This is a genomic window from Microvirga sp. M2 (genome assembly GCF_047497095.1).
Lineage (GTDB): Bacteria > Pseudomonadota > Alphaproteobacteria > Rhizobiales > Beijerinckiaceae > Microvirga.
On the sequence record NZ_CP134063.1, the window covers coordinates 1,902,022 to 1,958,006 of the forward strand.

The window sequence follows — 55,985 nt, forward strand, 5'->3', positions numbered from 1 at the left end:
TTCTCCTGTCGTCGCTCCAGGGCGCGGCGGTGACGTCGATCCATATCGACGGCGTGCTGCACGAGTTCTCGTCCATCCCGGGCGTCCGCGAGGATGTGACGGACATCGTTCTGAACGTGAAGGCGGTCGCCATCAGGATGCAGGGCGAGGGTCCGAAGCGCATGACGCTCCGCAAGACCGGCCCCGGCGCGGTCACCGCAGGCGACATCAACACGGTCGGCGACGTTCAGATTCTGAATCCTGAACTCGTTCTCTGCACCCTCGACGACGGTGCCGAGATCCGCATGGAGTTCACGGTCGATACCGGCAAGGGCTATGTCCCGGCCGAGCGTAACCGCGCGGAGGATGCTCCGATCGGCCTCATCCCGGTCGATTCGCTCTACAGCCCGGTCAAGAAGGTGTCGTATCGCATCGAGAACACCCGCGAGGGCCAGATTCTCGACTACGACAAGCTGATCATGACGGTCGAGACCAACGGCGCCGTGACGCCCGAGGATGCCGTGGCCTATGCCGCCCGCATCCTGCAGGATCAGCTCCAGGTCTTCGTCAACTTCGAGGAGCCCCGGAAGGAAGAGACGGCCGCAGCCGCGCCGCAGCTTCCGTTCAACCCGGCGCTGCTCAAGAAGGTCGACGAGCTCGAGCTGTCGGTCCGTTCGGCGAACTGCCTGAAGAACGACAACATCGTCTATATCGGCGACCTCATCCAGAAGTCCGAGGCGGAGATGCTCCGCACCCCGAACTTCGGCCGCAAGTCGCTCAACGAGATCAAGGAAGTTCTCGCCGGCATGGGCCTGCACCTCGGCATGGACGTGCCGGGCTGGCCGCCCGAGAACATCGAAGATCTCGCGAAGCGCTTCGAAGAGCATTACTGAGTTTCTCGAAGCCGCCTCCATCCGGAGGGCGGCTTCGGATACGGCCCGCCGGGAACGGCGGTGAATTAAGAGAGACGGCCGTACCTTGGCACGGCGGCCGTGAAATCAAGGAGAGAGCCAATGCGTCATGGATTCAGTGGTCGTCGTTTCAACCGCACGAGCGAGCACCGCAAGGCAATGTTCGCCAATATGGCGGCTGCGCTGATCAAGCACGAGCAGATCGTCACTACCCTTCCGAAGGCCAAGGACCTGCGTCCGGTCGTCGAGAAGCTGATCACGCTCGGCAAGCGCGGCGACCTGCATGCCCGCCGCCAGGCCATGTCCAAGCTGCGCGACGAGGCGATGGTGAAGAAGCTGTTCGACGTTCTTGGCGCTCGCTACAAGGACCGCAACGGCGGCTACACCCGTGTCCTGAAGGCCGGCTTCCGCTTCGGCGACAACGCCCCGATGGCCGTGATCGAGTTCGTGGATCGCGACGTCGACGCGCGCGGCCAGGATTCGGGCCCGACCCAGAAGGAAGAGATCGTCGAGGCCGCCGAGTAATCGCTCCGGCGTCAGCCGATTGCATCAAGGGCGGTCCTTCGGGCCGCCCTTTTTGCTTGCGGGGCGCTTTGCCCTATGTGTCGGGAGCTTGGTGTTCCAGCTCAGGCACTTTATCGATTATTGCCGTTGTTGAAGGGATTCGACCCCATGCGTTGTTCTCCGATCCGTCTGATGCTCATCGCCGCCGCTGTCGCGTTTGGGGTTGGGAGCGCTTCCGCCCAGACCCAGCGCGCCGTGCCGGAGAGCAAGGCGCAGGTTCAGCTCTCTTTCGCGCCGATCGTTCGCGAGACCGCGGGGGCCGTGGTGAACGTCTATGCCTCACGCAACGATCGGCGGCAGAATCCCTCGATGGACGAGTTCTTTCGCCGGTTCTTCGGCGAGGGTGCGCCGGGCATCCCGCGAGGCCGTTCCCAGAGCTCCCTCGGTTCGGGCGTGATCGTCGATCCGTCCGGTCTCGTGATCACCAACAACCACGTCATCGAGAACATGAACGAGGTGAAGGTAGCGCTCGCCGACCGGCGGGAATTCGAGGCGGAGATCGTTCTCCGGGACAGCCGCATCGATCTCGCCGTGCTCAGGCTGAAGGGGGCGACGAATCTCCAAAGCATCTCCATCGGGGATTCCGAGGCGCTGCAGGTGGGCGACCTCGTTCTGGCCATCGGCAATCCGTTCGGGGTCGGTCAGACGGTGACCCAAGGCATCGTCTCCGCCGTCGCGCGCACGCAGGTCGGGATCTCCGACTACCAGTTCTTCATTCAGACCGATGCGGCCATCAATCCGGGCAATTCCGGCGGCGCCCTCATCGACATGAGCGGCCAGCTCGTCGGCATCAATACCGCCATCTATTCCCGTTCCGGGGGCAGCATCGGCATCGGCTTCGCCATTCCGTCCAGCATGGTTCGGGTCGTCATCAACTCGGCCAAGGGCGGGGCGCGCAACGTGGTGCGCCCGTGGCTCGGCGCGCAGCTCCAGGGCGTTGACGGCGACATCGCGACGGGGCTCGGCCTGGATCATCCCACGGGGGCTCTGGTCACGTCCGTTTTCGAAAAGGGGCCCGGCGCAGAAGCCGGATTGAAGCGGGGGGACGTGATCCTGGCGGTGGACGGACAATCCATCGACAACCCCGATTCCTTCGGCTACCGCTTCACGCTGAAGGGCACGCAGGGGCAGACGCCCCTGACGATCCTGCGCAGCGGGAAGCAGAGCACGCTCCAGGTCAAGCTGACGCCTCCGCCCGAGAATCCGTCGCGGGATCCGGTCCGCGGCCGTGCGCGGACTCCGTTCGCCGGCGCGACCCTGGTCAATATCTCGCCGGCGGTGGCCGACGAGCTCCAGGTCGACATGGCCGACCAGGGTGTGGTGGTCGCGGATCTCGACGACCGCGGCGTGGCGGCGAATGTCGGCTTCCAGAAGGGCGATCTCATCGTGGCCATCAACGGCGAGCGGCTGGCTTCCACGAAGGACGCCGAACGGCTGATCGGCCAGGCCGGAGGCTATTGGGAAATCACGATCAACCGCGGCGGCCGCGTGTTCACGACGGTGCTCGGCCGATGAGCGGCTGGACGGTTTCCACCGCGCTGTCCGATGCCGAAATCGCCACGGCCTACCGCTGGATCTCCACCGAGAGCTACTGGGCCAAGGACCTGCCGTTCCCATTCTTCCAGCGTTCCGTGGCGAACTCCCTCTGCTTCGCTCTGCGCGATAGGGCCGGAGAGCTGCGGGGCTTTGCCCGGGTCGTCACGGACAGGGCCACCTTCGCCTATCTCTGCGATGTCTTCGTGTGCGCCGGCACGCGGGGCAAGGGCGCGGGGAGGGCCCTGATGGACGCCATCATGGGGCATCCGGACCTTCAGGATCTGCGCCGCTGGATGCTGGCAACGAGGGATGCTCACGGCTTCTACGCCGAATACGGCTTTTCCATCCCGGAGAATCCCGAAAGGCTGATGCAACGGCTCGACCCGGATGTCTATGCGCGGCTCCAGCATCGGGTGTGAGATCCAACCCGCATCCGATGCTGTCGATCTCTCCTTTCGAGCATCTTTTCACACAGAACCGGTTCCCACTTTTGCGTTCGATGCTCTAAATTCCGAGGGACCATGAGCGACCTGTTCTCATCCGCCGGCCTCGATCGGAACGCGCCTCGGCCGCTCGCCGACCGGATGCGGCCGCAGATGCTGTCCGAGGTCGTAGGGCAGGATCATCTCGTCGGTCCCGACGGCATCCTGACCCGGCTGATCGTCTCGAAGTCTCTCGGCTCCCTGATCTTCTGGGGACCGCCCGGGACGGGAAAGACCACGGTCGCGCGGCTTCTCGCCCATGACACGGATCTGCATTTCGAGCAGATCTCGGCCATCTTCTCGGGCGTTGCCGATCTGAAGAAGGTGTTCGAAGCCGCCCGCCAGCGCCGGGCGCTCGGCAAGGGCACGCTGCTCTTCGTCGACGAGATCCACCGCTTCAACCGCGCGCAGCTCGATGCCTTCCTGCCCGTCATGGAGGACGGCACGATCACTCTGGTCGGGGCGACCACCGAGAACCCGTCCTTCGAGCTGAATGCGGCGCTTCTTTCCCGCGCCCGCGTGCTTCTGTTCAAGGCGCTCGACGAGGAGGCGATCCGGCAGATCCTGGCGAGAGCCGAGGCGATCACGGGAAAGGCTCTGCCGCTGGACGACGAGGCGCGCGCTTCCCTGGTGCGCATGGCCGACGGAGACGGGCGCGCCGTGCTGACCCTGGCCGAAGAGGTGTGGCGTTCGGCCAAGCCCGGCGAGGTCTTCGACGCGGCGCAGCTGCAGGAGATCATCCAGCGCCGCGCGCCGATCTACGACAAGGGGCAGGAGGGGCATTACAATCTCATCTCCGCCCTGCACAAGGCCATTCGCGGCTCGGATCCGGACGCCGCGCTCTATTACCTCGCGCGCATGCTGGACGCAGGCGAGGACCGCCTGTTCATCGCCCGCCGTCTCGTCCGCGCGGCGGTGGAGGATATCGGGCTTGCCGATCCGCAGGCGCTGGTGATCGCGAACGCGGCAAAGGACGCCTTCGATTTCCTGGGCTCGCCCGAGGGCGAGCTGGCGCTGGCCCAGGCCACGATCTATCTCGCCACGGCGCCGAAATCGAACGCGCTCTACACCGCCTACAAGGGGGCGACGGCGGCCGCGAAGGCCTACGGCTCGCTCATGCCTCCCAGAACGATCCTGAACGCACCGACGAAGCTCATGAAGAAGATCGGCTACGGAGAGAACTACCGCTACGATCACGATGAGCCGGACGCGTTCTCGGGGCAGGATTACTGGCCCGAGAAGCTCGGCCGACAGACGTTCTATGAACCCGTCGACCGTGGCTTCGAACGCGAGGTGAGGAAGCGCCTCGATTGGTGGGAGAAGCTTCGCCGCGAACGGCGCGGCGGCGGACAGGACTAGACCATGAAGGCTTATCTCCTCGTTTTTCTCGGCGCCGGAATCGGCGGGGCTTTCCGCCATGCGGTGAATATCGGCTGCGCCCGCTACTGCGGCATGGCCTTTCCCTGGGGCACCCTGACCGTGAACGTGGTGGGGTCGTTCCTCATGGGCGCCATCGCCGGATGGCTGGCGTTCAAGGCGGGCGAGGGGTGGAGCCAGCCGCTGCGCCTCTTCCTCACCACGGGTATTCTCGGGGGCTTCACGACGTTCTCGGCTTTTTCCCTCGACGCGGTGCTGATCTGGGAACGCGGGCAGGCGGGAGTCGCTGCCGGATACATCGCGGCCTCGGTCCTGTTGTCCCTGGCTGGGCTGGTGTCGGGATTGGCCGTGATCCGCGCGATGGCCGCCTGACGACGGCCGACCGGAGAAGACTCTCCGGCGGCGGAGGCATGTTCGAATAATTCGCGGCCGGAAGTGTTGTTTATGACAAGAGTGAGTTGGCCCTAACGGAGGGCATTGTCATGAACGTTGCATGCGAGTCGAAATCCCTATCCAAACCGAAATTCAAATCCTGGCTGATCGCCGCCGTCATCGGCGCGGGAGCCATTGCGGTCGCGGCGCCTGCCGATGCGCGATTTGGAGGCGGCATGGGCGGTTTCCATGGAGGCATGGGGGGCTTTGGGGGCATGGGCGGCTTCCATGGAGGCATGGGCGGGTTCCATCCGTTCCTCATGCATCCGGGCCCCCATATGGGCTTCAGCCCAGGATTCCGTCCAGGCTTCCGTCCAGGCTTTGCCGGTCGCCCCTTCTTCGGGAACCGCCCGTTCTTCGATCACGGTCGCTTCCATCACAATAACGGCTTCGCCTTCGGCCTCGTGAGCGGGGCGCTTCTCGGGGGTCTCGGCTACGGCTATCCCTACGATTCCTATTACGACTACGGGTATCCCACCTACGGGGTCGCCTATGGCGGCGCCTGCTATCTCGCCCCCCGTCGCGTCGTGAATCGTTGGGGCCACATCGTCCTGCGCCGCGTCGTGGTGTGCTACTAGAGCATCGATCCCGAAAGGGTGAACAGGTTTTGCGTGAAAAGATGCTCAAGCTCACAATGGTAAAGCGTCGGACGTGAGGTCGATGTCACGCCCGACGCTGTAGCGTTAGGGCTCGCCGACAGGCGACCGGGAGGGAGCCTGGACCCATCCTTCGGACAATTCGCCCGGCATGGGACCGTGCCGGGCGATCCTCATGATCCTATCCGTGCGGCAGGCTCGCCTGCGTCGGGAGGCGCCGCCGCAATCAAAATGATTTCGGTGCTCGATTGCCGCCCGTGCGGCGCTCTGGTACCCACGATCTCATGAAGAAAAGCAGTTCAGGACAGAATAACGGCGCCCGCGGCGGTCGCGCGGGCTCCCGGCAGGGCTTCCGCTCCCGCGAGGACAGGCCCGCGCGTGCGGGCGCGCCTTCGAAGAAGGCTCCCGCGAAGAAGGCCCCCGCGAAAGCGGCCGGGAAGGCGCCGCGCCCCTCGGCAGCCGCCCGCGGCGAGAAGCCTGCCGCCCGGCCGCCGGCGCGGCCCGCGGCCGCGGAGGCGCCGCGGCAGCCGACCCGCGCCCAGGCCAAGGCGGCGGCGCAGGAGGTGCTGGCGACCGGCGTGCAGACGCTCGTGGTCGAGCCCGACGAGGCCGACATGCGGGTCGACCGTTTCCTGGTCGCGCGTTTCCCGCAACTGGCCTTCACGCATATCCAGCGCATCGTCCGAAAGGGAGAGCTGCGGGTCGACGGCAAGCGCGCGGATCCCAGCGACCGCCTGACGCCGGGACAGAAGGTCCGCGTTCCCCCGCTCAAGCTCGATCAGCCGCGCCCCGTGTCGCGCAATGCGGGCAAGGATCAGAGCGAGCGCGAGTTCCTGCAATCCATCACGCTCTATGAGGACAAGGACGTCCTCATCATCAACAAGCCCATGGGGCTGGCGGTGCAGGGCGGCTCCGGCACGACGCGCCATGTGGACGGCCTGCTCGAATGCATGCGCGATGCGGAGGGCCAGAAGCCCCGCCTCGTGCACCGTCTCGACAAGGACACCGCGGGCTGTCTCGTCATCGCCAAGACGCGCTTTGCCGCCTCCACCATGGCGAAATCCTTCCGCTCCCGCACCACGCGCAAGATCTATTGGGCGCTGGTGGCAGGCGTGCCGCGCGTCCGCCAGGGGCGCGTTTCGACCTATCTCGCCAAGGAAGGCGACGAGGGCGATGCGCGCATGAAGGTGGCGCATCACGGCGACGAGGGCGCAAGCCACGCGCTCACCTATTACGCGGTCGTCGAGACGGCGGCGCAGAAGCTCGCCTGGCTCTCCCTGAAGCCGGTCACCGGGCGGACGCACCAGCTGCGCGCCCATACGGCTCATATCGGCCATCCCATCGTCGGCGACCCGAAATATTTCGACATCGAGAATTGGGAGCTGCCGGGCGGCATTCAGAACAAGCTGCACCTGCTGGCGCGGCGCATCGTGATCGCTCATCCGAGAACCGGAAAACCGATCGACGTCACCGCGCCGCTGCCGCCGCACATGCAGCAGAGCTTCAACCTGCTCGGGTTCGATACGACTCAGTACGATCCGATCGTCGAGGCCCCCGAGGAGTAATCCGGACGATCCGTTTTTTGATCCCTTCTTGTCGTACTTTTGCCGTGGGCCGAGCGCACCCTCGATTGCCTCGATCATCCAGCGGATGACCGGGACATTGGCAAGGAGGAGATCGATGGAACACAAAGATCTCGACTATCTCCGTAGCGTAGCCGACGTTCAGCCGAGGCCTCTCACCCAGGAGGAGCGGCTCGACCGATGGATCACCCTTCTCGAGCGCGATCCGACACGGCGCCTGAATTCCCTCGGTGAAATCGAATACAAGCCTCCGACAGAGCGGGCCCTGGTCCGGGAGGACAATTCTCCCCTGACCGTCGCCTACGAGGACCCGATCCTGCGGGCTGACGGCCTTGCGAGCGACCGGCTCGGAGATGCCATGCGGTATTTCGGACTCACCGACGGGCAGGCGCATTACGCCCTTTGCTCGTGCCTGAGCGGGCACACGGCAGAATCGGGAGCCTTCGCCCAGCGCCTGCGCAACACGACGGGCGACGTGGCCTGGCAGCAGGCCATCGGAGCCTGGGCTCTCGCGAGCCTGGCCGTGGGTCTGCCGGCGCTCGTGTATTTCTTGCGCTGAGCCGAGCGAAAGGGCCGTGACCTCTCCTTTCGGCCGGGGAAAGGCCCGTTCCCCGGTCGGTGCCGTTTGACTGCGGCTGCAGGGTCGACGATGAATGGCGAAGCTTCAGCGTGAAAGGCTTTCGCCATGCTTCGCATCGAGCCCATGACCCTCTCGACCGACCGGCTCATTCTTCGCCCTTTGAGCCTCGATGACGTGCCCGCTCTGGGCGAGGCCGCCATGGACGGGGCTCTCTGGGAAAAGAAGACCACGACGGTGCCGAGGCCGGAAGGCTTCGAGGAATATGTGCGAAAGGCCCTCGACCTGCAGGCGGCGGGGCTTGCTCTTCCCTTCGCCACCGTGGTCCGGGACGGCGAGCGTGTCGTCGGATCGACGCGTTACATGAATATCGATGCGGCCAATCACAGGGTGGAAATCGGCACGACCTGGATCGCGGGATCCTGGCAGCGCACCTTCGTGAATACCCATGCGAAGTTTCTCATGCTCCGCCATGCCTTCGAGGCGCTCGGCTGCCATGCGGTCGAGATCCGGACGCATTCGCTCAACGACCAGTCCCGCGCCGCCATCGAGCGCCTGGGCGCCAAGCTCGACGGCATCCTGCGCCGCCACATGATCATGCCCGACGGGCATATCCGCGACACGGCGGTCTACAGCATCCTCCAGGAGGAATGGCCCGAGGTGAAAGCGCGGCTGCAGCAGCGCCTGGAGGCTTGAGCATTCCCGACTCCCGGAACGCGTCTCGCAAGGGAAGCGTTGATGAAGCGTTGATCCAGACGGGTGAATGCCAGACGGGTGAAAGATGGAGTTGAGGAATGGGCAGCGCCGTTCGCGACAATACTGCAGGCCACCGCTTCGAGCTCGAACGGAACGGCCATCTCGCTTTCGCCAATTATGAACGCCGCAGCTCGTCTCTCGTCATCCGGCATGTGGAGGCGGCCGTTCCGCTGCGCGGCACGGGCGCCGCGGACGAACTGATGCGCGGCGTCGCCGAGATCGCCCGGGCCGAGGGCCGCAAGATCACGCCGCTCTGCGGCTACGCTCACGCCTGGATCAGGCGGCACAAGGAGTTCCACGACCTTCTGAACTGACCGGAGCCGCTATCCGAAAAGGGTGTGCCTTTTCGCCGTACTGCGGAATGACGCCAAAACGACTACAGGTTGGACTTCATCGACAAGAAACGAAGTTCGACAGGGGGCGTCTGTGTCCGGTGTGATCGAGAAAGCAAGAAGGCTCTTGCGCAGGAAAAGTGTTGCCATCGGCGCCGCCATTCTGGCTCTGGCGGTGGTCGCGGCCGCCATTTCCGTGCCCTTTTTCCTCTCCGAGACGGTCGACGAGATCGCCTATTCGGACTTCTCCCGCGAGCTCGATGCGGGCAAAATCCGCAAGGTCCAGGTTCAGGAGGGCGGCCTCTCGGTCTGGATCGACGATCAGAAGGCCTTCGTCCGGGTGCCGAGTTCGCATCTGAGCGCCCTGACCGTCGACCGGGCGACCGCCGCGGGCGCGCAGGTCGTCTTCCAGCCGTCCGGAATCGATCCCGCCCATGCGGCGAGCTTCGTGATTTCCCTCATCATGGTCGCGGCGGTTCTGGCGCTCGTGGCCGTCCAGGTGGATTTCAAGCCGACATCGCGCTGGCCCCGTGCCGTCAAGAACGTTCCCGACCGCTTCGACCACGTGGCGGGTCAGGAGGAGGCGAAGGCCGAATTGCAGGAAGTCATCGCCTTCCTCAGCGACGCCCGGGCCTTCGAGCGGGTGGGGGCCCGCATCCCCAAGGGGGTGCTGATGGTCGGCCCGCCCGGGACCGGCAAGACATTGATCGCCAAGGCCCTCGCGGGCGAGGCCGGCGTATCCTTCATGGCCGTGGCGGGGAGCGACTTCTCCGCCCCGCTGATCGGCATCGCCAAGAGCCGCGTGGCCAAGCTGTTCGAGCAGGCCCGCAGGCGCGCGCCGTGCCTGATCTTCATCGACGAGATCGACGCCATCGGCCGCAAGCGCGGCGGCGGCGGGTCGGCGGCGGACCGGGAGTTCGAGTCGACCCTGAACCAGCTCCTGGTGGAGATGGACGGTTTCAACACGACGAGCGGCGTCATCGTGATCGGCGCGACCAACCGGGTCGACGTGCTCGATCCCGCCCTGCTGCGCCCCGGCCGCTTCGACCGGCAGGTCCATATCGGCCTGCCCGACATCACAGGCCGGGAGGCGATCCTCTCCGTGCATGCGCGCAACGTGAAGCTGGCGTCGGGCGTCGAGCTCGCATCGATCGCCCGGGGAACGCCCGGCTTCTCGGGGGCCGATCTGAGCAACCTCCTCAACGAGGCGGCGATCTTCGCGGCGCGCGACGGTCTGGCCGAGATCTGCCGCGAACACCTGGAGGCCGCCCGCAACAAGATCATCATGGGGCTGGAGCGCCGTTCCCTCGTGATCAGCACGGAGGAGCGCAGGCTCGTCGCGGTGCACGAGGCGGGCCACGCCCTGTGCGCCTGCCTGACTCCGGGCTCCGACAAGGTGCACAGCGCCACCATCATTCCGCATGGCCAGGCGCTGGGCCTCGTCATGCGCCTGCCCGAGAACGACCGCTACTGCATTCCCGTGGAAAAGCTCGAAGCCGACCTCATCGTCGCCATGGGCGGGCGCGCCGCGGAGGAGGTGGTCTTCGGCCCCCGCAAGGTCACGACGGGCGCCGCGAGCGACATCGCCCATGCGACCAGCATCGCCACGCGCATGGTCACGGAATGGGGCATGAGCCCCGCCATCGGCATGGTGAAGGTGGCCCGCTCTGGCGATAGCTTCCCGCGCGAGGCGGAACAGGAGATTCGCCGCATCGTCGAAGAGATGTATGCGGCGGCCAAAGCCTGCATCGAGGACAACCGCGAGGGGCTCGACGCCCTCGTCGAGGCGCTCCTGGAACACGAGACCATCGAGGGCGACGAGGTCCGCCGGATCGTGTCTCCGACCCAGAGGCGGCTCGCGGCCGCCTGATCGGAGCTCTCAGTTCTCCGCGAAGAACGCGGCTTCATCAAAGAGAGAGCAGGCATTCGGATCCCGTCAGAATGCTTGCTCGAGGGGGGCGTCGATCGTGCAGACGACCCCTGTCGGCCCGAAGTCGATGACGACCGACCCGCCGAGCTCCTGGGCGAGGCTGCGCTCGATGAGCCGGGTTCCGAAACCCCGGCGTTCGGGCGCCGCGACGGGCGGGCCGTCCATTTCCCGCCAGGTCATCTTGAGACGTGGGCCGGATTCCCGGTCCAGAACGACCCACCCGATGGCGACACGTCCGCCCTCATGCGACAGGGCGCCGTATTTGGCCGCGTTGGTGCCGAGTTCCTGGAGAGCCATGGCGAGGGCAAGAGCGATGCGGGGCGGCAGGCGGATATCGGGTCCGGACACCTCGAAACGGTCTTTCGCTCCGCGAAACGGCTCGATCGCCTGCTGAACCAGCTCCGCCAGGGACGCGCCGTCCCAGTTCTCGCGCGTGAGGACGTCGTGAGCGCGCGAGAGGGCGAAAAGGCGGCCCTCGACGGCCTCGCGGGCTTCCGCCGTGGTCGCCGCGCTGCGCAGGCTCTGGGTAGCGATCGACTGCACGGTGGCGAGCGTGTTCTTGACCCGGTGGTTGAGCTCGTTGATCAGCAATTGCTGATGGTCCTCGGCCTTCTTGCGGGCGGTGATGTCCAGGGCCACCCCGATGGTGCGGGCCGGAACGCCGTGGTCGATGTCCAGCAATTCGACCCGCAGCAACAGCCAGTGCAGCGAGCCGTCGGGCCAGACGACCTGCAGCTCCGTTTCGGCGAAACGGTCGCCCCGGGCCAGGGCTTCCAGGGTCACGCGCCAGAGCCTGACCCTCTCACCCGGCGCAAGGCGCTGCCGGATGTCGACCGTGGTGGGGACGAGAGCCGGGGGCAGGCCGAGAAGGCGGTTCAGTTCCGGCGAGGATTTGATCGTGCTCGTGGCGGTGTCCGCCTCCCAGATCGCCATATGCCCGGCGTCGATGGCCAGGCGCAGCCTGGCCTCGCTCTCGGACAAAGCGGCTTGCGACTGCTTGATATCGGTCAGATCGGAGGCGAGCACGTAGAAGCCGACGACGCTGCCGTCCTCCCGCTGGTCCGGAATGTACTCCGATTTGACGTAGCGCAGACCGCTGGGGAAATGGGCCCACCATTCATGACAGATGCGCTTGCCCGAGAAAACGGCATCAATGAGAGGCTTCACGCGGCCATAGGTGGCCTCTCCGACGGCGTCCTTCAGCTGAACGCCGAACAGGTCCTCGGGGGATTGGAGCAGCCAGGTCTCGTAAGCCCTGTTGTTGAAGCGGTAGCGCTGGTCGCCGTCGACATAGGCGATCAGGACGGGAAGGTTGTCGGTGATTCGCCTGAGCTTCTCCTCACTGGCGCGCGCGCGCGTTTCGCTTTCGCACAAGCGGCTCTCGTCCGCCTGCAGGGAATCGCGCGAGACCTGCAGGGCGTCGATGCGCAGAGATGCGGAGGACAACTCCTGCGCATGGTCACGGCCTCGGGCCTCGTGATGCGATGCGGCGGCCTGCAAGAGTCCGGCCTGTTCGCGGAGCCGTAGGCGCAGTTCAGTGTTGGCGCGCTCCAATTCCTCGATCCGCCGCAGAAGGTCGTCTTTCACTGTGTCGGGAGCCTTGGTTCGATTGTCTTGGTTCGATTGTCTTGGTTCGATTGTCTTGGCGAGGTTGCCTTGGCAAACTTGGCGGGTTTGCTGAAAATAGTGCTTATTCGCCCCATGGCGAGTCCGGACAGATGGTCGCTCGCCCTGGCCCGACATCCCCAGGCTTTGACGGGAGCGATGCATCGCTGCGCTGGCAGGAAACGCATGAATTGAATAAGGTGCCGCTTCAGAAAAGGGGCAATGGGTGATGAAGCGTCTCCTCCAAGCGGTCTTCGTGATCGGCATCGGATTCCTGGCAACCGCCTGCGACAAGTGCGGCAACTGGAACATCAATACGCCCCAGTTCTGTCATGGTTCCAATCCACAGGGCTGAGCGGGCGGGGAAGTCCTGGTGAAGCTCATTCTCTTCGATGTCGACGGCACGCTCGTCGACAGTCAGAACGTCATCGTGGCCTCGGTGTGCGGGGCGTTCCACGCCTATGGGCTGGAACCGCCGAGCCGGGAGCGCGCCCTCTCGATCGTCGGCCTGTCGCTGGTGGAGGCCTTCACGGTCCTTGCCGGGCCGAAGGCTCCGGTCGAGGGCCTGGCCCAGGCCTATAGGGACGCCTATACGGTTCTGCATCGCGATCCGGTGAACGAGGCGCCGCTCTTTCCGGGGGCAGGCGAGTGCATCGCATGGCTCAACGGCCGCGACGACGTGCATCTCGGGCTTGCGACGGGCAAATCCCGAAAGGGAGTCGTGCGCCTGATTTCTCAGCAGGGCTGGGAGGGTGTCTTCGCCACGACCCAGACCGCCGACGATGCGCCATCGAAACCTCATCCGGCCATGATCCTGCAGGCGATGGAGGCCATCGGCGTCGCCCCGGAGGACACGATGATGATCGGCGATTCCAGTTACGACATGGGAATGGCGCGGGCCGCCGGGGTGCTTCCGATCGGCGTGTCCTGGGGCTTCCAGCCCGTCGCCGCGCTGAACGAGGCGGGGGCTCGCCGCATCGTCGACAGCTACGGGGAGCTCGAGCCGGTGCTCCGGACTTTCATCGCGGGCTACTCGTAACTTTCCGTCCGATCGCCTATTTCTCCCCCATGACAGATTCTTCACGCGACTGGTTCCCATCACAGGACGAGCCCGACCCCATGCGGTCGGCCCAAGCCGGCATGAAGCCCATGCTGCCGAAGCGCTTCTACAAGGAAGCCGGCGTCGAGGAGCGGGACGGGCTTTTCCATCTCGCCCTCGACGGACGCATGGCCAAAACCCCGGGCAAGCAGGCGCTGGCGGTGCCGTCGCGCGCGCTCGCCGAGGCGATGGCCCGGGAATGGGCGGCGCAGGAGACCGAGATCGATCCCGCCACGATGCCGATCACCCGCATCGTCAATTCCGCCATCGACGGCGTGGCGGCGCGCCGGGCCGAAGTGGTGGCGGATCTCGTGCGATATGCGGGATCCGACCTGGTCCTCTACCGGGTGAGCGAACCCGCAAGGCTCGTCCAGGCGCAGGACGATGCCTGGAACCCGATTCTCGACTGGGCGAGGGACAGCCATGGCGCCCGCTTCACCCTGGCGGAAGGCGTCATGCACGTGACCCAGCCGGATGAGGCGGTCGCCGCGATCCGGTCGGCCCTCGAGCGGATCGAGTCGCCCTTCGCGCTCGCCGCCCTGCATGTGATGACCACGCTTTCCGGATCGGTGCTGATCGCGCTGGCCCATGGCTTGGGGCCGCTCGACTCCGATGCGGCCTGGGCCGCCGCCCATGTGGACGAACTGTACCAGGAAAGCGTCTGGGGCGAGGACGAGGAAGCCATGGAGCGCCGCCGCAGGCGCGAGGCCGATTTCAGGGCCGCTTCCGAGGTCTATCGTCTCGGGGCCCTCTCGTAACGAACCCGCCGGTGCCGATGCCCGGCGGGCCTTTCGTCGGATCCTTCGAGGGCTCAGGCGCGGCGGAAGGTGATGCCGCAATGCTTTCGGATCGAGGCTTCCTCGATCGCCTGCATCTGACCTTTCAGGCGTCCGAGCTCGGCCGCCTGGGCGCCGTTGCCGCCGACGAAGAAGGCGGCGGGCCAGAAGACCACGAGGGCGGCGGTGGTGGCGAGCGCATCCCGGGTGCGGGCGGAATCCTGCATGCCGGCGGCGGTGGCGGCGGCGGAGCTGACCCGCTGCGCCTCGGCGCTCAGCTCGCGGCAGCTATAGCCGGAATACATGGATGAGGAGACGTAGGATGCCGCCACGTCCTCGGAGCGGCTGGCGCAGCCGGCGGCCGGCAGGGAAAGGGCGAGGGCTGCAAGGGCTTTCATGGTGTTCATGACTGATCCGTTATAATGTTATAACGTAGTCGTCTTAGCGCGCCGGATCAACCCTGTGAAGTGCTCCGGAGCACACTGCCATCGTGGGACTTTGGAGCGGCTTATGGCTGTGCTAAGCGGGAGCAAGCCACCTCCCGGCATCAGGGACCACCCATGAAAGACATTCTCGAACGGCTTGAAGAGCGGCGGGCGCAGGCTCGTCTTGGCGGGGGCGAGAGGCGCATTCAGGCGCAGCATGGGCGCGGCAAGCTCACGGCGCGCGAGCGCCTCGAGCTGTTGCTCGACACGGGCTCGTTCGAGGAGTTCGACATGTTCGTCGAGCACCGCTCGGCGGATTTCGGCATGGACAAGGCCAAGATCCCGGGCGACGGCGTCGTCACCGGCTGGGGCACGGTCAACGGCCGCACGGTGTTCGTGTTCGCCAAGGATTTCACCGTGTTCGGCGGCTCGCTGTCCGAGGCGCATGCCCAGAAGATCACCAAGATCCAGGACATGGCCCTGAAGATGCGCGCCCCGATCGTCGGCCTGTTCGATGCCGGCGGCGCCCGCATCCAGGAGGGCGTGGCGGCGCTCGGCGGCTACGGCGAGGTGTTCAAGCGCAACGTGATCGCCTCCGGGGTGATCCCGCAGATCTCGGTCATCATGGGCCCGTGCGCGGGCGGCGACGTCTATTCGCCGGCCATGACCGACTTCATCTTCATGGTGCGCGACCGCTCGTACATGTTCGTGACCGGCCCCGACGTGGTCAAGACCGTCACCAACGAGACCGTCACGGCCGAGGAGCTCGGCGGCGCCAAGGTCCACACCACCCGCTCCTCGGTGGCCGACGGCGCCTTCGACAACGACGTCGAGGCGCTGCTGCAGGTGCGCCGCCTGATCGACTTCCTGCCGGCCAACAACCTCGACGGCGTGCCGGAATTCCCGAGCTTCGACGATCCGAGCCGCACCGACGCCAGCCTCGACACCCTGATCCCGGACCATCCGAACAAGCCCTACGACATGAAGGAGCTGATCCTGAAGGTCGTCGACGAGGGCGACTTCTTCGAGCTCCAGGAGGCCTATGCCAAGAACATCATCACCGGCTTCGGGCGCCTCGAGGGCCGCACGGTCGGCTTCGTGGCCAACCAGCCGATGGTGCTGGCCGGCGTGCTCGATGCGGACGCCTCGCGCAAGGCGGCGCGGTTCGTGCGCTTTTGCGACGCGTTCAACATCCCGATCGTCACCTTCGAGGACGTGCCGGGGTTTCTGCCCGGCACGGCGCAGGAATATGGCGGGCTGATCAAGCACGGCGCGAAGCTGCTGTTCGCCTATGCGCAGGCGACGGTGCCGCTGGTGACGGTGATCACCCGCAAGGCCTTCGGCGGGGCCTATGACGTGATGGCGTCAAAACATATCGGCGGCGACATCAACTATGCCTGGCCTTCCGCGCAGATCGCCGTGATGGGGGCCAAGGGCGCGGTCGAGATCATCTTCCGCCAGGATCTGGGCGATGCCGGCAAGATCGCGGCGCGGACCCAGGAATACGAGGACCGCTTCATGTCGCCGTTCGTGGCGGCCGAGCGCGGCTATATCGACGAGGTGATCATGCCGCATTCGACCCGGCGGCGGATCGCCCGGGCGCTCGCCATGCTGCGCCACAAGGAAACCGAGCGCCCTTGGAAAAAACACGATAATATCCCGCTGTGATCATGCCAGTTTCATGCAACCGCTCCTGGGTTTCCACCGCCATCCAGATCATCGAGGCGGATTTCAACCGCTCGTCGGATACGCATCTCCTGCAGGTGCCGCTGCCGGCTCTGCCCGGCATATCGCTGTACCTGAAGGATGAATCGACGCATCCGTCGGGCAGCCTCAAGCACCGGCTGGCGCGCTCGCTGTTCCTGTACGGGCTGTGCAACGGCTGGATCGGCCCGGACACCACGATCATCGAGGCGTCGAGTGGATCGACGGCGGTGTCGGAGGCCTATTTCGCCCGGATGCTGGGTTTGCGCTTCATCGCCGTGATGCCGCGCTCGACCTCCGCCGAGAAGATCGCGCAGATCGCCTTCTATGGCGGCGAGAGCCATTTCGTGGATTCGCCTGCCGAGATGTACGAGGAGAGCGCGAGGCTCGCCCGCGATCTCGGCGGCCACTACATGGACCAGTTCACCTATGCCGAGCGGGCGACGGACTGGCGCGGCAACAACAACATCGCGGAATCCATCTTCAGCCAGATGGCCCATGAGGAATATCCGGTGCCGCGCTGGGTCGTGGTCGGCGCGGGCACCGGCGGCACCTCAGCGACGCTCGGGCGCTACATCCGCTATCGCCGCCTGCCGACGAAGCTGTGTCTCGCCGATCCGGAGGCCTCGGTCTTCCATCGGCATCTGGCGGACCGCAGCGTGTGCACCACCAGCAAGCCGCCTTCCGTCATCGAGGGCATCGGCCGGCCGCGCTGCGAGCCGTCCTTCGTGCCCGAACTCATCGACCAGGCCTATGCGGTGCCGGATGCGGCGAGCATCGCGGCGGCGCGGGTTCTCTCCCGGCGCATCGGCCGCTCCTGCGGCGGCTCGACGGGCACCAATCTCTGGGCTGTGGCGCAGATCGTCGGCGAAATGGTGCGGCAGGGCGAGACGGGTTCGGTGGTGACGCTTTTGTGCGATTCCGGCGACCGCTACCGCTCCACGCATTTCAACGACGACTGGCTCAAGGAGCGCGGCATCGACATCGAGCCGTCCGAGGAAGCCATCGAGCGCTTCTTCGAGACGGGCATTCTGTAGCCGCGCTATTCTCGTCATGCCCGGCCTTGAGCCGGGCATCCCCGTCTTTGTGGCGCAGTGGTTCCCAAGACGTGGATGGCCGCAACGCGTGCGGCCATGACGACGAATGATGACAAGACGCGGTAGTCGCGCCGGCGTCGCTACGCCCCTTGCTCCGAAAACCACTTCACGAGCAACTGCAGGTCGGTCTGCGACAGCCCGTGTCCTGTCGGCAGCGTTTCGTGCACGACCTCGGCTCCCGCCGCCGCGAGCGATGCGGCGAGACGCGCCGCGTTGTCGGCCGGAATGATCGGGTCCATCAGGCCCGACACCATCAGCACGCGCTTGCCCGTGAGGTCGCTTTTTGGCGCATCGTGGAGTGGCACCATGGCGCGCAGCAGAGCGGCGCCCGACAGCGCCTCGGGACGCAGGATCAGCATCGCGGCGGCGATGTTCGCGCCGTTGGAGAAGCCGAGCGCGACCGGAGCCGCGAGGCCGTAGGCCTTGCGCGCCTCGGCGACGAAATCGGCGAGCTCATCGGTGCGAAGGCGCAGGTCCTCCTCGTCGAACACGCCTTCCGCCAACCGGCGGAAGAAGCGCGGCATGCCGTTCTCCAGCACCTTGCCGCGCGGGGAGAGCAGGGCGGAGCCGGGCGAGACCATGCGGCCCAAGGAGATCAGATCGTTCTCGTCTCCGCCCGTGCCATGAAGCAGCAGAAGGGGCGGGCGGCCGGGCTCTGTGGCGGGCTCGTAGCGATGAATGAAGGACAGCTCGGTCATGGGTTTTCTCACCTTGTCCTCTCCCCCGAAGGGGAGAGGGTTTTCTTCACGCCAACTCAGGCAGATGTGCCTCGATCTTGGGGCGGCTCGGCTCGAGGAAAGCGGGCAGCTTGAGTTCGCTTCCCAGGCGATCCTCGGCCTCGTCCACGGCAAAGCCGGGCGCATCGGTGGCGATCTCGAACAGAATGCCGCCGGGCTCGCGGAAATAGACGGAACGGAAGTAGTTCCGGTCCTTCTGCTCCGTGGCGTGGAGGCCGTATTTTTCCGCGAGCGTCTTCACCATCCTGGCCTGATCGTCATCGTCCGCGGCGCGGAAGGCGACGTGATGCACCGACCCGCCGCCCATGCGCCCCGGCAGGAAGCCGCCGACGCTGCGGATATCGACGGTGGCGCCGATGGCGGCGTCGCTCCTGTAGCGCACGAGAGTCTCCTCCCTCGCCACTTCGCGGAAGCCGAGGACCTCCGTGAGGATCGCGCCGGTGGTCTCGCCGTTCTCAACGAGCAGCGTCACGCCCTCCAGGCCCCGAATGGCATGTTCCGCCGGAATCTCGCCCGCGGCCCAGGCCCCCTCGGCCCCGGCGTCGGCGACCCCGACGAGGGACAGGCTGGTGCCGTGGGGATCCTTGAAGGGCAGGACGCTCTCGCCGAAGCGCTTCTCCAGCGCGCCATGCTCGACGCCCTGTTCGATGAAGCGATGGCTCCAGTAGCCGAGGGAGCTTGCCGGCACGCGGAAGGCCGTCTCGGAGGTCGAGCCGATCCCGGTCCGCCCGGGAGCCACATGTTCCCAGGGGAAGAAGGTGAGGATCGATCCCGGGCTGCCGTGGCTGTCGCCGAAATAGAGATGGTAGGTGCCGGGATCGTCGAAGTTGACCGTCTTCTTGACGAGACGAAGCCCGAGAACCCGGGTGTAGAAATCGAGGTTGCGACGGGCCGGACCCGCGATGGCGGTGACGTGATGAATACCGTGATGTCGCATGGCGTGTTCCTTAACGGGCGGCAGCGAAAAGCGCGCCGCATGACGCCAAGATATGTACCATCGGTGCGGGAGGGAGTGCGGAAAGGGCGACCTTGCGGGAATGCAAGCGACAGGGAGCCCCGCATTCGAAACCGCATGGCTGCTGGAAAATCGACTCGCTAAGAAACCGGCAACCAAGAAGTCTCAGCAAGGCTTAACCTCAACGGCGATTCAGCATGTCGCGTTAACGGTTTACGCCGCCGCCCGTGTGAAACTCGTCCCACGCAAGAGATCGACCGGCCTGCGTCAGATGAGGGCCGAAGGGAGCCATGGGGATGATGAAGGACAGCCTTCGCCAGTTCATCGACAATGCCGCGGATTGCAATTTCATTTCCGCCGATGCCGTGAAGGCGCTCATCGGCGAGGTGCTGCAGGACGGCATCGCCAGTCGCCTGGAGGTGGAGACGCTGCTGGCCGTGGACCGTATCGTCGAGGCCGACGAGAGCTGGGGTACGGCGCTCACCAGGCTCGTGGTGGATTTCGTGGTGTGGAAACGGCAACCTCATGGGGTCGTGAGAAACGATGACGCCCTGTGGCTGGCCACGGTTCTGGAGGTCAGCGGCCCCAGCCGCAACGCCATGGCCATCGCCTATGCCATTCTCGACGAGGCGGGCTACGTGGACGTGGCGCTCCTCGACTTCATCATGCGCGGACGCCAGCGGGCCCGGATGAGCCTCGCGGCCGCCTGAGCGCCGCTCCATCGCGATCTAACCTAAATACTGAATGCGGCCCTGCTTCCCCAAGGCACCGATGTGCAGTAACGGAGGTGGGGCCAAGTTCTTTTGCGGCAAGTTCTTTTGCGGCAAGTTCTTTTGTGGCAAGTCTTTTTGTGGGTGGAGCGTCCGAGGCTCATGTTCGACAAGATCCTGATTGCGAACCGCGGCGAGATCGCGTGCCGGGTGATCAAGACCGCCCGGCGCATGGGCATCAAGACGGTGGCGGTCTATTCCGAAGCCGACCGGGACGCGCTCCATGTCGAGATGGCCGACGAGGCCGTCCCGATCGGCCCGGCCGCGGCAGCAGGGTCCTATCTCGCGATCGACAAGATCGTCGCGGCCTGCCGGGCCACCGGCGCCCAGGCGGTCCATCCCGGCTACGGCTTCCTGTCCGAGCGCGAGGCGTTTCCGCAGGCGCTGGCCGCGGCCGGCATCGTGTTCATCGGGCCGCATCCCGGCGCGATCGCCGCCATGGGCGACAAGATCGCCTCGAAGAAGGCCGCCGCCGCCGCCGGGGTCTCGACCGTGCCGGGCTATCTCGGCGTGATCGCGAGCCCCGAGCAGGCGGTCACCATCGCCGACGCGATCGGCTATCCGGTGATGATCAAGGCCTCGGCCGGCGGCGGCGGCAAGGGCATGCGCATTGCCCATGCCGCCGACGAGGTCGCCGAGGGCTTCGCGCGCGCCACATCCGAGGCGGCGAGTTCCTTCGGCGACGACCGCGTCTTCATCGAGAAGTTCATCACCGATCCGCGCCACATCGAGATCCAGGTGCTCGGCGACAAGCACGGTAACGTGATCTATCTCGGCGAGCGCGAATGCTCGATCCAGCGCCGCAACCAGAAGGTCATCGAGGAGGCGCCCTCGCCGCTGCTCGACGCGGCCACCCGCCGCCGCATGGGCGAGCAGGCGGTGGCGCTCGCCCGGGCGGTCGGCTACGACTCCGCCGGCACCGTCGAGTTCGTCGCCGGCCAGGACAGGTCGTTCTACTTCCTCGAGATGAACACCCGCCTGCAGGTCGAGCATCCGGTGACCGAGATGATCACCGGCATCGACCTCGTCGAGGAGATGATCCGGGTCGCGGCCGGCGAGCCCCTGCGGCTGAGCCAGGCCGACGTGCGGCTCACCGGCTGGGCGGTGGAAAGCCGCATCTATGCCGAGGATCCGGTGCGCAACTTCCTGCCCTCGACCGGGCGGCTGGTGACCTACCGGCCGCCGCCGGAGGGCACGGCGGCCGGGGTCAGCGTGCGCACCGACACCGGCGTCTTCGAGGGCGGCGAGATCTCGATCCATTACGATCCGATGATCGCCAAGCTGGTGACCCATGCGCCGACCCGCGAGGAGGCCATTCAGGCCCAGGCGAGCGCGCTCGATGCCTTCGCGATCGCCGGCATCCGCCACAACATCCCGTTCCTGGCAACGCTGATGCAGCACCCGCGCTGGCAGGCGGGCCGGCTCTCGACCGGGTTCATCGCCGAGGAGTTCCCGCACGGCTTTGCGGTGCCGGCGCCGGAGGGCGCGGTGGCGCGCCGGCTGGTCGCGGTCGGGGCGGCGATCGATCATCTTCTGAACGAGCGCAAGCGCCGGATCTCGGGCCAGCTGCGCCCGGCCGCCTCGCTCCGGTTCGAGCGCGAGCGGGTGGTGCTGCTCGGCTCGGTGCGCCACGACGTGGTGATCGAGGACATCGACGGCGGCATCGCGGTGGTGCTCGACGGGGAGGCGTGGCCGGTGATGTCGGCCTGGGCGCCGGGCGAACCGGTCTGGACCGGCACGGTCGGCGGTGAGGCGATCGCCGTGCAGGTGCGGCCGATCCTCAACGGGGTGGCGCTGGCGCATGCGGGCGCGGCCGCCGAGGTGCGGGTCTATACCCGGCGCGAGGCGGAGCTGGCCGCGCTGATGCCGGCGCGCCAGGAGGCGGATACCGGCAAGACGCTGCTGTGCCCGATGCCCGGCCTGGTGAAGGCGATCAGCGTCAGCCCCGGCCAGGAGGTCAAGGCGGGCGAGCCCTTGTGCATCGTCGAGGCGATGAAGATGGAAAACGTGCTGCGCGCCGAGCGCGACGGCACCATCGCCCACATCCACGCCAAGGAAGGCGATAGCCTCGCCGTCGACGCGGTCATTCTCGAATTCGCCTGAGAGCCGCCGGTCCCGCAGGACAGGTCCCATGCCCCTTTATTTCGCCTATGGCTCCAACATGGACCGGGCCGCCATGCTTCAGCGCTGCCCGGCCTCGAAGCCGGTCGGCATCGCACGGCTCATGCGCCACCGCTTCATGATTTTCGATGAAGGCTATGCGACCGTTACGCGCGATCCGCAGCGCACGGTCTGGGGCATGGTGTGGGATCTGGCGCTCGCGGACGTGCCCGCGCTCGACCGCTACGAGAGCCTCTCGACCGGTCTCTACGCCAAGGTGGTTCAGCCGGTCGTCACCGAGCAGGGGCCCCGCCGCGCCGTGGTCTATATCGGGCGAAGCGCCAAGCCCGGCACGCCGCGCCCCGGCTATATGGAGGGCGTCATCGAGGCGGCCGTTCATGCGGGACTGCCGGAGGACTACGTTCGAAGCCTCGGCCTATGGCTGCCGAACGGTCCCGGTGCATCCGCTCCGGGCCCACAGACGCCGAAGGTCCGTCCGCTCTGGGCCGCGCCTTCGAGCACGATCCGCAAGTAGGGTTCCTGCTAGGGTTCCTGCGGCCTCTCCTCCTGGCCGAACCTTTGCCGTAGGCATGCGTTGAATCCCGTGTTGCATGATCCTTCGATGCGACCGAAGGTGGGCTCGACGGCGCGCGATGCCCGACATGCTGAATGTGAGAGCAGGAAACGATGATCGCGAACCGGATTGCTCATGTGCGGATACACGGACGGGTTCAGGGGGTCGGCTTTCGCGTCTGGATGCAGCATCAGGCTCAGCTGCATGGGCTGACGGGCTGGGTCCGCAACCGCGTGGACGGCAGTGTCGAGGCGGTGTTCTCAGGGCCGGGCGAGATGGTCGAGGTCATGCTCAAGGCCTGCCATGAAGGGCCGGTCGGGTCCCTGGTGCAGCTGGTCGAGCCGGTCGACGGCGCCGATCACGAACTCGACCGAACGAATGGTTTCGAACTGCGCAGGACGGCTTAAGCCTGTCTTGGCCCGGATTCGACAGGGCCGCCCGCGTTCTTCCAGGCCGTGAAGCCGCCCTCGACATGCGCCACGGGCTTCAATCCCATGTCCTGCGCCGTCGCCGCCGAGAGGGCGGAGCGCCATCCGGCGGCGCAGAAGAACACGAAGGTCTTGTCCTGGTTGAAGACCGGCTTGTGGTAGGGGCTTTCCGGGTCGATCCAGAATTCCAGCATGCCGCGCGGGCAATGAACGGCGCCGGGCATGCGGCCCTCCCGCTCCAGCTCGCGCGGGTCCCGCAGGTCCACGAACACCACGTCCTCGCGTCCATGCAGGGCGATTGCCTCCCGGATGGGCAGAGTCTCGATCTTTGCGCTGGCCTCGTCGAGCAATGTCTTGTAGCCGCGGGTGATGGTCTGAGACATAGCCGGTTCGCTCCACTTTGAGGCCCTCCACAAACTGGGCATGATAGCGACAGAGTCAACGGGAGGCGCAGTTTGCTCGGGTTCACCTTCGTCGATTATGCGGCGCTGATCTTCTTCGTCGTGGCGTGGCTCGGCTACCATGGCGCGGTCGAGCTGACCGGCGCCGGACAGAAGAGCCTCAACAGGATCATGAATCAGTATCGCTTTCGCTGGATGGAGCAGCTGGTCGTGCGCGAGAACCGGATCGTGGACACCACGATCATGGCCTCCCTGATGAATGGCACGGCCTTCTTCGCCTCCACCTCCCTGATCGCGATCGGCGGCGTGCTGGCGCTTCTGCGTTCGGCGGACGAGGTTCTGCCGATCTTCGGCGAGCTGCCCTTCGGCCTGCCGATGACGCGCCTCGCCTGGGAGGTGAAGGTGATCGGCCTCGCGATCATCTTCGTCTATGCCTTCTTCAAATTCGCCTGGTCGTACCGCCTGTTCAACTACATGGCCATCATCGTCGGCTCCGTCCCTGTCCTGAAGGACGGAAACCGGGAGGAGGCGCTTGCCGTGGCGCGTCAGGCCGCCGCCATGAACGTGGTCGCCGGCAAGCATTTCAACCGGGGACAGCGGGCGTTCTTCTTCTCGCTCGCCTATCTCGGCTGGTTCATTGGCGCCTATCTGTTCATCGCGGCGACGGCGGCGGTCCTGTTCGTCATGTGGCGCCGTCAATTCATCTCCGACGCGCATGAGGCTGCCTTGGGACACGAGCATGATTAAAGACGTGAAACCGGAAGACCTCGAAACTGTCCTGCTCTCACTCCTTAAGGAGCGCGGACCGGGCAAGACCATCGGACCCGCCGATGTCGCTCAGGCGGTCGGCGGCAACCGGCCGGAAGGCTGGGGCCCTCTCATGCAGCCGGTGCGCAAGGTGGCCGTGCGCCTGATGAAGGAGGGGCGGATCGTGATCGTGCGCAAGGGCCGTCCGGTCGACCCCGACGATTTTCGCGGAACCTACAGGCTCGCGCTTCCCACCGCCGGCGGGGAGGGGTGAGGGGCCGGGAACAGCACGTTCATGCGGCCCGTCAGGTAATAGCCGACGAGCCCGGCCCATTCCTTCGTCACCACGTCGAGCCGCCGCAATCCGTCGGAAATGGACGCGAAGATGTAGAGATTGTTCGCCCCGCCGCCGGTCCGGAAATCCACCGGATACGCGGTGACGGGAAAGCCCACCTTGTCGAAGACCCCGACCGCGCGGGGCATGTGCCACGCCGATGTCACGAGAAGCCAGCGCTCGCCTTGCTTGGGCTGAACGAGCGCGCGCGAATAGAGCGCGTTCTCTGCCGTCGTGCGCGAGCGGTCCTCGATGATGAAGCGGGTCGGGTCGATGCCGATGCTCTTGAAGTAATCCGCGACCACGGGCGCTTCGTCGACGCCGTCGCCGAACACCGTGCCGCCGCCGCCGGAAATCAGGATGCTCGCCTGCGGATAGCGATGGGCGAGCTGGATCGTGTCGAGAATGCGCTCCGCCGCCTCGTTGGCGGCGATCTGTCCGCGCGCGACGGAGTCCGACGCATCGATGGCGCCGCCGAGCAGGATGATTCCATCCACCGGCTTTCCGTCGTCCTGAAACTGGGGAAAGCGCTCTTCGAGAGGCGCCATGAGAAAGGTGCCGACGGGCAGGAGCCCGAGCGCGATCGTCGCCACGGTGGCGACGATCGCAAGGCCCAGTCCGAATCCGCGCAGGCGGCGCACCAGGGCGACGAGGAGGCTCAGCAGGATCAGGCTGAGAAGCAGGTTGGACGGCGTGGCGAAGAACCAGGCGATCTTGGAGACGTAGTAAAACACCAGCCGTCCTTCTGCGTTGAGGGGTTAAACCTTGGATTCGGCCTCGTAGCGGGCCTTCGTCTCGGCGTTCGGCGGGTAGAGCCCGGGGAGGGGAACGCCCTTCTCCACTTCGCGCATCACCCACAGCTCGTAGCGCTCCTGCTCGACGGCGGCTTTCGCCACATCCTCGACGAGGGCGGCGGGAATGACGACCACGCCGTCGCGGTCCGCGACGATCACGTCGTCGGGAAAGATCGCGACGCCGCCGCAACCGATGGGCTCCTGCCAGCCGACGAAGGTGAGGCCCGCCACCGAAGGCGGCGCGGCGACGCCCGCGCACCAGACCGGAAGATTCGTGCCCTCGACACCGACCGCATCGCGCACGGCGCCATCCGTGACGAGCGCCGCGACGCCGCGCTTCGCCATGCGGGCCGTGAGGATGTCGCCGAAGATGCCGGCATCGGTCACGCCCATGGAATCGACGACCGCGATGCAGCCCTCGGGCATGGCCTCGATGGCCGCGCGCGTGGAGATCGGAGAGGCCCAGGACTCGGGCGTCGCCAGATCTTCGCGGGCGGGAACGAAGCGAAGGGTGAAGGCGCGGCCCACCATCTTCTCCGTCGCGTTGAAGGCGGGCATCGGCCCCTTCATCCAGCAGCGGCGGACGCCCTTCTTCAGCAGCACGGTGGTGATCGTGGCGGTGGAGGCGGCGCGCAGGGCGTCGGCGATCGTCTTGTCGAGAGTCATGAGAGTTTCCTGGCGTTAGGATAGCTACTCATAGCGGGCGAGCGCGCGGAATGCCACCGCGAGAGATGCCTCCGCAAGCCCTGCCATTGTCATGCATCATCGTTTCACGATTGCAAGAGGCTCGGGGATCACGTCGCCTTGAGCACGTCCGGATGACGCGTCGGCCTCCGCCATCACAGGGGACGTGTGGACGATCTGAGCAAAATGCCGCATCTCGGCCTTCTCCTCCGTTTCCGCATGAGCCGGCTCTGAATGACCAGTTGACCTTGGCAGGCGGCGGGTTCTTATGACCTTCGCCGTAAGCCGAGTCGCAAGGCGTTCGAAAAGCGGCTGTTGAGGGCAGAGATGACGAAGTTCCAGAGAGGCGGCATCGCAGTGGCCGCCGATGCCGATGCGGGCGGCGAGCGTACCTGGGTCGTGTTCAAGCAGATCGGGCTGGTGGCGGCGCTGATTCTCCTGCCACTCTTCTATGCCCTCGTCCCGCCGCTGGAGGACTACCCGAACCATCTGGCGCGGATGTACGCGCTCGCAAGCCTTCCCGGCAACGAGGCCCTGTCCCGGTTCTACGAGGCGGCCTGGGCGCCGGTTCCGAATCTCATCATGGACCTGATCGTGCCGCCGCTGACGCCGTTCCTCGGGGTCTATGCCGCGGGACGGGTCTTCGTCGGGCTGACGCTTCTTCTCATGCTACTCGGGCCCGTCGTGCTGCAGAGGGTCCTCAACGGCCGCTGGTCCGCATGGCCGCTCGTGGGCGGCCTCTTCGTCTATAACGGGTTTCTGTTCACGGGCCTGATGAACTACCTGTTCGGCGTCGGCGTCGCCGTTTTCGGTCTCGCCGCCTGGATGGCCCTCAGTGAAAGGCAATGGCTCGTCAGAGCTCTGGTCAGCGTGGCGTTCTGCGCCGTGCTCTATGTCTGCCACCTGTCGGCGCTGGGCCTCTATGGTCTTAGCATCGGCAGCTTCGAGTTCTGGCGGTTGTGGACGCAAAAGGGCTGGCGGCCGATGCCTCTCCTGAAGAGCGCCCTGGCGCTGGGCGTGCCGTTCCTGCCTTTCGTCTATCTTCTCGTCACGAGCCCCACATGGGGGCTCTCGCACGACATCGTCTGGGAATCGCAAGGGAAGTTCGAGGCGATCACGCTCTTCTTCTCGGTCTATTCTGACTTTACCGACATCCCGTTCCTCGTTCTCATCGCGGCCGCGATCGGGATCGCCATCCGGCGCGGGCTGGTTCGGTTCCACCCGGCGGGCGTGATCGTGGCGGGCATCCTGACGATCGCCTTCCTGGCGATGCCCCGCATGGCGTTCGGCTCGTGGATGGCGGATCAGCGGCTCGTCGTCGGCATCTTCTTCATGAGCCTCGGTTTCATCTCGGTCGACCTGAAGAGGCTCGAGAACCACAACGCCTTCTTCGCCATCTGTCTCGTCGCCATCGCGTTTCGCATCGTCGACGTCTCGGCGCATTGGGTCGCCATCTCGCAGCCCCTGCTGGAGCTCAGGACCTCGTTGCGCACGATGCAGCCGGGTTCGCGGCTGCTCGTCACCCAGGCGGACGATCCCGCCGAGGGAGCCGTCGATGCGGCGCTGTCGCATGCGCCCAATCTGGCCGTGATCGAGAGGTCGGCCCTGGTGTCGCGGCTGTTCGTCGTTCCGGGCAAGCAGATCCTCCGCGCCCGCGCCGGTCACGCCGAGCATGTGGATACGGAAGACGGCGACACGCCGACCATCAGCCGCGTGATCGTCGATGCGGACGAGAAGGGGCCTTCGGCCGACGGGCCGCATTACTGGGACCGCTGGCCGGACTTCTACGATTATCTGATCGTGCTCGGCACCGACCCCGACGAGACGGCCAATCCGGCGCCCGATCTCCTGCAGATCATGCATAACGGGCGAGGGTTCCAGCTCTACAAGGTCCGCAAGCCGTCTTAGCGCATCGGGTGTGAAAAGCGGACTTGCACCTTTGGGATCGATCCGATGCGGTCAGTCCACGGTCTTGAGCATCCTACGGTCTTGAGCCTCTTTTCACGCAAAACCGGTGCCCCCTTTTGCGGTCGATGCTCTTGAGGAGCGGCTCGCTTTCGCGGACCCGAAGGGGCCGTCCTTGGACCGCTACGGCCCTTGCCGTCATAGCCGTCCCCAGACTTGATCCGGGGATCCCACGGCCATCCACGTGTTCACACACCGCACCAAGTCAAAGACGTGGATGCCCGGCTCAAGGCCGGGCATGACGACACAGGACATCGGGCAAAGGACATCGGGCAACGGACATCGGGCAACGGACATCGGGAACAAACGGGAGCGTGTCGGGACGATGGCTCGCCCATTCACGCAAAACCGGTGCCCCTTTTGCGGTCGATGCTCCAGGCCCGATCCCGCCTCCGGCAGCTCACACGAAACGCATACGCGCCTTTTCCGATACGGGCGACGGCGTGGCCTATGCGGTCTTCGCGAAGAGCTCGCGGCCGATCAGCATGCGACGGATCTCGCTGGTGCCCGCGCCGATCTCATAGAGCTTCGCGTCGCGCAGAAGGCGGCCCGTCGGGTAATCGTTGATGTAGCCGTTGCCGCCGAGGAGCTGGATCGCGTCGAGGGCGCATCGCGTGGCCTTCTCGGCCGCATAGAGGATCGCTCCGGCGGCATCCTCGCGGGTGGTCTGGCCCCGGTCGCAGGCCTTCGCCACCGCGTAGACATAGGCTTTCGCGGCGTTCATGGTCACGTACATGTCGGCCACCTTGCCCTGGACGAGCTGGAACTCGCCGATGGACTGGCCGAACTGCTTGCGCTCGTGAATGTAGGGAAACACCACGTCCATGCAGGCCTGCATGATGCCTAAGGGGCCGGCGGCGAGCACGGCGCGCTCGTAGTCGAGCCCGGACATGAGCACGCTCACGCCTTTGCCGACCTGGCCCAGCACGTTCTCCTCCGGAACCTCGCAATCCTCGAAGACCAGTTCGCAGGTGTCCGAGCCGCGCATGCCGAGCTTGTCGAGCTTCTGGTGCGTGGAAAAGCCCTTGAAGTCCTTCTCGATGAGAAAGGCCGTCATGCCGCGCGCACCTGCCCCCGGGTCCGTCTTGGCGTAGACCACGAGAGTCTCGGCAATGGGACCGTTGGTGATCCACATCTTGTTGCCGTTGAGCACGTAACGGTCGCCGTGCTTCTCCGCACGGGTGCGCATGGAGACCACGTCCGAGCCCGAGCCAGGCTCCGACATCGCCAGCGCGCCCACATGCTCGCCGGAGATGAGTTTTTGCAGGTAGCGGCGCTTCTGTTCGTCCGTGCCGTTGCGGCGGATCTGGTTGACGCAGAGGTTGGAATGCGCCCCGTAGGAGAGGCCGACGGACGCGGAGGCGCGGGAGATTTCCTCCATGGCGATCACGTGCTCCAGGTAGCCCAGGCCGGCGCCGCCGTATTCCTCCTCGACGGTGATGCCGTGGAGGCCGAGTTCGCCCATCTGGGGCCAGAGATCGCGCGGGAACTGGTTCGTGCGGTCGATCTCCTCGGCGCGCGGGGCGATCTTCTCCTGCGCGAAGTCGCGCACGGTTTCACGGATCGCGTCGGCGGTCTCGCCGAGGTCGAAATCGAAGCTTTGGGCGGCGTTCGGCAGCATTCCTGTTTCCTCCTTCGCCCATCGGCGTCGGAAGCGCCGTGGACCGCTTGTCGTTCCGCATGATCTTGGACAGCGATGCTGACCTTTTCAAGGGGCCTGTCCGAATGCGCCACGGATTCCGGACGTGGGCGGACCTCCGGACCCGCGGCGGATCGGGGGGCGCTCGATTGCCGGAGCCAATGCCCGGCCTCAGGGCCGGCGCCAACAGAAGCCCCCTCCATCGGGTGATGGAGGGGGAGGGACGCTCTGCCGATTTCAGGAGGGCCTGGGGACAGGACCCGGAAACCGGACCTAGAGGACGAAATCGCTCAGCTTGAGATGCAGTTTGCTCTTCAACTGGATCTCGAACTCCGCCGCCGCGTCCTTGTCCGTATTGCCGGACAGGATCCCGGTCTTGGCGTCGTAGCGAAGCTGTCCGGCCGCCGTGAACTTCACCTTCCCGGAGAGGAGCTTCGTGAAGCTGTTGTCGGCCTTCGTCAGGGCATTGGCGTCGATGCCGCTGAGATCGATGCGATCGAACCCGCACTTGAAGTCCGTGATCGTGTCGCGGTTCTTGCCGAGGCCGGCGTCGGAGGCTTTCGTGAACACGAAGACGTCTCGACCCTCTCCCCCCGTCAGGACGTCTTTGTCGTGTTCGCCGAAGAGCCTGTCGTTGCCTTTGCCCCCGTTGAGCTTATCGCGGCCCGACCCGCCCTTGAGGATGTTGGCGAGGTCGTTGCCGACGATGATGTCGTTGCCCTTCCCGCCAATTCTCGTCTGCAAGGCCTGCCAGACCCTGTCGACCTGCCAGACCTGGCCGTCGGCGAACGCGATGTTCTCCAGATAGCCGCCGCTCGCCGTGACGACGAAGTAGTCCCGAACGACCAGCGTTTGGCCATGCAGTCCGATGGTCAGGTCCGCGAAGTCGCGGCCGCTCGCCGTGAGGGTCACTTCCGACGAATTGGCGAAAATGCTCAAGGTATCGGTGCCGCTCGCATCGGAAATCGTGTCGTTTCCACTGCCCAGGGCCCAGCGATAGGTGTCGTTCCCGGCGCCGCCCTTCAGCAGATCCTGACCGGCTCCGCCGTCGAGGGTGTCGTGACCGTCGCCGCCCACAAGGACGTCGTTTCCGGCGGTTCCGACGATCAGACGGCCCACTGGATCCGGTTGCGGGTCGGGATGCTCGTCCGGCGGTGGGTTCTCAGGCGGCAGCGGGGGCTCCTCGTGCGGGGGAGGCGGAGGAGGCTCCTCATGCGGCGGGAAGGGCAGGCGCGCCAGAACGTCCGCCCGGGTCAGCACGTCGCCGTTCAAGAACGTGAAGCGCTCGATGCTGATTGCCGGATTGAAGAAGTGTTTGACGATCAGCGTGCTGCCGCTGTCCGAGGAAATGAGCAGGTCATCGGTGCCGACCTGATACGACCAGGTCAGGTGGCCGTCGAGGCCGATCTCGACCGTATCGTCGCCGCCGTGGTCCACGATCACGTCGTTGCCACCGGTCCAGCGATAGGTGTCGTTACCGAAGCCGCCGACGAGCACGTTGTTGCCGGTCCCGCCGTCGAGCGTGTCGTCGCCGTCATAGCCGACGATGAGGTTATCCTCAGCCCCGCCCACGAGCAGGTCATTGCCGCCGGTGCCGTGGATTTCCCCGGGCTGGTGCGGCGGCTCCTCCGGCGGCAGCGGAGGCGGCGGGGGCTCCTCGTGCGGCGGAGGGGGAGGGGCGTCGGAGACCGCTGCCAGCACCTCGTCCAGGTGCCAGACGAGGCCGTCCGAGAAGACGATCTTCTCGATGTGGTGGTTGCCGTTGAACCACCCGAAATAGCCCTGGATCATCAGGGAGGAATTGCCCTGCGAGATCACCAGGCTGTTCCCGTTCCCATCCCGGTTGAAGGTCAGCTCCCCTGCCGTGGCATCGATCCGGAGAGTGTCATCGCCGTCGATGTCGGCGATGAAATCGTGCGATCCGGTCAAGGGCCGCCAGAGATAGGTGTCGTTGCCGGCGCCGCCGATCATCTGGTCGTCGCCTGCTCCCCCGTCCAGGGTGTCGTCGTAATAGCTTCCGATGAGAATGTCGTCGCCGCCGAGCCCGTTCATCGCCGCGCTGACCCCGGTCGGCGCATTGAGGTCATCATTCCCCTCCGTGCCGACGATCACGACGGGCCCATGCGGGTGCTCGGGCGGCAGCGGGGGCTCTTCACGCGGGGGAGGCGGAGGAGGCTCCTCGTGCGGCGGGAAGGGCAGGCGCGCCAGAACGTCCGCCCGGGTCAGCACGTCGCCGTTCGAGAACGTGAAGCGCTCGATGCCGTTTTCCGGATTGAAGAAGTGCCTGACGATCAGCGTCGCGCCGCTGTCCGCGGCGATGAGCAGGTTGTCGGTGCCTACCTCATACGACCAGGTCAGGTGGCCGTCGAAGGCGATCTCGACCGTATCGTCGCCGCCGCAGTCCAGGATCTCGTCGATGCCGCCGGTCCAGCGGTAGGTGTCGTTGCCGCCGAGCCCCGCGAGAGAGCCGCCATTGACAGGCACGCTGAGGAAATCGTCGCTTTCCGTCCCGATGATGACGGGGGAAGTGTTCTCCGCGCCCATAGTGCCCTCCCAATGGCCAAGCTATCAGGGCAACTATGATTATTGTCCTCTTCGTGTGAACTCTCCGAACCGGGAGGATGACTGGGATTCAGGGGGGAATCTTCGGTCTTGATCGCGCGGAGCGTTCCGGCCGGCGATGCCGGTCGCGCGCCCGTCATGGCCGGGCTCATCCTCCGCGGGTCGCGGATATGGACGCTCTCCTTCTCGGGGGGATGACGACGAGAGCAGGGGCAGCCCGCCTCGGGCGGGCCCGAGACGGCGGTGAGGGACGTGTCTTCCTGGCGGTTGTGCGAGGGCTCAGTCGCCGATGCTCGCCGTCTGGACCGGGTCCAGGGGCATGCAGCGGCCGTGGGGCACGAGCTTGCGATAGTCGCGCGGGTCGCAGGCGCTCTGGACGAACATGCGCCACTGGTTCTCGGTGCCGTAGAACGTGTTGCGGTCCACGTCGCCGTCGACGCCCGGCACGCGGCCGGTGGTGGTGAACTGCCAGAAGGTCCAGCGGCGGTCGGCGTAGCGCTCGTGGGGCTCCGCGGCGGTGCTGCGGATCCAGAACGGGTAGTCGGAGAACTCGCCTTCGAGGATTTCCTTATGGAAGGTGATGTCCGTGTAGATGATCGGGCGCTTGCCGGTATGCGCTTCCATCTCCCGCAGCATGACGCCGATCATGGAGAGGGCCTGCTCGCGCGGAACCTTCTTCGGGCAGTTCACGGACTGGCCGTTCCATTCCACGTCGAGGACCGGGGGCAGGGCCTCGGGGTCGGCCGGCACGTTCTTCTTGAACCAGGCCGCCTGCTCGTGGGCGGGGCGGCACCAGAACACGAAGTGGTAGGCCCCGCGCGGAACGCCGGCCTTCTTCGCGCCGTACCAGTTTTCCGTGAAGCGGCTGTCGATGTGATCGCCACCCTCGGTGGCCTTGATGAAGGCGAACTTCGTGCCCGCCTGACGCAGCGACGCCCAGTCCACCTGGCCCTGCCACTTGGAGATGTCGACCCCGTGGATCGGGAGCCTATGGGCGGTCGCGACGCCCTGGTGCGGGCGCACATCGCCCTTGGCCGGGTAGCGGCTCGTGGGGGAGATCGCGCAGGAGGCCAGGCCGAAGGCGATGGCGGTCAGGGCGCCGAAGCGGGCAGCCCGAAGGATCGTCGTCAGACCGGAGCTTGTGGAGCGGCGGGAGGAACGGCGGCGTTTCGTCATCGGGCTTATCTGTCATGAACGCAGAACTGGATCGCATCAGGGATGCCCCAAAGGGGTTAACATCCTCCTTACGATCAGCTCCCTGCAATCGTATTACAGATTAAACCAGAGCGTGGCTATACCCAGGAAGGAGAAGAAACCCACGATATCGGTGATGGTGGTCACGAAGGGACCGGAGGACACGGCGGGGTCCACGCCGAGGCGGTTGAGCCCCAGCGGCACGAAGATGCCGCCGAGCGCCGCGAAGATCAGGACGGTGATGAGGGCGAGCCCGATCACGAGGCCGATTTCGGGGGTCTGGAACCACAGGGACGCGAGTCCCCCCATGATGAGGGCGAAGACGACGCCGTTGAGAACACCGACCGCCGCCTCGCGCACGATGATGCGCCACGCGTTGGAGCGTCCGAGATCGCGGGTGGCCAGCGCCCGCACGGTCACCGTCATGGTCTGCGTGCCCGCATTGCCGCCCATGGAGGCGACGATCGGCATGAGGATCGCCAGGGCCACCATGTGCTGGAGCGACTGCTCGAACATGCGGATGACGCCCGCCGACAGGAAGGCCGTGCACATATTGGCGAAGAGCCAGGGGAAACGGCTGCGCTGGGTGTAGAAGACGGTGTCCGACAGTTCCTCGTCCGACTTCACGCCGCCAAGCTGCTTGATGTCGGCATCGGCTTCCTCCTCCAGCACGTCGACGATGTCGTCGACCAGGATCACGCCGACGAGGCGGTTCTCGGAATCCACCACGGCGGCGGAGACGAGGTTGAAGCGCTCGAAGAGGCGCGCGACCTCTTCCTGGTGGTCGGTGGCCTCGACCCGGTCCGGCTCGTCCTCCATGATCTCCTGGATCGTGATGGGACGCTTCGAGCGCAGCAGCCTGTCGAGGGCCACCGCGCCGAGAAGGTGCCCCGCCGGATCGATCACGAAGATCTCGTAAAAGGTGTCGGGCAGCTCCTCCGTCTCGCGCATGAAGTCGATGGTCTGGCCCACCGTCCAGAAGGGCGGCACGGCGATGAACTCGGTCTGCATGCGCCGGCCGGCGCTGTCTTCCGGGTAGTCGAGGGAGCGCTGGAGCGCGACGCGCTCCATGGCGGGGAGCTGATCGAGGACCTCGGCCTTTTCCTCGTCCGGCAGGCTTTCGAGAATCGTGACGGCGTCGTCGGAATCGAGCTCGCGGACGCCTTCCACGACGGTCGAGGTTTCGAGCTCCTCGAGAATCTCCTCGCGGACGGCCTCGTCCACCTCGGTGAGCGCGGTGAAGTCGAAGGCGGACCCGAGCAGTTCGATCAGCCGCGGGCGCTGCTCCGGCGCCAGGGCTTCGAGGAGGTCGCCGAGTTCGGATTCGTGAAAGTCCTCCACCAGCTGCTGCAGGCGCTCGGAATCGGACGCATCGATGGCGTCCGCGGCGGCGGCGAGGAATTCCGGATTGAGCTCGCCTTCCTCGTCCCGGAAGGCCAGGGGCTGAGGAACCGGCCCGTCGGGCGGCGGAAGAGTCGGATTGTCGTCGACTTCCAGCATGAGCCTGTCCTCGGATTGTTGAGCGGGCCTTTTAGGGGCGTGCGGGCATGGGTGCAACGCGCCTGAAAGCCTCGTTCAGGGAAATGATGAGCCGCCGTTCCTGGAAGATCGATTCCTGGAAGATCGATTCAGGCTCGCGAAAGGAAGATTCGGGAACGTAGCGCATCGTGCGGAAAAGTGGACCCGGTTATCCGCAATGAACGATGCGCTCGTCCAGAGAGTGGAGCATCGAACCGATCGCAAAAGCAAAAAAAGCGCTTCCGGGGGCGATGCTCTCGCGCGATGGAATCCGGGCAACAAAAAAGGCTCCCGAAGGAGCCTTTTTGTGATACCCGAAGGCATCCGGTGAGTTGGTGCGGCCAAGAGGACTCGAACCTCCACGGGTCTCCCCACTAGCACCTCAAGCTAGCGCGTCTACCAATTCCGCCATGGCCGCGGAACTCGTCTTCAGGAGTTGCGCTCCCGAAGTGGTGGTGGCTCTAACAGATCGATCCGGGCACCGCAAGCCCATCTTTTCACTCCGTCGCGAAACTCGACTTTTCCTATGGGAAGATGTGCATCCCGGAGCCGACAATCCCCATATGAAGGGCGGAATCAGGGGCGCGTGTTGACCGTTGCCGCTGTCCGGGACCACAAGATCGCAACATTGAACGTAAGGGTGAAGCGGTGTCGAACCTGCGGGACAGCCTGGCCGATCGGTTTTTGAGCGAGAGCGGATCCGATTCCGTGGAATGGGCGATCTCCGAGGGGCTGACGCCCTACGAGGCGGCGGTCGCCTTCATGGAGGCGCGGGCCGAGGCGATCGCCGAGGGGCGGGCGCGCGAGCTCGCCTGGCTCGTGGAGCACCCCCCGCTCTATACGGCCGGGACCTCGGCGCAGCCCGCGGACCTGGTGGATCCGGACCGGTTCCCGGTTCATCAGACGGGCCGGGGAGGGCAATATACCTATCACGGCCCCGGCCAGCGGGTGGCCTATGTGATGCTCGACCTGAAGCGCCGGGGACCCGATCTGCGGCGCTACGTGGCGGCGCTCGAATCCTGGCTGATCGGGACGCTCGCGGAGTTCAACGTCCGGGGCGAGCGCCGGGAGGACCGGGTCGGCGTCTGGGTGCGCCGTCCCGACAAGGGCGAGACCGCCGAGGACAAGATCGCGGCGATCGGCATCCGCGTCCGGCGCTGGGCGACCTTCCATGGAATCAGCCTCAACGTGGAGCCGGACCTCTCCCATTTTTCCGGCATCGTGCCCTGCGGGGTGACCCGGCACGGGGTCACGAGCCTCGTGGATCTGGGGATCCCCGTGACCATGCCGGAGGTCGACGCGGTCATGCGAAGGGCCTTCGAGGATATTTTCGGCCCGACCGAGAGGGTGGAGGCGCCGTTGCTTTCCGGCCACGAGGGGTAGTTTTTCACACCCGCCATGGTCAGGCTTCTCCTCCTGGCCGCTTCGTGCTCTAAGCTAGAGCAAACGGATGATCATTGGCGGACATTTCATGCAGCGCACCCTCCTTGCTTCCCTTCTCCTCCTCGGCGTCTCGGCCTGCAGCTACCATCCCGATCCGACGGATCTAGTGAAGGTCGTCGATTCTCCTGCCGACGTGCGCGTGTGCCAGCGCCTGGGCGAGGTGAGCCCCGTGGTCTCGACCACGCCCGGCTTCGGCTCCGCGTTCGACGGCATGAAGGAGGCGGTCGTCGCCCTGGGCGGCACGCATCTCTATCTGCAGCAGAACTCCCACGACTGGTCCCTCGTGCGCGGCATCGCCTATCGCTGCGGCTCCAGGGTCATCCAGCGCGAGACCGTCATCCGGGCCAAGGGCTGACGCCAGCCTCGCGACGGCGCTGCGCGGGCTCCCTCGTCTCGGCGACTGACGGAGGGCCCGCCGGTCCAGCCGTGAAGGAGCCAACACAACAGGGAGCCTGACGCCGTGTCCGTCATCGCCACTTCCGCCGATCTCGCGTCGGACAACGCGCGGGCCAACCGCGCCGCCTGGGCGGCCCTCGCCCGCGACCTTCAGGCCAAGCGGCAGGTCGTCGCCGAGGGCGGACCCGCGAAGGCGCGGGAGCGCCACCTCGCCCGCGGCAAGCTGCTGCCGCGCGAGCGCGTGATGCGCCTCCTCGATCCGGGCGCTCCCTTCCTGGAACTCGGCTCCCTCGCGGCCTACGGCCTGTACGAGGACGCCATCCATGGCGCCGGGATCATCACCGGCATCGGGCGGGTGGAAGGCCGCGAGGTCATGATCGTGTGCAACGATTCGACCATCAAGGGCGGCACCTATTATCCGATGACGGTGAAGAAGCACCTGCGCGCGCAGGAGATCGCGCGCGAGAATCGTCTGCCCTGCATCTATCTCGTTGATTCCGGCGGCGCGAACCTGCCGCACCAGACGGATGTCTTCCCCGACCGCGACCATTTCGGCCGCATCTTCTACAATCAGGCGACCCTGTCCTCGATGGGGATACCGCAGATCGCCTGCGTCATGGGCTCGTGCACGGCGGGCGGGGCCTATGTGCCCGCCATGTCGGACGAGACCGTCATCGTGCGCCGCCAGGGCACGATCTTCCTGGGCGGCCCGCCTCTGGTGCGGGCGGCGACGGGCGAGGTGGTGTCGGCGGAGGAACTCGGCGGCGCCGAGGTTCATGCCCGCCAGTCGGGCGTCGCGGACCATTACGCCACCGACGATGTGCACGCGCTTTCCATCGTGCGCCGTATTGTCGGGACGCTCAACACGCGCAAGCGGATCGACATCAATCTCGCCGAGCCGGCGGAGCCGAAATACGCGATCGACGATCTCGACGCGATCGTGCCCACCGATCTCAAGAAGCAATACGACATCCGCGAGGTCATCGCGCGTCTCGTCGACGGGTCCGAGTTCGACGAGTTCAAGCGGCTCTACGGCACCACGCTGGTCACGGGCTTCGCCCGGATCTGGGGCATGCCCGTCGGCATCGTGGCGAACAACGGCATCCTGTTTTCGGAAAGCGCCCTGAAAGGCGCGCATTTCATCGAGCTGTGCTGCCAGCGGCGGATCCCGCTGCTCTTCCTGCAGAACATCGCGGGCTTCATGGTCGGCCGGCAGTACGAGGCCGGCGGCATCGCCAAGGACGGCGCAAAGCTCGTCACGGCCGTGGCCTGCGCCCAGGTGCCGAAGATCACCCTGCTCGTCGGCGGCTCGTTCGGGGCGGGCAATTACGGCATGTGCGGCCGCGCCTATTCTCCGCGCTTCCTGTTCACCTGGCCGAATTCCCGCATCTCGGTGATGGGCGGCGAGCAGGCGGCGAGCGTGCTCGCCACCGTGCGGCGCGACAATCTCGAGGCCGAAGGCAAGAACTGGAGCGCCGAAGAGGAGGAATCCTTCAAGGCTCCCATCCGCAGCAGATACGAGGAGGAGGGCTCTCCCTACCACGCCACCGCCCGTCTCTGGGACGACGGCATCATCCTGCCCTCCGAGACCCGCCGGGTGCTGGCGCTGGCCTTCTCGGCCGCTTTGAACGCTCCTGTTCCGGAGACGCGGTTCGGCGTGTTCAGGATGTAGCGCACGGAAGGCGGCCTTCGTTCGGAACCGGCCGGGGCCGGTCGGAATTTCCAGGTCATGTCCACGAGCGCACTTGAGAGATACCGCTCGCAATATGCGGAGCAGATCGCACGCCTGACCGAAATCCGCGACAGGCGCATCGAAACCGCGTTCGCGGCCGTGCCCCGCGAGAACTTTCTTCCTCGCCCGCCCTGGACCACGATCAGCGCGGGCGTTGCAATCCAAACGGCAGATGTCGCGGGCATTTACGACAATGTCCTCGTGGCCATCGATCGCGAGCGCGGCATCAACAACGGCGAACCCGCGCTTCATGCAACCTGGCTCGATGCGGTGGCGCCGCAGCCGGGCGAGACGGTGATTCATGTGGGGGCCGGGACCGGCTACTACACGGCGATCCTGGCGCGCCTCGTCGACCCCGGCGGCCACGTGGAGGCCTTCGAGTACGAGGCGGATCTCGCCGCCCAGGCGGCGCGCAACCTCAGGGACTATCCCCCTGTGAGCGTGCATGCCGGATCCGCCTTCGGGCGGCCGCTTCCCGAAGCCGACGTGATCTACGTCAATGCCGGCGTCGCCGCTCCGGATGTCGAATGGCTGAAGGCCCTCAAGCCGGGCGGGAGGCTGATCTTTCCATGGCAGCCGCATCAGGGCTGGGGCCCTGCCATGCTGGTCCGTCGCCGGGCAAAGGGCTTCAGCGCCAAGCCGCTCATGACCGTGGGGTTCATCGCGTGCAGCGGAACGACGGAGCGGCCCAAGTCGAACCGCAAGCCCGGCGAGGCCGGTCTTGCGGCCGTCCGCTCGATCTGGCTCGGCGCCGACCGGGCGCCCGACCCGACCGCCGTGGCGGTCTACGATCGGGTCTGGTTCTCCTCGGCCAAAGTGGAGGCTTAGAGCATCGGACGCAGGGATTGGGTTTGCACTTTTGGGCTCGATCCGATGCTCCCCCTATAGAAGAGCGCATCGTTCCTGCGAAAAACCGGAGCCCCTTTTCGCCCGATGCGCGGGCGCGGCCCGCCGGGTCCGCACGATGCGCTGGGGCGGTCCGCTCTGTGCGCCCTCGCACCTTACCCAGCGGAATCATTGCATAGAATATCCATGGGGAAGAGCGGGAAGTAGTGCCGGGATGTCCGCTACAGAGTATCCGACGGGTGGTCGAAGTTGTGGCCTTCAGGCAACACCCAGAAACCTTCCTCATCCTGCCGTTCTTGGCCCGAGCGCCGCCGCGATCCCGCCATAAAGGGCGATCACCTGTAAAAGCCAGCTAAAGTGCTTCTAAACCAACGCTTTATGACGAGGCGCTTCAGGGGTATTGCCGATTAACTCTATCGGACGGCCTGTCGCGAGGATCATTGCATCGGTGGCGCAGCACGTGGCAGATCACGAAAGTTCCATCCTGGTGGGGGCTCTCGTGAGAACCGGATGGAAAAGAGAAAAAATCCATGCACGCGCGCCTGATCGACACATTGAAGCTGATGAACCGTCCCATGACGGTAGCCGCTTGCGCGTTGGTCTTGCTCGGCTCCTCCTCTGCGCTCGCTCTGGACGCCGCACCACGTCCTCAGCCTCTCACGCCGGCGCTCGCGCCGGGGCTTGTTCCGTCCGTGAAATACGGCTCCGTTCGCGAGGCCCTGCGCACGGGCATGCGCGATTACAATGCGGGCGACAAGCTCGGCGCCGCTGCGGCGCTCGAATATGCGGCGGGGCAGGGGCATACGCTGGCGCTCTGGAAGCTGGGGCGGATGTATGCGGATGGCGACGGCGTCGAGCACGACGACCTGAGGGCGTTCGAGTACTTTTCGAAGCTCGCGGACCAGCATGCGGACGAGAGCGCGGATTCTCCGAACGCGATGGTCGTCTCGAGCGCGTTCGTGGCGCTCGGCGGCTATTTCCTCGACGGCATCAAGGGCACCTACGTGACGGCCAATCCAGGCCGGGCCGTGGAGATGTTCAGCTACGCCGCGTCCTATTTCAGCGATTCCAACGCGCAGTACAACCTCGCCCGCCTCTACATGGAAGGGACGGGCGTCTCCCGGGACGTGCGTCAGGCCGCGCGCTGGTTCAACCTGGCGGCCGAAAAGGGACATTCTCCGTCCCAGGCGCTCCTCGGGCATATGCTGATGAATGGCCAGGGCGTACCGCGCCAGCGGGCCAAGGGCCTCATGTGGCTGACGCTCGCACGCGAATCCGCGGCGGCATCCGGCAAGGACCAGTGGATCGAGAGCCTGTATCAGGAGGCGTTCTCGTCGGCCGAGGAGAGCGACCGCAAGCTCGCCCTCGCCCTGCTCGAGCAATACATCCAGGCGCGTCACTAGAGCCTTTTCCATGAACCTAAGTTCACGGAAAAGGCTCTCGTTGTTTGAGAAAGACGCCTTTTCTTCGCAAAACCGGCATCCACTTTTGCGGAAAAGGCTCTAGAGCATCGGTTTCAATCCCGAAAGCGCAAGCCCACTTTTGGGTCCGATGCTCCCTTCTTCGAGAGGGCGCATCGTTTGAGCAAGAAAAGCCGGGTCCCCTTTTTCGCGCGATGCGCCGACGGCGGTTACGCGATTTCCAGATCCACCATCACGGGCACATGGTCGGAGGGCTTGTCCCATCCGCGCACGTCCTTGCGGATCGACGCGCTCGCGAGCTTGTCCTGCGCCTGAGGCGACAGGAGGAGATGGTCGATGCGGATGCCGTTGTTCCGCTGGAAGGCCCCCGCCTGATAATCCCAGAACGAGTAGAGCCCGGCCTGGTCGCTGCAGGCGCGCAGGGCGTCCGAGAGGCCCAGGTTCACAAGCTCCCGGAATTTCCGGCGGCTTTCCGGCTGGAAGAGGGCGTCGTTCGCCCATGCCTCGGGATTGGCCGCGTCCTCGGGCTCCGGAATCACGTTGTAGTCGCCGCAGAGCACGAGCGGCTCCTCCAGCGCGAGAAGACGGCGCGCATGGACGTTCAGCCGGTCCATCCAGGAGAGCTTGTAGTCGAATTTGGGCGTGCCGATCGGATTGCCGTTGGGCAGGTAGATGGACGCGACCCGCACGACGCCTCCCGACACGGGAATGACGCCCTCGAGATAGCGTGCCTGTTCGTCGGTCTCGTCCCCCGGCAGCCCTTTCCGCACATCCTCGAGCGGACGCTTGGACAGGATGGCGACGCCGTTATAGGTCTTCTGGCCGTGGGTGACGACGTTATAGCCGAGCGCTTCGACCTCGGCCCTGGGGAAGGCCTCGTCCATGCACTTCAATTCCTGGAGGCAGACCACGTCGGGATCGGCGCTTTTCACGAAGGTGGCGAGATGATCCAGCCGCTGCTTGATCGAGTTCACGTTCCAGGTGGCTATGCGCATCGTGTCCGTCCCGTCTTTCTCTCGCCCGTCGTTCTCTCTCGGCTTTCTTCGGATGTTCGCCGAAAGCTTGCAAGGCGGAACCGACCGCCATCCCCACGGCATCCGTGACACCGCGGCGGTTCGGGGCCATCGACAGCGCGGCCCGCTTTGCGCTACGACGCGGCGCGCCTGCGTTCCTCTCGCGCCTGCGAGATCCCGAGGCTGCAGCGCCCGTCCCCGTTCACGAGAAAAGGTGATCGATGTCCAGCATTGAAATCCACGGCTATGCCATCGTGTCGGACGACGATCGCATCGCCGATGCGGCGGGCATGACGCCGGACGTGCTGCGCAACGATGCGGACTGGGCCTATTTCCAGGCGGAGCTCAACCGGTCCGACGTCACGGTCCTGGGCCGCCTGGGGCACGAGGCGAACCCGAATCCCCGCAACCGGACGCGCATGATCGTCTCCTCCTCGTCGCGGGGGATCGAGAGGCGCGCGGACGGCTGGTGGTGGAACCCGCAGATGCTGTCCTGGAAGGAGGCCGCGCGCATGGTTCTGCCTTATGGGGGCAGGGTTGCGGTTCCGGGCGGGCGGCGGGTTTTCGATCTCTTCCTCCGGATCGGCTACGATGCCTTCCATCTCACGCGGGCCGAGGGGATTCTGGTCCCCGGCGGCATTCCGCTCTTCTCGGGATGCGAGGGCGGACGGCAGGCCGAGGCGATTCTCGGCGAAGCGGGCCTCACGCCCGGACATCGGCAGGTGATCGACCCGGCCGGTCCCGTCAGCCTTGTGGTATGGCGTCGCTGATCGGAAACCTCCCGAGCCTGCGCCGAGTTGACGTGCGGAACCCCTTTATCGGGAAAATGCACATGCGCCTCACGATACCGGCCGTTCTGATCGTCTCCGGCCTCCTGGCCGGCGCTGCCTGGGCTCAAGGGTCATCCGGCGGCTCATCCGGAGGTGGCTCGAGCTCCGGGGGCAGCGCGGGATCCTCTTCCGGCAGTGCGGGAACCTCCTCCACCGGCACAGGCACCTCGTCCGGGATGGGGGCACCGTCCGGCGGCATGACGACAGCGCCGTCCATGGGCACCGCCCCTGCGCCGGACAGCACGTCCACCCTGACCCGCCCGGGCCCAGGCGCGCAGACTCCCGCCAGTCCCGCGACAAATGCGCGCCGGTCCTCGACGCCTGAGGAAGCGAACACTCCGCCGACCCCTCCGCCCGGGACCGAGGGCAGCACGGGCGGCACCGCGGAAAACAATGCGGCGACGACCACGGGCGGGATCTCGGGCACCAACCAGCGCCCTGGTCAGCCCTCGGCGGTACCCCGTTCCGCAAGGGAAAACGAGCTTCTCAAGGAAGGCCGGGAACTGGAGGACAAGGCCAAGCAGGGCATCTGCCAGGGCTGTTGAGGCGTCGCCGGCCCGCAGGCGCGGCTCGGCGCGGGAGCAGGGGGAGGACTTGGAAAGTCTTTGAAAAACCTATGGGAATAAAGGCCTTTGCGGGTTCCGTAAGCATTCGTTAACCATGCACGCGCATTGTTTCCCGGCGGCCGATGGAAGTGTTCCAGGCGATTCACCGGGGGTAGCGCTCATGACCGAAAAGAGCTTCGCAGACACGATCCGTGAAAGGATCGCGGCGGTTGAGGTAGTGACCGAGGCAATTGCCGGGGAGGGAAGCGAGACCGACCTGCGGGACCTGCGCGTCCTGCTCATCAATACCATGAGCCTGCTGAGCCGCGATCCGGGCGTCGAAGCCGCCGTGGACGACCTCTATGCCGCTGCCCGGGAGACCGTGAAGGATGCCCTGGCGGGCGTTCATCCCGTGCCCAGGAACGTGCGCCTTCTGCGCAGCGCCCTTGTCCGCTTCTGCGAGAGGGTCCCGGTCGTATCCGGCCTGTCGGACGCCGACGACGCTTTGCGGTTCCGCGGACTGGAAGCGGCCTACGCGGTTCAGCTCGAGCGCAACGCGGCGGAGACCGACGAGGAAGAGGCGGCGGAGGTTCGTTCCGCAGCCTAGGTTCCCATAGCATTTCCGGCACAGGGGGGCTGTTTAGGGGTGTTATCCTAACGTAAGGTCAGTTATACGAGGGGCTTCTCGTCATGCTCCTCGTGCGGCGCGCCCGTCGCTTTACAGGAGCCCCCTGATCCGATGCGGATCGGGCCCCAGCCGGAAAGCGCAGGATGGCCGTCGTCACGTTCCATCGCTCCATGCCCGCAGGCCTTCGCCTCCAGGATTTTTTCAAGCCCGTTCTGGACGCGATCGTCTTCGCTCAGCAGGGCGAACGGTGGACGGCGAGTTTCCAGGTCAACGTCTCCAACGCGCCGCTCGCCGTCTTCTACGAGGGAGCCGCTCTCTCGAACGATTTCGGCGAGGTGTCCTATCTCCGGTTCGGGCCGAGTGCCTCGCCATGGCTCTCCTTCGGCGAAATGGGCGGGTCCAGCCTGTTCACCTATGACGGTCTCGCCACGTTCCACCGGCAGGGGGCCCAGGCCGCCGCCCTGATCATGGCCGGGGACGACACCCTCTACGGATCGTCCCATGGCGATTGCCTGGAGGGCTATGGGGGAGACGACGTTCTCGACGGGCAGGCCGGAGCCGACACGCTCGTCGGCGGCGCGGGCAACGACACCTATATCGTCGACAACAAGGAGGACCGGGTCCTCGAGGCCATCGGCGGCGGCTACGACGTCGTTCAGACGAGCGTGAGCTTCGCCCTCGCGGCGGATTCGGAAGTCGAGGTCCTGAGGGCCGCGCCGAATGCCCGTTCCCTGACCCTGACCGGCAACGCGTTCAGGAACCAGATCATCGGAACGCCGGGTAACGATTTCCTGGACGGAAAGGGCGGTATCGACACGCTGATCGGCGGTGCCGGGGACGATACCTACCTGGTCGACAATGCGCTCGACATCGTGCTGGAATACGCGGGCGGCGGGCGCGATACGGTCATCGCGCAAAGTTCGTATCAGCTCGGCGACAATCTCGAGATTCTCAAGGCCAGCCCGGGCAGCGCCCGCCTCATTCTCACCGGAAACGCGCAATCCAACGAGATCTACGGAAACGCCGGAAGCAATACCATCCGTGGGCTGGACGGCCACGACAAGCTGTACGGCGACGGCGGCAACGACACGATCGATGGCGGCAACGGCAATGACGTCATCTATGGGGGCATCGGCAACGACCGCCTCGATGGCGGCGCCGGAAACGACAAGCTCTATGGCGACGTCGGAAACGACATCCTGAACGGCGGCTCCGGAAACGACACCCTCTATGGCGGCCCCGGCCATGACAGCATGAACGGCGGCGATGGCAACGACACGATCTATGGCGACGTCGGAAACGACACCATTCTCGGCGGCAACGGCAACGATCGCATCTACGGCGGAACCGGCGACAACAAGCTCACGGGTGGCGCCGGCAACGACACGCTCTACGGAGGGATGGACCGGGATACGCTCTCGGGCGGCGACGGAAACGACAGGCTCTACGGCGATGCGGGCAATGATTATCTGAACGGGGGCGCGGGCCTGAATACCCTCTCGGGCGGCTGGGGCCGGGATACCTTCGTCTTCGACACGGCGCTGGATAGCAAGCGGAACGTCACGACGATCACGGATTTCAACGTCGCCGACGATACGGTCAGGCTGGAAAACGCCATCTTCAGGAAACTCGCCAAGACGGGCGTGCTGAGCCAGAGCCACTTTGTGATCGGAAGCAAGGCGCAGGATAAGAACGACTACATCATCTACAATTCGAAGACAGGCAGCCTCTATTACGATCCGGACGGGTCGGGCTCCTCCCGTCCCATCCTGTTCGCGAAGCTCAAGCCGGGACTTGCGCTCACGCACAACGACTTCATCGTCATCTAGGGCATCGACCACCGCTCATAGGTCGATCAGTCTGGGGCGATCAGCCTGAGGGCGCGTTTTGCTGCGGCGAGGCGTGCGGCCAGGGCGGCGTTGTTCTTGACCAGGGCAATGTTCGTGGCAAGGCTGCGGCCGCCTGTGCTTTCGAACAGGAACGACAGCAGGAACGGCGTCACGGCTTTCCCGGTCACGCCCCGGCGCGCCGCCTCGGCGATCGCCTGCTCGATGAAGCCTTTCATCTCCCGCGCCGGAATCTCGTCGGTCTCCGGCACCGGATTGGCGATGAGGGTGCCGCCCGTAAGACCGAGGGCGTCCTTTGTGCGGATCAGATCCGCGATGGCTTCGGGGCTGTCGAGCCGGACGGGAACGGGCAGTCCGCTCGACCGGCTCCAGAACGCGGGAAACTCGTCCGTCCGGTAGCCGACGACCGGCACGCCCCGCGTTTCGAGATATTCCAGGGTCCGGGGCAGATCGAGAATCGCCTTGGCGCCGGCGCAGACCACCGCGACCGGCGTCCGGGCCAGTTCGTCGAGATCGGCCGAGATGTCCATGGTACGCTCGACGCCCTGATGGACGCCGCCGATGCCGCCGGTCGCGAAAACGCCGATGCCCGCCAGATGAGCGCAGATCATGGTCGCGGCGACCGTCGTCGCTCCATGACGCTTCGCGGCGACCGCATAGGGCAGGTCGGCCCGGCTGAGCTTCATCACGCCCGTCGCGGTTCCCAGCCAGTCGAGCTCCTCGTCCGTGAGGCCGATCTTGATGCGGCCGGCGATGACGGCGATCGTCGCGGGCAGCGCGCCGTTGTCCCGCACGACCGCTTCGACCTCGCGCGCCGTCGCCACGTTCTGCGGGTGGGGCATGCCGTGGGTGACGATGGTGGATTCGAGAGCCACGACGGCTTGGCCTTCATTCAGGGCCGCTCTCACCTTGGGGGCGACGTCGAGGAAACGGCCGACCGTGTCGTGGCCCATCAGCATGCTCCTTCACTACTCATTCCCGCACTACTCATTCCCGCACTACTCATTCCCGCCGCGGCGGATTCCAGCAACGCAAGCGAGAGGTCCGGACGCACGCTGGCCGGACACTCCATGGTCAAAGCGGCCGCTACCGTACCCATTCGCACGGCCTCCGCCAAGGAGCGGCCTTCGAGCAGGGCGACGAGCGTGACGGCGATGAGCGCGTCGCCCGCGCCGGTCGCATCGACGATCCGGGCCGGGATCGCCTGGACCCTCGTGCGGCCTCTGCGATCCATCGCGATCAGCCCGCCTTCGCCGGAGGTCAGGACGACCCGTTCGGGACCGCGGGCGAGAAGAGCGGCTGCCGCGGCGTCGGGCGAGATGCCCGCATCGTCCAGAAGAGCCCGCGCCTCGTCCATGTTGAGGAACAGGAGGCCGACACCGGTCAGGTCGCGCGGCAGGCGCATGACCTTCGCGGCCGACACGGCGTCGATGGCGAGCATCGGGCAGTGCCGCCGCGCCAGCCCGATCAGCTCGTGCAGGGTGGGCGAGGGCAGGTTGCAGTCGGCGAAGATCCAGGACGGGGCGATCTCCGCCCAGATCCGGCGGAGGAGCGACGAGTCGAGGGCATCGAAGATCGCCATGTCCGCCAGCCCGAGGGCGAGATCGCCCTCGGGCTCGAGGACGGCGACGTATTCGGCGGTGGCGTGGTCTTCCGAGATTCCGACATGCCGGATGTCGATGCCCAGGCGCGCGAGCTCCGCCCGGATCGCACGCCCGTTCTCGTCGCTCCCCAGAAGCGTCACGAGGGAGGACTTCGTTCCGAGCCGGGCGATGCTCTCGGCCACGTTCCGGGCCACGCCGCCGAACGAGCGCTCGGCCATGGCGGGATTGGATGTCCTGAAGTGAATGGGCGCGCGCGTGCGATATTTGCGATCGACGGTCGCGCCGCCGATGCAAACGATCCTCCCTGCTTGGGGCTTCATCCGTCCAGGCCTTTCGGGTGTGAGAATCTCGCCGTCCGCATGATACGCCAAGATTGGCCGCGCCCCGAGCGAACGGGATTTGCGGGACATGCGGACGGACGACGGGCGCGTGTCGTCCGCAGGAGGAGGGGCGATGCTCGAGCGCAATTCCGGCGATCGAGCCGGAATGATCGGCGGCCTTGATCGTTTGAGACAGATGATTGACCGAACTGGACAAAATGCCCGGGCGATCCTTCGCGTTCGTTGAATTGCGGAGTTTGCCGATTAACATAAGTGAACCTGATGCAATTCGAAGCTGTTTGTACCCGAGTCTGGTCTTGAGCGCTTTCAACCGCGCCGGTTCGGATCATTTTTAATCGATTGCGAGCAGCCACGATGGCCGATCACATAGTGACTTCGTCCATGCCAAGCGATCGCCCGGCACCCGCGCCACGGCCGAGTTCAGCCGTCGCGTCCCCCAGGCCGACGCTTCCTTACGGATATATCCATCTGGGAGTTGCCAAGGGGGTCGCTCCGGCTCTGCGGGATTTCGGCCTCGACCCGGACGCGACGATCAGGGAGGCGGGCCTCGATCCGGGTCTTTTCGACGATGAGGAGAACGTGATCCCGCACGCGACCCTGGGCCGCTTGCTGAGCTTATGCGTAGCCCGCACCAACTGCCCGCATTTCGGGTTGCTGGTCGGCAGGCGCGCGACGATCCTGTCTCTCGGCATGATCGGCCGCCTGATGCAGCACTCGGAGACCCTGGGGGACGCTCTGCGCGCCATCGTGACGTATCTGGGCGTCCAGAACCGGGGGGCCGTGCCCTTGCTCGCGGTCAGCAACGACCTCGCCCTCTTCTCCTTCATGATCTACCAGCCCCATATCGAGAGCGCGGATCAGATCTCGGACGGCGCCCTCGCCGTCACGGTCAATGCCATTCGGACCCTGATAGGCTCCGACTGGAATCCGACCGAGGTGCTCCTCCCGCGGATCGTCCCTCCTGATGTGGAACCCTACCTCCGGCATTTCCGGGCTCCGGTCAGATTCGATCAGGAAAGCGCGACCATCGTGCTGCCCGCGCGCGATCTGGCGCGCCGGGTCCCCGGGGCCGATCCTCTGATGCGGATCCTTCTGGAGGAACGCATCGAGCACATGACGGATTCCGCATCGGATTTCGCGGACGGAATCCGGAGGCTGCTGCGAACCCGCCTGACGAGCAACCGGTGCTCGGCGGAGGATATCGCCGCGCTGATGGCGATGCACCGGCGGACATTGAGCCGCCGCCTCAAGGACAGCGGGGCCGGATACCGGATCATCGCGAACGAGATCCGCTTCGAGATCGCCCGGCAGTTGCTGGAGGATACCGAGGTGTCGCTCTGCCAGATTGCGGCGGCTCTCGGATATTCGGAGGCGAGCGCCTTTACCCGTGCGTTCCGACGCTGGTCGGGCCGAACCCCGACCGCCTGGCGCGCCAAGGGGCGCCAGCGGTAACGCGCGAGCGGATCGATTGGCCGGTGGGCCTCCTGGGACAGGTCCTTCCGGGACAGGTCCTTCCGGGATCCGGCGCGGCCGCTCGTCGACGCCTGTCAACGCGGGCGTCGAAATCGGTTATAGTTGCTGGAGCCTCCAGGCAGGCTTCGGGAGATCGGACTGGGACAGAGCGTGAGAGGGACAGGGCAGAGGAGATGGGCCGGCGCCTTGTGGGCGATGGCCGCTCTTGTCCTGATCCATGTGAACGGTCCGGCGGTCGCTCAGGCGCCGCGCGCTCCCGCACCGCCCTCGGCACAGGTCGATGAGCTTCTGCGGCTTCTCGAAGATCCCGCCATCCGCCAATGGATCGACCAGCAGCGACGACCGCCGGCACTTCCCGGAGAGGTCGCCCAGCAGGCCACGCTTTCCGAGGCCCTCGGGATGCGCATCGCTGCGATCCGCAGTCAATTCATCGACCTCATGTCGGCAATTCCTCGTCTGCCGGAGGAGGCCAGACAGGGTGGGGAGCTGTTGTCCGCGGAGCTTCAGAGCCGGTCCCCGCTCAATATCCTGCTCCTGGTGTTCGGGTTTCTCGCCCTCGGAATCGGCCTGGAACGGATCTTCGTCAGGGCGACGGCGAGGGCGCGGGAGCGGCTCCTCTCGTCTTCCGGAGACACGGTGAATGGGCGCGTGAAAGCGATCGGCATGCGCCTTGCCCTGGGACTGACCTATGTGGCGATCTTCGGGATCGGGAGCATCGGCGCCTTCCTGGTCTTCGACTGGCCGCTCCTGTTGAGGCGCATCGTCCTGGCCTATCTGGCGGCGGCGCTCCTTTTGCGGCTCGCCCGCCTCGTCACGCGGATCCTCCTTGCGCCCGGGGGCGCGTGGCGCGTGGCTTCCGGCCGCTTCCGGGTCATTCCCCTTGCCGACGGCGAGGCCCGGTTCTGGTATCGCCGCGTGATGCTGTTCATCGGCTGGTTCGTCTTCGGCTGGGCCACGGTCGAGACGGCCCGCAATCTCGGCTTCTCGTTCGATGGCCGCAGAGTGGTCGCGTATTTTCTCGGGATCGGCCTTCTGGCCATCGCCCTCGAGGTCGTCTGGCGGCGGCCCGTCACCGCCCAGGCTGCCGCAAATCCTGAACGACCGGCGCGACACCACCATCTCGGAAGCTGGCTCCTGTCGATTTACCTCGTTCTCCTGTGGGGGTTCTGGGTCGCGGGCCTCATGGGGGTCTTCTGGCTCTCGGCCGTCGCCGTCATCCTGCCGAAGGCCGTGACGATCACAAGGCTTTCGGTTCGCAATCTTCTTCATCCTCAAGGGACGGGTGAGCTCTCCGCCGATCACGAGATGAACGCCGTCTACCTCGACCGGGGCATTCGCGCGATTCTGATCGCCGGAGCAGCTCTGTTCCTCGCCTGGGTCTGGCAGATCGATCTCGTGGAGCTGACCAGTCGGGACACGGCGGTCACACGACTGGTGCGGGGCGTCCTGAGCAGCCTCGTGATCCTGCTCGTCGCGGACTTCGTCTGGCAGGTGGTCAAGACTCAGATCGACCGCAGGCTGACGCGCATTCAGGCCACGACGGTGCCCGGCAGCGAGGAGGCGTTGAAGCAGGCGCGGCTCCTGACGCTGCTGCCGATCTTCCGGATGACGGCCTTCATCGCCCTCGCCGTGGTGGCGGTGCTGATGGCGCTGTCGTCGCTCGGAGTGGAAATCGGGCCTCTGATCGCCGGCGCCGGGATCTTCGGCGTCGCGGTCGGCTTCGGGTCGCAGGCGCTGGTGAGGGACGTGATCAGCGGAATCTTCTACCTTCTCGACGACGCCTTCCGGGTCGGCGAGTACATCCAGAGCGGCAGCTACAAGGGCACGGTCGAGACCCTCGGCTTTCGCTCCGTGAAGCTGCGGCATCATCGCGGGCCGATCTTCACCGTGCCTTACGGGCAGCTCGGGGCGGTCGAGAACATGAGCCGCGACTGGGTCATCGACAAATTGACCATCAACGTGACCTACGACACGGATCTCGACCTGACCAAGAAGATCATCAAGCAGGTGGGCAAGGATCTGGCGTCCGACCCCGAATTCGCGCCGCACATCATCGAGCCCCTCAAGATGCAGGGCGTGGAGCAGTTCGGGGATTTCGCGATCCAGATCCGCCTGAAGATGATGACCCGCCCCGGCGAACAGTTCGCGGTCCGGCGCAGGGCCCTCGCGAATCTCAAGAAGGCCTTCGACGAGAACGGGATTCAGTTCGCGTTCCCGACCGTGCAGGTGGCGGGCCGCGGAGAGAGCGAGCCCGCGGCCGCGCAGCATGCGCTCAAGCTCGTCAAGGGAACGCCGCCCGAGTGATGTTGCGCAGCGTGGTGTCGGCGAATCGGACCCCGCTTCGCCGAAGAAAGTTTCAGGCCAGGTGAAGCTTCAGGCCAGGTGAAGCTTCAGGCCAGGTAACGCTCGACCAGACGGGCCCAGAGCGCGGCGCCCGTGGTCAGGCTGGCGTCGGCGAAGTCGTATTTCGAGCTGTGCAGAATTGCGGATTTCACGCCGTTGCCGAGCCGCAGGAAGCTTCCCGGCTTGTGTTCGAGGAAATAGGCGAAATCCTCGCTTCCCGGAATGAGATGGCAGGTCGAAACCCGGTCCGTTCCGATCAGCTCCTCCGCGACCGCGCGGGCGAAGACCGTCTCGGCTTCCGAATTGACGACCACCGGGTAGCCCCGCTCGTAGTCGATCTCCACGGTCGCGCCGTAGCCGTCGACGACGGACCGGGTCAGCTTGACGATGCGCTCTTCCAGGAGATCGCGAATGTTCGGATCGAAGGAGCGGACGCTGAGCGCGAGCTTGGCATATTCCGGGATGACGTTGACGGCGTTGCCGGCGTGGATCGTGCCCACCGTGACGACGGCCGTCTGGGTCGGGTCGATGTTTCGCGAAACGACCGTCTGCAGCGAGACGACCAGATTGCACGCGACCACCACGGGGTCGACGGTGAGATGGGGGCGCGAGGCATGGCCGCCGACCCCTTTGATGGTGATCCTGACCGTGTCGGACGAGGCCATCATCGGGCCGGAGCGCAGAAGGATGTCGCCTTCCGGTGCGCCGGGATGATTGTGCAGGCCGAAGATCGCATCGAAGGGAAATCGCTCGAAAAGGCCGTCGGCGATCATGGCCTGGGCGCCGCTCACCTTTCCGGCCTCTTCGGCCGGCTGGAAGACCAGCGTGACGGTGCCGTTGAAGCGGCGGGTGCGGGCCAGATATTCGGCTGCGCCCAGCAGCACGGTCGTATGGCCGTCGTGGCCGCAGGCATGCATCTTGCCGGGGGACCGGCTGGCATAGGACGCACCGGTCTCCTCCACGATCGGGAGAGCGTCCATGTCGGCCCGGATGGCGATGCCCTTCTGCCCGTCGCCGGCGCTCAGGCGCGCAACGACGCCGTGCCCGCCGACGTTGCGGGTCACCTCATAGCCCCAGCCCTCGAGCTTCTCGGCGACGAAACGCGCCGTTTCGGCCTCCTCGAAGGAGAGCTCCGGATGGGCGTGGAGATGATGGCGGATGCCGGTGAGCTCCGCCTCCATGGCATCGAAATCGGAGACTCTGGCGAAGACGTTGTCGTTGAGCATGAATTTCGTCCGAATGACTTTGAGAAAGGCTGGCTTGAAAGAAAGAGGCCGTCAACGGTCACAGAAAGCGCGACAGGAACGCCTGCGTGCGCGGATGCTGCGGGTTCCCGATCACGTCCTCCGGGCTGCCCATCTCGACGATCTTGCCGCCGTCCATGAACACGACCCGGTCCGCGGCCTCGCGGGCGAAGCCGATCTCGTGGGTGACGACGATCATGGTGAGGCCCTGCTTGGCAAGGTCGCGCATGGTCGCCAGCACCTCGCCGACCAGCTCGGGGTCGAGCGCCGATGTGGGCTCGTCGAACAGCATCAGCTTGGGCTTGATCGCCAGGGCGCGGGCGATCGCGACGCGCTGCTGCTGGCCGCCGGAAAGCTGGCGCGGATAGCTTTCCGCCTTTTCCGACAGGCCGACCCGCTCCAGGAGGCTCATGGCGTTCCGGGTCGCCTCCTGGCGGCTTTCGCCGTGAATGCCCACGGGAGCCTCGATGATGTTCTGCAGCACCGTCATGTGCGGGTAGAGATTGAACTGCTGGAACACCATGCCGATCTTCCGGCGCTGGCGGGCGATGCCGTTCGCGGAGAGTTTCTCGAGGCGGCCGTGATGGAGCCGGTAGCCGATCTGCTCGCCGTCCACGGCGACGAAGCCCTTGTTGATGGCCTCCAGGTGATTGATGCAGCGCAGGAAGGTCGACTTGCCGGATCCGGAGGGGCCGAGGATCACGACGACCTCTCCGGGCATGATGTCGAGGTCGATGCCCTTGAGCACTTCGAGCTGATCGAAGGACTTATGGACGTCGCGGACCTGGACGATGGGGTTCATGGTCTGGACGGCGCTCAATGGCTTGCCTCCTGTACCGCGGCGCCCGCGAGCGCCGGCTTCCCGTCGGCTTTGTTGCGGCGTTCGCTGCGGCCGTAATAGGCCTCGATATAGCCCTGCCCGACGTTGAGGATCGAGGTGATGAGCAGGTACCAGATGACCGCCACGAGCAGCATCGGAACGATCTCGAAGGTGCGGTTGTAGATCGACTGCACGGAATTGAGCAGGTCGGCCATCGCGATCACGCTGACGAGGGAGGTCGCCTTGATCATGCTGATGAGCTGATTGCCGGTCGGCGGCACGATGGAGCGCATGGCCTGCGGAATGATGATGCGCCACAGGGCCCGGCCCCTCGTCATGCCGAAGGCTTCGGCGGTCTCGGCCTGGCCGCGGTCCACCGAGAGGAGGCCGCCGCGAATGATCTCCGCCATGTAGGCGGCTTCGTTCAGCGCGAGACCCACGATGGCGGCCGTCATCGGGGTGATCACCGAATTCGTGTCCCAGCTCGCGAGCGTCGGACCGAAGGGGATGGCGATCGAAAGCTGCGGGAACAGGGTGGACAGGTTGTACCAGAAGATGAGCTGCACGAGCAGCGGCGTGCCCCGGAAGAACCAGATGAAGAGGGCCGCCAGCGAATTCGCGAGCCGATCCTTGGACAGGCGCGCGATGGCGAGCACCAGCCCGAGGCTGACGTAAAGGCCGCTGATCACCGTCGGATCGAAGAAGTAGGCGGCCACGACGGGCCAGCCGAAGTTTTCGTTATGGGCGACGATCCAGGCGAAGTTCGCCGCCACGAGAAGGATGACGGCCCAGAGGATCAATCGGCCCGTGCGGAAGGGAGCGTGGGCCGTCGCCACGTCCCGGAAGGGCGCATCGCCGGAGGGCGATGCGCTCGACGGATCAAGCCGGTTCATTTCGGGAGCGCTCCGCCGAGATTGATGCCGGGCTCCTTGAGCATGTTGTTCTCGAGGCCCCACTTCTTCATGATCTGGGCGTAGGTTCCGTTGCTCATCAGGAGCTTGATGGTATCGAGAAGCACCGGTCCGAGCGGCGAGCCCTTGGGCACGACGGCGCCCTGATAGAGGTCCTCGAAGCCGTTCCGCTGCCCGATGCCGGTCAGCTCGAGCTGGCCGTTGGCCTGGGCGACGAAGTAGGTGAGGGGAGCCTGGGACGAGAAGAACGCGTCGGCGCGCTTCGAGCGCACGGCCAGAATCGAGCTCGGCTGGTCCGTATAGGACTGAACCGCGAGCGCCTCCTTGCCGTCGGCCTTGCACTTCTCCGCCTGAGCCTGGATCACCCGTTCGGCCGAGCCGCCGGCCATGACGGCGATGCGGTTGCCGCAGGCGGTGTCGAGCGAGGTGATGCCCTTGGGATTGCCCTTCTGGACGGCGAAGACGACGAATTCCTGAACCCAGTCGACGAAGTCGTTGGACTCTTCGCGGCTCTTGAAGTCGCCGACGGGGCCGAACGCGAACTGATAGCGTCCGGAATTGACGCCGGCGAGCAGGGCCGGCAGGCCGCCGACCGTGATATGCTCGATCTTGACGCCGAGGACCTGCCCGATCGCGTCCGTCAGATCGTTGCTGGCGCCGGTCATCTCGGTGCCGGTGACGATCTCGTAGGGAGGGAACGAGCCGTTGTTGACCGAGATCATCTTGCCTTCGGTCCGGATCTTCTCCGGCAGGCGTGCCCGCAATTCGTCGTTCACGCTCTGCTTCGGGACGGCGGCTTCCTGTGCCACGGCCGAGCCTGCGAGAACCAGGGCGGCGAGGGCGGCGGAGGCGATCAGTTTCGGATGCATGGGAAAGGCCCTTTCGGTTTGAGGACGCTGTTTCAGGTCTTCAGTCGTTTTATCGGAAACTCACGTTCTAACGGAGACTCATGTCGCATCGGCGTGCCAGGGGAAGAACTCGGCGGGCGTCAGGACGCGCGGAAGAATCTTCTGCTCGTAAAGCTCGGTGGCGAAGTCGCTGATCATCTTCTCGTTCGCCTTGAGGCCGCTGATATTCCAGGAGGGAGGCAAATCGGCGGCGCAGCGGCGCAGCTCGTCGATCATCCAGGGAGTCGTATCGGCGTATTTCTCGCGCTTCTGCAGCCACATGCGCTGGGAGGCGTCGATCAGCTCGCTGAGCTCGTCCATGACCCACGGATGTTCCCGCACGATCTCGGCCTTGAGGCCGATCAGGTGCATGCCCGGCACATAGCCGACCTCGTGGAAATAGGCCGCTTCGGCCGCCCTGAAGTCGTCGAGGACCTGGCGGAAGGGTGAATCCTGGTCGAAGAACCCGGGCGGCATGAAGGGGGTGAAGATCGCGTC

General features: G+C 65.7%; 53 protein-coding genes, 1 tRNA gene and 2 pseudogenes (2 of these 56 only partly in view). 36 read left to right on the top strand and 20 right to left on the bottom strand.

Annotated features, from left to right (window positions below; genetic code table 11):
- From RE429_RS09005 to RE429_RS09060, 12 genes are all read left to right on the top strand, one after another.
- Positions 1 to 872 carry the 3' portion of a DNA-directed RNA polymerase subunit alpha gene (locus RE429_RS09005; protein ID WP_370438035.1) on the top strand. Its footprint begins 151 nt before the window's first position, so the window shows 872 of its 1,023 coding nt (coding positions 152-1,023); its start codon lies off the left edge, out of view; the stop codon is at positions 870 to 872.
- 120 nt (positions 873 to 992) lie between these two features.
- Positions 993 to 1,415 carry a 50S ribosomal protein L17 gene (gene rplQ, locus RE429_RS09010; protein WP_414473944.1) on the top strand — a complete coding sequence of 141 codons (423 nt, stop codon included), beginning with the start codon at positions 993 to 995 and terminating at the stop codon, positions 1,413 to 1,415.
- 147 nt (positions 1,416 to 1,562) lie between these two features.
- Positions 1,563 to 2,969 (top strand): Do family serine endopeptidase, encoded by a 1,407-nt coding sequence (locus RE429_RS09015; protein WP_414473945.1) that lies wholly within the window; start codon positions 1,563 to 1,565, stop codon positions 2,967 to 2,969.
- Positions 2,966 to 3,409 (top strand): GNAT family N-acetyltransferase, encoded by a 444-nt coding sequence (locus RE429_RS09020; protein WP_414473946.1) that lies wholly within the window; start codon positions 2,966 to 2,968, stop codon positions 3,407 to 3,409. Before RE429_RS09015 ends, RE429_RS09020 begins: the two co-directional genes overlap by 4 nt.
- A 102-nt stretch (positions 3,410 to 3,511) precedes the next feature.
- On the top strand, positions 3,512 to 4,831 hold the full coding sequence (locus tag RE429_RS09025) for a replication-associated recombination protein A (RefSeq protein WP_414473947.1): 1,320 nt from the start codon (positions 3,512 to 3,514) through the stop codon (positions 4,829 to 4,831).
- A gap of 3 nt (positions 4,832 to 4,834) precedes the next feature.
- Entirely contained in the window at positions 4,835 to 5,221 is a 387-nt protein-coding gene (crcB, locus tag RE429_RS09030) for a fluoride efflux transporter CrcB (RefSeq protein WP_414473948.1), read from the top strand.
- 110 nt (positions 5,222 to 5,331) lie between these two features.
- Positions 5,332 to 5,859 carry a hypothetical protein gene (locus RE429_RS09035; RefSeq protein WP_414473949.1) on the top strand — a complete coding sequence of 176 codons (528 nt, stop codon included), beginning with the start codon at positions 5,332 to 5,334 and terminating at the stop codon, positions 5,857 to 5,859.
- A gap of 302 nt (positions 5,860 to 6,161) precedes the next feature.
- On the top strand, positions 6,162 to 7,442 hold the full coding sequence (locus tag RE429_RS09040; RefSeq protein ID WP_414474159.1) for an RluA family pseudouridine synthase: 1,281 nt from the start codon (positions 6,162 to 6,164) through the stop codon (positions 7,440 to 7,442).
- 115 nt (positions 7,443 to 7,557) lie between these two features.
- Positions 7,558 to 8,019, top strand: a complete 462-nt coding sequence (locus RE429_RS09045; protein WP_414473950.1) for a hypothetical protein — start codon at positions 7,558 to 7,560, stop codon at positions 8,017 to 8,019.
- A gap of 126 nt (positions 8,020 to 8,145) precedes the next feature.
- On the top strand, positions 8,146 to 8,733 hold the full coding sequence (locus RE429_RS09050; protein ID WP_414473951.1) for a GNAT family N-acetyltransferase: 588 nt from the start codon (positions 8,146 to 8,148) through the stop codon (positions 8,731 to 8,733).
- 98 nt (positions 8,734 to 8,831) lie between these two features.
- A complete protein-coding gene (locus RE429_RS09055) occupies positions 8,832 to 9,107 on the top strand; it encodes a GNAT family N-acetyltransferase (RefSeq protein WP_414473952.1) in 276 nt (91 codons plus the stop codon).
- A 145-nt stretch (positions 9,108 to 9,252) separates the two neighbouring features.
- On the top strand, positions 9,253 to 10,995 hold the full coding sequence (locus RE429_RS09060) for an ATP-dependent metallopeptidase FtsH/Yme1/Tma family protein (protein WP_414473953.1): 1,743 nt from the start codon (positions 9,253 to 9,255) through the stop codon (positions 10,993 to 10,995).
- 66 nt (positions 10,996 to 11,061) lie between these two features.
- Here the strand turns inward: RE429_RS09060 and RE429_RS09065 are convergent, their stop codons facing one another.
- The gene (locus tag RE429_RS09065; RefSeq protein WP_414473954.1) at positions 11,062 to 12,642 is read right to left on the bottom strand and encodes a sensor histidine kinase; all 1,581 of its coding nucleotides are present in this window, start codon (positions 12,640 to 12,642) and stop codon (positions 11,062 to 11,064) included.
- A gap of 244 nt (positions 12,643 to 12,886) precedes the next feature.
- Here RE429_RS09065 and RE429_RS09070 point away from each other — a divergent pair, with 244 nt between their 5' ends.
- The 3 genes from RE429_RS09070 (at position 12,887) to RE429_RS09080 (ending at position 14,517) form a co-directional block, all read left to right on the top strand.
- Positions 12,887 to 13,015: a hypothetical protein gene (locus RE429_RS09070; RefSeq protein ID WP_414473955.1), complete on the top strand. Its 129-nt coding sequence runs from the start codon at positions 12,887 to 12,889 to the stop codon at positions 13,013 to 13,015.
- A gap of 18 nt (positions 13,016 to 13,033) precedes the next feature.
- Positions 13,034 to 13,699 carry an HAD-IA family hydrolase gene (locus tag RE429_RS09075; protein ID WP_414473956.1) on the top strand — a complete coding sequence of 222 codons (666 nt, stop codon included), beginning with the start codon at positions 13,034 to 13,036 and terminating at the stop codon, positions 13,697 to 13,699.
- Positions 13,700 to 13,779: 80 nt separating this feature from the next.
- The gene (locus tag RE429_RS09080) at positions 13,780 to 14,517 is read left to right on the top strand and encodes an ATP12 family chaperone protein (protein WP_414473957.1); all 738 of its coding nucleotides are present in this window, start codon (positions 13,780 to 13,782) and stop codon (positions 14,515 to 14,517) included.
- A gap of 53 nt (positions 14,518 to 14,570) precedes the next feature.
- Here RE429_RS09080 and RE429_RS09085 read toward each other — a convergent pair whose 3' ends face one another.
- A complete protein-coding gene (locus RE429_RS09085) occupies positions 14,571 to 14,942 on the bottom strand; it encodes a hypothetical protein (RefSeq protein WP_414473958.1) in 372 nt (123 codons plus the stop codon).
- A gap of 153 nt (positions 14,943 to 15,095) precedes the next feature.
- Between RE429_RS09085 and RE429_RS09090 the strand changes: the two genes are divergently transcribed.
- Both RE429_RS09090 and RE429_RS09095 read left to right on the top strand, forming a co-directional pair.
- Positions 15,096 to 16,628 (top strand): acyl-CoA carboxylase subunit beta, encoded by a 1,533-nt coding sequence (locus RE429_RS09090; protein WP_414473959.1) that lies wholly within the window; start codon positions 15,096 to 15,098, stop codon positions 16,626 to 16,628.
- Positions 16,629 to 16,630: 2 nt separating this feature from the next.
- Positions 16,631 to 17,701, top strand: coding sequence for a PLP-dependent cysteine synthase family protein (locus tag RE429_RS09095; protein ID WP_414473960.1), 1,071 nt, complete (start codon positions 16,631 to 16,633; stop codon positions 17,699 to 17,701).
- Between the two features lie 140 nt (positions 17,702 to 17,841).
- Here RE429_RS09095 and RE429_RS09100 read toward each other — a convergent pair whose 3' ends face one another.
- Together RE429_RS09100 and RE429_RS09105 are read right to left on the bottom strand one after the other, a co-directional pair.
- The gene (locus RE429_RS09100; RefSeq protein ID WP_414473961.1) at positions 17,842 to 18,459 is read right to left on the bottom strand and encodes an alpha/beta hydrolase; all 618 of its coding nucleotides are present in this window, start codon (positions 18,457 to 18,459) and stop codon (positions 17,842 to 17,844) included.
- A 46-nt stretch (positions 18,460 to 18,505) separates the two neighbouring features.
- On the bottom strand, positions 18,506 to 19,435 hold the full coding sequence (locus RE429_RS09105) for a ring-cleaving dioxygenase (RefSeq protein WP_414473962.1): 930 nt from the start codon (positions 19,433 to 19,435) through the stop codon (positions 18,506 to 18,508).
- Positions 19,436 to 19,749: 314 nt separating this feature from the next.
- Here RE429_RS09105 and RE429_RS09110 point away from each other — a divergent pair, with 314 nt between their 5' ends.
- The 5 genes and pseudogenes from RE429_RS09110 to RE429_RS09130 all read left to right on the top strand — a co-directional run bounded on the left by RE429_RS09110 (position 19,750) and on the right by RE429_RS09130 (position 23,304).
- On the top strand, positions 19,750 to 20,163 hold the full coding sequence (locus RE429_RS09110) for a hypothetical protein (RefSeq protein ID WP_414473963.1): 414 nt from the start codon (positions 19,750 to 19,752) through the stop codon (positions 20,161 to 20,163).
- A gap of 162 nt (positions 20,164 to 20,325) precedes the next feature.
- Positions 20,326 to 22,035 (top strand): annotated as a pseudogene (locus tag RE429_RS09115) (acetyl-CoA carboxylase biotin carboxylase subunit); the annotation flags it as partial.
- A 99-nt stretch (positions 22,036 to 22,134) separates the two neighbouring features.
- Positions 22,135 to 22,326, top strand: coding sequence for an acetyl-CoA carboxylase biotin carboxyl carrier protein subunit (locus RE429_RS09120; protein WP_414474160.1), 192 nt, complete (start codon positions 22,135 to 22,137; stop codon positions 22,324 to 22,326).
- Between the two features lie 28 nt (positions 22,327 to 22,354).
- Positions 22,355 to 22,768: pseudogene (locus tag RE429_RS09125) on the top strand (gamma-glutamylcyclotransferase family protein); the annotation flags it as partial.
- Positions 22,769 to 23,010: 242 nt separating this feature from the next.
- On the top strand, positions 23,011 to 23,304 hold the full coding sequence (locus tag RE429_RS09130; protein WP_414473964.1) for an acylphosphatase: 294 nt from the start codon (positions 23,011 to 23,013) through the stop codon (positions 23,302 to 23,304).
- Here RE429_RS09130 and RE429_RS09135 read toward each other — a convergent pair.
- Positions 23,301 to 23,708, bottom strand: coding sequence for a rhodanese-like domain-containing protein (locus tag RE429_RS09135; protein ID WP_414473965.1), 408 nt, complete (start codon positions 23,706 to 23,708; stop codon positions 23,301 to 23,303). The two genes, RE429_RS09130 and RE429_RS09135, sit on opposite strands and share 4 nt — an antisense overlap.
- A 72-nt stretch (positions 23,709 to 23,780) precedes the next feature.
- Here RE429_RS09135 and RE429_RS09140 point away from each other — a divergent pair, with 72 nt between their 5' ends.
- The gene (locus RE429_RS09140) at positions 23,781 to 24,473 is read left to right on the top strand and encodes a DUF599 domain-containing protein (protein WP_414473966.1); all 693 of its coding nucleotides are present in this window, start codon (positions 23,781 to 23,783) and stop codon (positions 24,471 to 24,473) included.
- Entirely contained in the window at positions 24,466 to 24,747 is a 282-nt protein-coding gene (locus tag RE429_RS09145; protein WP_414473967.1) for a DUF3253 domain-containing protein, read from the top strand. Before RE429_RS09140 ends, RE429_RS09145 begins: the two co-directional genes overlap by 8 nt.
- Here RE429_RS09145 and RE429_RS09150 read toward each other — a convergent pair.
- Both RE429_RS09150 and RE429_RS09155 read right to left on the bottom strand, forming a co-directional pair.
- The gene (locus tag RE429_RS09150) at positions 24,708 to 25,541 is read right to left on the bottom strand and encodes a YdcF family protein (RefSeq protein ID WP_414473968.1); all 834 of its coding nucleotides are present in this window, start codon (positions 25,539 to 25,541) and stop codon (positions 24,708 to 24,710) included. The genes RE429_RS09145 and RE429_RS09150 overlap by 40 nt on opposite strands.
- Positions 25,542 to 25,565: 24 nt before the next feature.
- Entirely contained in the window at positions 25,566 to 26,267 is a 702-nt protein-coding gene (locus RE429_RS09155; RefSeq protein ID WP_414473969.1) for a ribonuclease activity regulator RraA, read from the bottom strand.
- Positions 26,268 to 26,612: 345 nt separating this feature from the next.
- Between RE429_RS09155 and RE429_RS09160 the strand changes: the two genes are divergently transcribed.
- Entirely contained in the window at positions 26,613 to 28,193 is a 1,581-nt protein-coding gene (locus RE429_RS09160) for a hypothetical protein (RefSeq protein WP_414473970.1), read from the top strand.
- Positions 28,194 to 28,698: 505 nt separating this feature from the next.
- Here the strand turns inward: RE429_RS09160 and RE429_RS09165 are convergent.
- From RE429_RS09165 to RE429_RS09185, 5 genes are all read right to left on the bottom strand, one after another.
- Positions 28,699 to 29,871, bottom strand: a complete 1,173-nt coding sequence (locus RE429_RS09165; protein ID WP_414473971.1) for an isovaleryl-CoA dehydrogenase — start codon at positions 29,869 to 29,871, stop codon at positions 28,699 to 28,701.
- Positions 29,872 to 30,162: 291 nt separating this feature from the next.
- On the bottom strand, positions 30,163 to 32,433 hold the full coding sequence (locus RE429_RS09170; protein ID WP_414473972.1) for a calcium-binding protein: 2,271 nt from the start codon (positions 32,431 to 32,433) through the stop codon (positions 30,163 to 30,165).
- Positions 32,434 to 32,730: 297 nt separating this feature from the next.
- Complete coding sequence (locus RE429_RS09175) at positions 32,731 to 33,627, bottom strand: GH25 family lysozyme (RefSeq protein WP_414473973.1); 897 nt, start codon at positions 33,625 to 33,627, stop codon at positions 32,731 to 32,733.
- A 93-nt stretch (positions 33,628 to 33,720) separates the two neighbouring features.
- Positions 33,721 to 35,145: a magnesium transporter gene (gene mgtE, locus RE429_RS09180; protein ID WP_414473974.1), complete on the bottom strand. Its 1,425-nt coding sequence runs from the start codon at positions 35,143 to 35,145 to the stop codon at positions 33,721 to 33,723.
- Positions 35,146 to 35,496: 351 nt separating this feature from the next.
- A tRNA-Leu gene (locus RE429_RS09185) sits at positions 35,497 to 35,581 on the bottom strand.
- 230 nt (positions 35,582 to 35,811) lie between these two features.
- On the opposite strand from RE429_RS09185, the gene lipB reads away from it, so the two are divergent.
- From lipB to RE429_RS09210, 5 genes are all read left to right on the top strand, one after another.
- Positions 35,812 to 36,546: a lipoyl(octanoyl) transferase LipB gene (gene lipB, locus RE429_RS09190; protein ID WP_414473975.1), complete on the top strand. Its 735-nt coding sequence runs from the start codon at positions 35,812 to 35,814 to the stop codon at positions 36,544 to 36,546.
- A gap of 88 nt (positions 36,547 to 36,634) precedes the next feature.
- Positions 36,635 to 36,961, top strand: a complete 327-nt coding sequence (locus RE429_RS09195) for a hypothetical protein (RefSeq protein WP_414473976.1) — start codon at positions 36,635 to 36,637, stop codon at positions 36,959 to 36,961.
- A 114-nt stretch (positions 36,962 to 37,075) separates the two neighbouring features.
- On the top strand, positions 37,076 to 38,674 hold the full coding sequence (locus RE429_RS09200; RefSeq protein WP_414474161.1) for a carboxyl transferase domain-containing protein: 1,599 nt from the start codon (positions 37,076 to 37,078) through the stop codon (positions 38,672 to 38,674).
- A gap of 57 nt (positions 38,675 to 38,731) precedes the next feature.
- Entirely contained in the window at positions 38,732 to 39,562 is an 831-nt protein-coding gene (locus RE429_RS09205) for a protein-L-isoaspartate O-methyltransferase family protein (RefSeq protein WP_414473977.1), read from the top strand.
- A gap of 581 nt (positions 39,563 to 40,143) precedes the next feature.
- Positions 40,144 to 40,983: a tetratricopeptide repeat protein gene (locus RE429_RS09210; protein WP_414474162.1), complete on the top strand. Its 840-nt coding sequence runs from the start codon at positions 40,144 to 40,146 to the stop codon at positions 40,981 to 40,983.
- Positions 40,984 to 41,210: 227 nt separating this feature from the next.
- On the opposite strand, the gene xth is transcribed toward RE429_RS09210, so the two are convergent.
- The gene (gene xth, locus RE429_RS09215; protein ID WP_414473978.1) at positions 41,211 to 41,996 is read right to left on the bottom strand and encodes an exodeoxyribonuclease III; all 786 of its coding nucleotides are present in this window, start codon (positions 41,994 to 41,996) and stop codon (positions 41,211 to 41,213) included.
- Positions 41,997 to 42,235: 239 nt separating this feature from the next.
- On the opposite strand from xth, the gene RE429_RS09220 reads away from it, so the two are divergent.
- From RE429_RS09220 to RE429_RS09235, 4 genes are all read left to right on the top strand, one after another.
- The gene (locus tag RE429_RS09220; RefSeq protein WP_414473979.1) at positions 42,236 to 42,784 is read left to right on the top strand and encodes a hypothetical protein; all 549 of its coding nucleotides are present in this window, start codon (positions 42,236 to 42,238) and stop codon (positions 42,782 to 42,784) included.
- Positions 42,785 to 42,846: 62 nt separating this feature from the next.
- The gene (locus RE429_RS09225) at positions 42,847 to 43,389 is read left to right on the top strand and encodes a hypothetical protein (RefSeq protein WP_414473980.1); all 543 of its coding nucleotides are present in this window, start codon (positions 42,847 to 42,849) and stop codon (positions 43,387 to 43,389) included.
- A 181-nt stretch (positions 43,390 to 43,570) separates the two neighbouring features.
- A complete protein-coding gene (locus tag RE429_RS09230) occupies positions 43,571 to 43,996 on the top strand; it encodes a hypothetical protein (protein WP_414473981.1) in 426 nt (141 codons plus the stop codon).
- Between the two features lie 164 nt (positions 43,997 to 44,160).
- Entirely contained in the window at positions 44,161 to 45,846 is a 1,686-nt protein-coding gene (locus tag RE429_RS09235) for a calcium-binding protein (protein WP_414473982.1), read from the top strand.
- Positions 45,847 to 45,872: 26 nt separating this feature from the next.
- On the opposite strand, the gene RE429_RS09240 is transcribed toward RE429_RS09235, so the two are convergent.
- Positions 45,873 to 46,817 (bottom strand): pseudouridine-5'-phosphate glycosidase, encoded by a 945-nt coding sequence (locus RE429_RS09240; RefSeq protein ID WP_414473983.1) that lies wholly within the window; start codon positions 46,815 to 46,817, stop codon positions 45,873 to 45,875.
- Positions 46,817 to 47,788: a carbohydrate kinase family protein gene (locus RE429_RS09245; RefSeq protein ID WP_414473984.1), complete on the bottom strand. Its 972-nt coding sequence runs from the start codon at positions 47,786 to 47,788 to the stop codon at positions 46,817 to 46,819. Before RE429_RS09245 ends, RE429_RS09240 begins: the two co-directional genes overlap by 1 nt.
- A gap of 402 nt (positions 47,789 to 48,190) precedes the next feature.
- Here RE429_RS09245 and RE429_RS09250 point away from each other — a divergent pair, with 402 nt between their 5' ends.
- Together RE429_RS09250 and RE429_RS09255 are read left to right on the top strand one after the other, a co-directional pair.
- A complete protein-coding gene (locus tag RE429_RS09250; RefSeq protein ID WP_414473985.1) occupies positions 48,191 to 49,261 on the top strand; it encodes an AraC family transcriptional regulator in 1,071 nt (356 codons plus the stop codon).
- A gap of 216 nt (positions 49,262 to 49,477) precedes the next feature.
- The gene (locus RE429_RS09255; RefSeq protein ID WP_414473986.1) at positions 49,478 to 51,586 is read left to right on the top strand and encodes a mechanosensitive ion channel family protein; all 2,109 of its coding nucleotides are present in this window, start codon (positions 49,478 to 49,480) and stop codon (positions 51,584 to 51,586) included.
- Between the two features lie 86 nt (positions 51,587 to 51,672).
- Here the strand turns inward: RE429_RS09255 and RE429_RS09260 are convergent, their stop codons facing one another.
- The 5 genes from RE429_RS09260 to RE429_RS09280 form a co-directional block, all read right to left on the bottom strand.
- A complete protein-coding gene (locus tag RE429_RS09260; protein WP_414473987.1) occupies positions 51,673 to 52,851 on the bottom strand; it encodes a M20 aminoacylase family protein in 1,179 nt (392 codons plus the stop codon).
- 58 nt (positions 52,852 to 52,909) lie between these two features.
- Complete coding sequence (locus RE429_RS09265; protein WP_414474163.1) at positions 52,910 to 53,671, bottom strand: amino acid ABC transporter ATP-binding protein; 762 nt, start codon at positions 53,669 to 53,671, stop codon at positions 52,910 to 52,912.
- Between the two features lie 14 nt (positions 53,672 to 53,685).
- Positions 53,686 to 54,582, bottom strand: a complete 897-nt coding sequence (locus tag RE429_RS09270; protein WP_414473988.1) for an amino acid ABC transporter permease — start codon at positions 54,580 to 54,582, stop codon at positions 53,686 to 53,688.
- A complete protein-coding gene (locus tag RE429_RS09275; RefSeq protein WP_414473989.1) occupies positions 54,579 to 55,469 on the bottom strand; it encodes an ABC transporter substrate-binding protein in 891 nt (296 codons plus the stop codon). Before RE429_RS09275 ends, RE429_RS09270 begins: the two co-directional genes overlap by 4 nt.
- Before the next feature lie 78 nt (positions 55,470 to 55,547).
- Positions 55,548 to 55,985, bottom strand: partial view of an ABC transporter substrate-binding protein gene (locus RE429_RS09280; RefSeq protein ID WP_414473990.1) — the 3' portion only. Its footprint extends 525 nt past the window's final position; the window shows 438 of its 963 coding nt (coding positions 526-963); the start codon falls outside the window, past its right edge — the gene reads right to left on this strand; its stop codon occupies positions 55,548 to 55,550.

What these genes read in the sequence shown, in the direction of transcription:
- rplQ (WP_414473944.1), top strand. Translation starts at nt 993, where the DNA reads ATGCGTCATGGATTCAGTGGTCGTCGTTTCAACCGCACGAGCGAGCAC.
- RE429_RS09015 (WP_414473945.1), top strand. Translation starts at nt 1,563, where the DNA reads ATGCGTTGTTCTCCGATCCGTCTGATGCTCATCGCCGCCGCTGTCGCG.
- RE429_RS09020 (WP_414473946.1), top strand. Translation starts at nt 2,966, where the DNA reads ATGAGCGGCTGGACGGTTTCCACCGCGCTGTCCGATGCCGAAATCGCC.
- RE429_RS09025 (WP_414473947.1), top strand. Translation starts at nt 3,512, where the DNA reads ATGAGCGACCTGTTCTCATCCGCCGGCCTCGATCGGAACGCGCCTCGG.
- crcB (WP_414473948.1), top strand. Translation starts at nt 4,835, where the DNA reads ATGAAGGCTTATCTCCTCGTTTTTCTCGGCGCCGGAATCGGCGGGGCT.
- RE429_RS09035 (WP_414473949.1), top strand. Translation starts at nt 5,332, where the DNA reads ATGAACGTTGCATGCGAGTCGAAATCCCTATCCAAACCGAAATTCAAA.
- RE429_RS09040 (WP_414474159.1), top strand. Translation starts at nt 6,162, where the DNA reads ATGAAGAAAAGCAGTTCAGGACAGAATAACGGCGCCCGCGGCGGTCGC.
- RE429_RS09045 (WP_414473950.1), top strand. Translation starts at nt 7,558, where the DNA reads ATGGAACACAAAGATCTCGACTATCTCCGTAGCGTAGCCGACGTTCAG.
- RE429_RS09050 (WP_414473951.1), top strand. Translation starts at nt 8,146, where the DNA reads ATGCTTCGCATCGAGCCCATGACCCTCTCGACCGACCGGCTCATTCTT.
- RE429_RS09055 (WP_414473952.1), top strand. Translation starts at nt 8,832, where the DNA reads ATGGGCAGCGCCGTTCGCGACAATACTGCAGGCCACCGCTTCGAGCTC.
- RE429_RS09080 (WP_414473957.1), top strand. Translation starts at nt 13,780, where the DNA reads ATGCGGTCGGCCCAAGCCGGCATGAAGCCCATGCTGCCGAAGCGCTTC.
- RE429_RS09085 (WP_414473958.1), bottom strand. Translation starts at nt 14,942, where the DNA reads ATGAACACCATGAAAGCCCTTGCAGCCCTCGCCCTTTCCCTGCCGGCC.
- RE429_RS09090 (WP_414473959.1), top strand. Translation starts at nt 15,096, where the DNA reads ATGAAAGACATTCTCGAACGGCTTGAAGAGCGGCGGGCGCAGGCTCGT.
- RE429_RS09095 (WP_414473960.1), top strand. Translation starts at nt 16,631, where the DNA reads ATGCCAGTTTCATGCAACCGCTCCTGGGTTTCCACCGCCATCCAGATC.
- RE429_RS09100 (WP_414473961.1), bottom strand. Translation starts at nt 18,459, where the DNA reads ATGACCGAGCTGTCCTTCATTCATCGCTACGAGCCCGCCACAGAGCCC.
- RE429_RS09105 (WP_414473962.1), bottom strand. Translation starts at nt 19,435, where the DNA reads ATGCGACATCACGGTATTCATCACGTCACCGCCATCGCGGGTCCGGCC.
- RE429_RS09110 (WP_414473963.1), top strand. Translation starts at nt 19,750, where the DNA reads ATGATGAAGGACAGCCTTCGCCAGTTCATCGACAATGCCGCGGATTGC.
- RE429_RS09120 (WP_414474160.1), top strand. Translation starts at nt 22,135, where the DNA reads ATGCCCGGCCTGGTGAAGGCGATCAGCGTCAGCCCCGGCCAGGAGGTC.
- RE429_RS09130 (WP_414473964.1), top strand. Translation starts at nt 23,011, where the DNA reads ATGATCGCGAACCGGATTGCTCATGTGCGGATACACGGACGGGTTCAG.
- RE429_RS09135 (WP_414473965.1), bottom strand. Translation starts at nt 23,708, where the DNA reads ATGTCTCAGACCATCACCCGCGGCTACAAGACATTGCTCGACGAGGCC.
- RE429_RS09145 (WP_414473967.1), top strand. Translation starts at nt 24,466, where the DNA reads ATGATTAAAGACGTGAAACCGGAAGACCTCGAAACTGTCCTGCTCTCA.
- RE429_RS09155 (WP_414473969.1), bottom strand. Translation starts at nt 26,267, where the DNA reads ATGACTCTCGACAAGACGATCGCCGACGCCCTGCGCGCCGCCTCCACC.
- RE429_RS09160 (WP_414473970.1), top strand. Translation starts at nt 26,613, where the DNA reads ATGACGAAGTTCCAGAGAGGCGGCATCGCAGTGGCCGCCGATGCCGAT.
- RE429_RS09165 (WP_414473971.1), bottom strand. Translation starts at nt 29,871, where the DNA reads ATGCTGCCGAACGCCGCCCAAAGCTTCGATTTCGACCTCGGCGAGACC.
- RE429_RS09170 (WP_414473972.1), bottom strand. Translation starts at nt 32,433, where the DNA reads ATGGGCGCGGAGAACACTTCCCCCGTCATCATCGGGACGGAAAGCGAC.
- RE429_RS09175 (WP_414473973.1), bottom strand. Translation starts at nt 33,627, where the DNA reads ATGACGAAACGCCGCCGTTCCTCCCGCCGCTCCACAAGCTCCGGTCTG.
- mgtE (WP_414473974.1), bottom strand. Translation starts at nt 35,145, where the DNA reads ATGCTGGAAGTCGACGACAATCCGACTCTTCCGCCGCCCGACGGGCCG.
- RE429_RS09195 (WP_414473976.1), top strand. Translation starts at nt 36,635, where the DNA reads ATGCAGCGCACCCTCCTTGCTTCCCTTCTCCTCCTCGGCGTCTCGGCC.
- RE429_RS09205 (WP_414473977.1), top strand. Translation starts at nt 38,732, where the DNA reads ATGTCCACGAGCGCACTTGAGAGATACCGCTCGCAATATGCGGAGCAG.
- RE429_RS09210 (WP_414474162.1), top strand. Translation starts at nt 40,144, where the DNA reads ATGAACCGTCCCATGACGGTAGCCGCTTGCGCGTTGGTCTTGCTCGGC.
- xth (WP_414473978.1), bottom strand. Translation starts at nt 41,996, where the DNA reads ATGCGCATAGCCACCTGGAACGTGAACTCGATCAAGCAGCGGCTGGAT.
- RE429_RS09220 (WP_414473979.1), top strand. Translation starts at nt 42,236, where the DNA reads ATGTCCAGCATTGAAATCCACGGCTATGCCATCGTGTCGGACGACGAT.
- RE429_RS09225 (WP_414473980.1), top strand. Translation starts at nt 42,847, where the DNA reads ATGCGCCTCACGATACCGGCCGTTCTGATCGTCTCCGGCCTCCTGGCC.
- RE429_RS09230 (WP_414473981.1), top strand. Translation starts at nt 43,571, where the DNA reads ATGACCGAAAAGAGCTTCGCAGACACGATCCGTGAAAGGATCGCGGCG.
- RE429_RS09235 (WP_414473982.1), top strand. Translation starts at nt 44,161, where the DNA reads ATGGCCGTCGTCACGTTCCATCGCTCCATGCCCGCAGGCCTTCGCCTC.
- RE429_RS09240 (WP_414473983.1), bottom strand. Translation starts at nt 46,817, where the DNA reads ATGGGCCACGACACGGTCGGCCGTTTCCTCGACGTCGCCCCCAAGGTG.
- RE429_RS09245 (WP_414473984.1), bottom strand. Translation starts at nt 47,788, where the DNA reads ATGAAGCCCCAAGCAGGGAGGATCGTTTGCATCGGCGGCGCGACCGTC.
- RE429_RS09250 (WP_414473985.1), top strand. Translation starts at nt 48,191, where the DNA reads ATGCCAAGCGATCGCCCGGCACCCGCGCCACGGCCGAGTTCAGCCGTC.
- RE429_RS09255 (WP_414473986.1), top strand. Translation starts at nt 49,478, where the DNA reads ATGGCCGCTCTTGTCCTGATCCATGTGAACGGTCCGGCGGTCGCTCAG.
- RE429_RS09260 (WP_414473987.1), bottom strand. Translation starts at nt 52,851, where the DNA reads ATGCTCAACGACAACGTCTTCGCCAGAGTCTCCGATTTCGATGCCATG.
- RE429_RS09265 (WP_414474163.1), bottom strand. Translation starts at nt 53,671, where the DNA reads ATGAACCCCATCGTCCAGGTCCGCGACGTCCATAAGTCCTTCGATCAG.
- RE429_RS09270 (WP_414473988.1), bottom strand. Translation starts at nt 54,582, where the DNA reads ATGAACCGGCTTGATCCGTCGAGCGCATCGCCCTCCGGCGATGCGCCC.
- RE429_RS09275 (WP_414473989.1), bottom strand. Translation starts at nt 55,469, where the DNA reads ATGCATCCGAAACTGATCGCCTCCGCCGCCCTCGCCGCCCTGGTTCTC.